Here is a 53,481-nt window from a genome sequence, read left to right as displayed (position 1 = left end):
CGGCTGGCAGACCAGACCGCCTCGGGGCAGGCGGCGATGAAGCCGCACCTGCGGTCCAGGACGGATGAACGCGGCCTTGTAGATGACGACGCGGGCGGCATGTACGTGCTCGCGCGGGTCGCCATCGAGGATCTCCTCCAGCGACTTGAGCGTATGGCCCAGGGCGAAGACGCGGTCCACCCACAGCGGGGCAAAGTGGGAGCAGGCGCCAATGCGCCAGTCGAGGAATCCGGCGTCGAAACGTCCCATCGCGGGGCGTGCCTGGCCAGCGAGCCCGACGGCCTGGACCATGCGGGTGCCGACAGCGCCGGTCAGGCATTGACCAGCCCCTACCTGCCGGCCAGGGGACGGCGACGTCACCGACCGCGAACACGAGGTCCTCACTCGCGTCGGCCGCGGCATCTCCAACACCGAGACAGCCGAAGAACTCTCCATCACCGTGGCCACCGCGAAACCACCGTCGCCATGCAGTCCACCAAGTGTCGCGAAACCAGCAGCACCACGCTGCCCGGCAAGCACCTCGAAACCCCAGCACCATGCTGCCCGGCAAGCACCCCGAAACCACCGGCGCCATGCAGTCCACCAAGCATCGCGAAACCAGCAGCACCACGCTGCCCGGCAAGCACCGCGAAACCCCAGCACCATGCTGCCCGGCAAGCACCCCGAAACCACCGGCGCCATGCAGTCCACCAAGCGTCGCGAAACCAGCAGCGCCACGCTGCCCGGCAAGCACCTCGAAACCCCAGCACCACATTGCCCACCAAGCAGCCCGAAACCCCAGCACCACATTGCCCGGCAAGCACCGCGAAACCATCGGCGCCATGCAGTCCACCAAGTGTCGCGAAGCCAACAGCGCCACGCTGCCCGGCAAGAAGACCGGCCGGCCACGCGCCATCGGCCCCGCCGGACTGGCCGCACCGCGCCGCCTGGTCGACGTCGGCATCTCGGTCACCGAAGCCGCCCGCACCCTCAGAGGCGACCGATCCACCGGCTATGCAGTACTTGCGCGACCCTGACCAGCAGCTGTCCCACCCACATCCCAGCTCTGCTCGTTGGCGCCCCCAGCAAGATCGCTCTTATCGACAACGGCTGTCCGGCGGTTCCTCAACCCCCGCAACTGCAGGTCCTGGGCATCACTTCGAGTCGGCACGCTCCCGTCGAAAGTCGTGTGGGCGCGGGCGCGGCACAACAGGTCATGTTTTCTGGATTTTATTTTCTAGAAAATCAAAAATGGTACGCTGCCGCCGTGACTGCGGATGCCAGTGTGGTAACGCCTTGTAAGCACTGTGGGTCGCCGATCGAGCAGCGGCGGGGGAGAGGGCGGCCCAAGGCGTACTGCCCCGAGAAGGACTGCCAGGCGGCGGCCAAGCGGGAGCGGGAGTTGCGGCGGGCCACGCCGGGGCTGGAGGGGGCGCTGGCCAGGGCCGAGCAGTTGTACGACCGGATGGAGAGCGGTCTGACCGCCGCCATCGAGCCGCTGGCGCGGGCCCTGGCTGCGGAGCTGAGTCCGGCGGGGGTCGAGGCGAAGCTGAGCGCGATGCAGGCCGAGGCGCACACGCGCGTGGCGATCGCCCGTACGGAGCGGGAGCAGGCGTTCGAGCAGGTACGGCTGGCGCGCGAGGCCGCCGAACACGCCCGCAGGCAGACGGCCGAGATGCGGGTACGGCTCGAAGAGGCGCAGGCCGAGCGCGAGACGGCACTGGGGGATGCCGAACGGGCGCGGGAGCAGGCGCTGGCCGCGTTGCGGGAGGCCGCGAGCACCGAACGACAGGCGCTCCAGACGGCCGAGGAGGCGAAGCAGCGCGCGAAGACGGCCGAGCGGCGGGCCGAAGAGGCGCTGCATCGGGGCGAGTTGACGGAGCAGGCCAGGGACCAGGTCGTTCATGAGCTGGCCGAGCGGGCGGAGCTGGCCGAGCGGCGCACGGCTGAAGTCATGGCGCAGGCTGAGCAGCGCACTGCCGAGGCGCGGGCGCAGGTCGTACAGGCTCAGGAGGAGGCCGAGCGCGCACGGGAGGAACGCGACCGGGCCCGGGACGAGACGGCGGCGGCGGTGCGGGAGCGTGAACAGGCCGAACGGAAGCTGATCGAGGCGCAGACCCGCGCGGAGGCGGCGGCACAGGAGCGGGACCGGACGGTGGAGCGGGCCGTCACAGCCGAACGGGCGGCGGCGGAGGCCGAGCGGGATCGGGCCGTGGCGCTCAAGGAAGCCGAGCAGGACCGGGCCATGAGGCTCAAGGAAGCCGAACGGGACCGGGCCATGACACTCAAGGAAGCCGAACGCGATCGGGCCTTGGCACTCAAAGAGGCCGAGCGGGATCGGGCGGTGGCGCTCAAGGACGCCTCGCAGGCGGCGGCCGAGGTGGAGCGGCTGGAGGGGAAGGTGGCGGAGGCTTCCGCGTCGCTGACCCGGGAGCGGAAGCTGGCCTCCCGGGAGAAGTCCCGGGCCGATGCCGCGGCGAAGGAGCGCGACGGGTTGCTGGCGGAGCTGAGGCTGGAGCGGATGCGGCTCGAGGATCTGCGGGCCGAGTTGGAGGCGGCGCGGACGGAGGCGGCGCAGCTGCGGGAACGGGCGGTGGCCGCGGAACTTCGCTCGTCCTAGACGGCCCAGGACTCCCGAAGCTGGCCCCAAGGGGGTAGCCGTGGTTGCCGCCGAGAATCGGGCGGGTATCGCCGGCCGGCGATGATGCGGCCGATTGGCCGTGCCGATCAGGTGCTCGCTTGGAGCATGGCGAAGTCGCTATGGGCCTGCTCAACGGCCTTGGGATACGCCTGCCGCTTGTTGTGCTCGGCCGGTGCCCGGTAGATGCTCGCCAGGCTAGGGTGCTGTCCCTTGCGCTTGCCGGCGAGGATGATCAGGTCCGGGCGGATCTCCTCCACCCATTCGCCGTTCGCGCGGCGGCGGAGCACGGTGTGCAGCATGTCGGTGATCACTGGCGGGCGTCCGCCGTGGTTTCCCTTGCGGGGCGGCGGCATGCAGGCCTTCCAGAGTGGCCTCGCGGATGTTCTCGCGTTCGGGTTCGGCCATTGCGGCGAAGAATGCGAACAGTACCCGCCCTGTGCCGGATGGGTCGTAGCTCCCGGTCAGCGGTCCGGCGAGCATCTCCAGGGCGATGCCGTGCGCGGTGAGGTGGTCGGCCGGCGCGGTCAACTCAGCCGAGTCCCGGCCCAGCCGCTTCATCTCGTACACGGTGAGGATGACTCGGCAGTGCGGCGGGGCGTGCGCCTTGATCGCGCGGCAGGCCTCCAGCGCGGCTTCGAACTTCGGGCGAACCCGCACGCGGGTGGATACCTTCTCGGCGAGGATCTTCTCGCGCGGGATGCCGTGTGCGGTCAGCGCGTCCAGCTGGGACTGAAGTTCCTGGAAGTGAGGCGGGAGCGGCGGGCGTAGGCGACGCGGATGTCCGTGGCCGGGGTGTCAGCGAGGAACGGCGTCGGAGGCGGGGCGCCTGGCCGCCACAGCCGCCCCGGCCCGCGGTCGGTCGGGGTCGGCCCGCGCAGCAGCTTCGCCGGCCGAGGGACTTTGGTGAACCGCCTGGCGTGGTAGGCCCCGGCGACGGTGCCGGAGCGCGACCGACACGGCGAGCCGGGCTCGACCAGGCAGCGCGGGCACGGGCGCCGCTCTTCGTTTCTGCGAACCGCAGTCCGTCGCCGCTGTCACGCAGAGCTGCTCTGCGGCTGGCAGTGCGGGCCGAATCTGGGGCTCTCGGGAAGCGGCGACGACGACCCGCGCGAGAGGCCAGGAGGCCGAGTTGACGAAGATCGTGGGCGGCTAATACCCTTTTACTAATCAAATAGGAAAAGGGTATTGTGGTGATCAAGTTTCGCCTCGATCCAAGCTCTGGTGTGGCGACCTATCTCCAACTGGTGCATCAGGTCAAACACGCCTTGCGGCTCGGTGCGCTCATGCCGGGCGATCGGCTGCCGACGATCAAAGAGGTCGTCAGCGACCTCGCGATCAATCCGAACACAGTGGCCAAGGCCTACCGCGAGCTGGAAAACGAGGGCCTCGTCGTCGGCCGGCCCGGGTTGGGCACGTTTGTGCAGCGGTCCCTGGGCGGCGGATCCACGGCCGATCACACCCGGTTCCGCCGTGACCTCGCCCAATGGGTGCGCGGCTGCCGTGAAGCGGGGCTCGACCAAGGGGATATGGAGGCGCTGTTCGCCTCGGTGCTCGCTGACTTCCCCCAGGAGGGGATCGCATGACGGCGGATTGGACAGTGGGGATGTTCGGCGGCGGATCCGGTGAGCTCACCGCACCCGCACAGAGCCCGGCGGCTCTGGAGGCCGTGAGGCTCGCCAAGCGGTATCGGGGCACGTGGGCGTTGCGCGAGTGCACGCTGTCCGTCCCCGCCGGCCGGGTCGTCGCGCTCGTCGGACCGAACGGCGCGGGCAAGTCCACGTTCCTGCACCTGGTCGCCGGGTTGATCGCCCCCACCCGGGGCAGCGTGCGTGTCTTCGGCGAGCCGGTCGGGCAGCGGGCGGAGGCCCTCGCGCGGGTGGCGTTCCTGGCCCAGGACAAACCCCTCTACGACGGCTTCACCGTCGCTGAGATGCTCCGCTTCGGACACCATCTCAATCCGGGGTGGGACGACACCCTGGCCCGGCAGCGGCTGGCGGAACTGGACATCCCGCTGAACCGCAAGGTCGGCAAGCTTTCAGGAGGTCAGCAGGCGCAGGTCGCGCTGACCATCGCTGTGGCCAAGCGGCCGGAGCTGCTGGTCATGGACGAGCCGCTGGCCAACCTCGACCCGGTGGCCCGGCACGACGTCATGCGCTCCCTGATGGCGGCGGTGGCCGAGACGCAGATGACCGTCGTGCTGTCCTCCCACGTGGTGTCCGACCTGACCAACGCCTGCGACTGGCTGGTGGTGCTCAACCGTGGCCAGGTCCAGATCAGCGGCGAGGTCGACGAGCTGCTCGCCACTCACCGGATGCTGTCCGGTCCGGCCGAGCTCGCCGACGGGATGGCAACCCGGGTGCCGGTGATCAGCGACAGCCGCAGCGAACGGCAGGCCGACCTGCTGGCTCGCACCGGCTCGGGAACGCCGTTGCACGACCCGCGATGGAGAGAGTCCGGTGTGAGCCTGGAGGAGCTGGTGCTGGCCTACCTGCGCCGCCCCGACACCACCTCACTGCCTCGTCCGACCCTGACCATTTCCTGACTGCTAGGAGACCTGGAAGTGTTGTGGCTTACCTGGCGGCAGCATCGCATGCAGGTGCTCGTCACCACGGCGCTGCTGGCCGTCCTCGGCGCGGTTCTGCTCGTCAGCGGTCTGGGCGCGGCGGATTTCGCCGCGCAGAACGCTCCGGCGGCCGACTGTGTGACGGACACGCCCGCGTGCAGCGCCTACCTCGTGGAGATGAACGAGCGCATACGGCTGGTGGGTGAACTCCTCGGCTGGCTTCCGCTGCTGGCCCCGGCGATGATCGGCGCTTTCTGGGGGGCTCCGCTCCTGGCCCGGGAGTTCGAACAGGGCACGCACCAGCTCACCTGGACCCAGTCGGTGACGCGGCGCCGCTGGTTGGCGGCCAAAATCGTCGGCCTCGGTGCCGCGGTCACGCTCGGCGGGCTGGCGCTGGCCGGCATCGTGGGTCCGTGGCTGGCCGCCTTCGACGTCCCTCCCTACAACGTCGACCGCTTCGACTTGAGATGGTTCCGTCTTGTCGGCATCGTTCCGGCGGCGTGGTGGCTGGCCGCGTTCGTGCTCGGCATGGCCACGGGCGCGCTGTTCCGGCGGACCCTGCCGGCGATGGCGGTGACCCTGGCGGTGTGCGCGTTGGCATTCTTCGGACTCCTCAGGGCGCCGTCCTCCTACGCGCCGCCGGAGCGAGCCGTGCAGGCCAAGGTCATGGACGAGCTCGTACCGGAAGACTCCCTGTCTGTGACCGACTATTGGATCGACAAGAGCGGCGTGAAGTTCACCTCTCAGGACGTAGCGCTCGCGCTCGCCGGCCCTTGCGGGACAGACGAGACGACCAAGAAGTACGCCAAGTGCTCATTCAGCCATGGCTACCGACAGGTGGCCGAATTCCACCCCGCGAACAGGTTCTGGCGGTTCCAATGGACCGAAGCGGGAATCCTGCTCATCCCCGCTCTCGCATTGGGCGGTGTCGCCGTCCGGCGCACCCTTCGGCCTCGTATCTGAAGCCAGTTATCGCCTCATCACGGTGACGGGACGGCCTGGCGCAGGACCGTCACCGCTTTCTGCAAGACGTCCGGTAGAGAGCAAGCAGTGGATCATGCAGGACCGTAGGTCGGGCCGGAAGCCAGTGGGGCCAAGCTGAGCCAGCACCTCATCGTCGACGCGCCACCCGGTGGCGCGCATCGAGTCCACGGCCAGGCCGTAAAACTCCGTCGCCCATGCGACCACGGAGTTGGTCACGAGCGTCAGGCACCACGCCTGCTCGGTCTGCTGCTTCAGGTGCCGCGCCGGGGACGGTGCCCTCTCTGACCCGATCGGACGGTCAGCGATACATTGCTGGTGCCGCTCGACCGTTGGGGGAGTTGCACGAGATCGGAAAGGTAGCCGCCTGCCTCACGTCCGATGACGCGTCGGACGCCAGGGCGCGTGACTGCTGTTGGGTGTGTGCTCGTGAGGCGGACTCGGTGGCGGCGAGCGCCGTCCAGCACTCGAAGTGCCGCCCGTCCGGGTCGCCGGACAGCGGGAAGAAATGATCCCAGGTGAAGACGGCAAAGGCAGCTTTGGCCTATGTCCTGCGGCGCCGTGTTCATCGAGCCAAGCCAGATGGCCGAGGGTCTGGTCAGGCGGCACGCGGGCTGAGGGTCTCCGCCAGTGTCCTGACCCGGGCGAGGCGTTCCGAGCAGGGCGGCGGAGTCCGGCGGCACGCGGTGCTCGCCCTGTACGGCCTGTCCGGGGCCGGCCCGGGAACGCTGTGTCAGCCGATTCGGTCGGGCATCGCCGCGGGAGCGCTGAGGCCCAGCCGGTGCCCGAGGCTTACGCCGTGCCGGTAGAGGGCGGCTCCTTCGGCGAGCCGGTCCTTCTCCCACGCCTGCAGGGCGGCGTCCACGGATGGGAACTGCCCCAGGGCGGTGAAGAGGGCGATGGCGTCTGTGGCCGACTTCTCCGCGCTGGCCGCCGTGTGCGGGTCGGACTACGAACGCCGCATCCCCGGTGAGCAGCACCCGGTCCTTGCGCATCCTGCTGACCCGCCCAACCCCGACGCCGATCACCCCGGTGCGTCTCGCGATCCGCGACCACAAGCGCGAAATCCTCCGCTACCTCGCCGAACTCGCCGCCGCGGCGGGGGAGACGGCCCCTGACGCAGTCGCGGCCACCCTGCTCACGCTCGCTGACGGAGCCGCCTGCGTCCGCGTCGGCCTCGGCGACCCGACCGCTGCCGGCCTCGCACGAGAGGCGGCATCACGCCTGCTGGCACAGCGCTGACCACGGCGCCAGCCCCACACCCCCACGGCTCCTGTGTCCACTCTGTGGCGCTGCAGTGTCGCGCACGAACCTCAGTAGCACCCGGACGGCGCCGGGCGGCACCTATCCGCGCGCACGGCCTCAGCCCAGTCGCGCCGTCGGCGCTGGCCAGGATTCCCTACGCACGCTCTGAGGGTGGCGGACGACGGGATGGTGCTGCTGCGGCTGGGCAACTCCAACACCGTACGCGCCTACGCCGCCGGCGTCGGCAGGACCACGCCCCCGCTCGCGGTGGTGGTCGACGACGAGATCGGCGATGCCCTGGAAACGCTGTGGGACGGCGCGGCGGTCAACACCTGGAACACCCGTCGCGCCGCGATGCTGTCCTGGCTGGCCTGGTTTCGCAAGCGCGGTCAGGTCGCCCCGGCCGTGCCCGCCTGGGCCAAGCGACTGGCGGCGCCCGACAGCCGGACCCCGCCCACTCCAGGACCGCGATCGACCGGCTGATCGCCCGCCGCGACGTCGGAGAGCGACAGGAACCGTATGTTCGGCGACGTCTGACTGATGGCCTCCTTTCCGTTCTGTCACATACGGGGGTGCGGCAGTCCGGCGGTTCAAACGCGGTTCTCACCCACGACCGTGGCGGCATCCTCATGCGGCAGCGGCCGCGGGTCCTTCGCCGGGGCCGAGGCAAGCGATCGCGTAGCGGCCCAGGCGGTTCAGATGAGCATGGCCCAGCGGGGACAGTGCGGTCGCGGGCGTAGCCGATGCGCAGGTGTCGAGGCCTCGCTTGGGTCCGTGCCACCGGCTCCGTCCGTGGTCGTGGCCCGGCAAGCCTGCCGACGATCAGTTGTCGGTCACGTGATCAGATTCACCTTCGGCCGGGACCGCGGCTGGTGCCGGCAGGGGCGAGGCGATCCGACCGGCGACGGCGGCCAGGATGGCACCTGCCATCGCTGCGATCGCCGCGGCGCCGAAGGCGGCCGCGCCGGTGTCGTGGGGGCCGGTGAGCCGGCCGGCGACGGCGGTGCCCAGGCCGTAGCCGGCCCAGGTGAAGGTGTTGAGCCAGGCGAAGACCTCGGTGCGGTAGCGGGCGGGGGCGTGTTCGGCGAGCAGGGTCGGCACGACCGCGTCGCGTGGCCCGGTCACCAGCCCGACAAGAGCGATCAGTACGGCGAGTGTCATGAAGCCGGGTGCCCAGCCTCCGGTGAGCAGGACAGCCGCCTCGGCGAGCGAGAGCAGGACCAGCAGGCGCCCGCTGGTGACGGGCCACGCACGCGCGCCGTACCCGAGGGTGCCCAGGAGGGCGCCGGCCGACAGCAGGCCCATCAGTACGCCGGCGGAGGAAGCGGAGCCGAGGACGGTGGCCGAGGCGACCGTGGCGATGCGCAGGCAGCCGAAGGTGAACGTGCCCAAGGCGGCGATGGTCAGCAGCACGAGAACCGGCCGGTGGGTGAGCGGCCCGGCCAGATGGAGCCTGCCCGGCGTGGTGGAAGCGGTCTGTCGTATCGCAGGGGAGGCCAGCAGCAGCGCGGTGCCGAGCAGGACGGCGGCGCCGGCGGCAGCCACCACGCCCTGGGCGGGGACGGTCCAGGTCAGGATCGGCACGAGCAGGGGGCCGGCGATGAAGGTCAGCTCGTTGACGGCGTTGTCGACCGCATAGGCGGTGGGCAGGGAGGTGGCGGGGACGAGGCGTGGCCAGGCGGTTCTGATGACGGATCCGGCGGGCGGGGTGGTGGCGCCGAGCAGTACGGCGGCGCCGATCATCAAGGCGGGCGGGGCGAGCAGGAGGAGAGCGTAGGCGAGGGCGTGGGTGACCAGGTAGCCCGTCAGCGCGCGGCGGGGGCCGTACCGGTCGGCGATGCGCCCGCCGATGGGCGCGCACAGGGCCAGGGCCAGCGCGTGGCCGGTGAGCACGAGGCCGGCGGTGGCGTAGGAGCCGAGCCGGTCGACGGCGGCCAGCAGCAGGGCGAGGCTGAGCACGGGCGTGCCCAGCTTGACGATGAGCCCGGCGACGAGCAGGTGCGGGACGCCCGGTAGGGCGAACAGGCGGCGATAAGGTGCGAACATGGCGGACTCCGTTACCATCTAACTGGATTACGCCTATGACACACGGAAGGATGTTACTGGTCAAGTGGAGATAGCCTGTAACGTGACTCGGCAGGCGCCGCTGATCGCCGAGTTGGTCAACCTGGCCACGGCATACCGGCGGGGCGGTGCCTCGGTGCGGCCACTGGCGGGCGACGACCTCGCGACGACGTTCGCCGCCCATCTCGGCGACAGTACGAGTGCGGCCCTGCGCGCCGTTCCGGACGCGGGGCGGCGCCTGGCCGAGCTGGCCACCGAGCTGCGGCAAGCGCTCCTGGCCGAGCAACCGGCCGAGCAGGCCGCCCGCATCAACGCCATGATCCGCAGGTACGGTGCGCAGCCGTACCTGGTCGAGGATGTCGGCCAGCCGTTCCACCTGCACTTCCACGGCTCGGACGGCACCCAGGTGGAGGGACTGGGCGGTGAGTTCGCCACAGCGCTGGCCCTCATCGTGGACGGCTTCGGCCCGGACCGCTTCGGGGAGTGCCAGGCGCACCAGTGCGAGGCGGTCTACATCGATCTGACCCGTAATGGGTCGCGTCGTTACTGCAGCGCCGCGTGTACGGCTCGCGCCAAGACCGCCGCCTATCGCAGCCGCCGCCCGGCCTGATCAAGGCTTGAATTCAACGACTGAGCAGGTAGCGCCGGGGCGTGGTGCCGACCGTGCGGCGGAAGGCCGCCAGGAACGCGCTCGCCGTGGCGTACCCCACGCTGTGCGCCACCCGCGACACCGGCTGGCCCTCGGCCAGCAGTGGCAGGGCGGCGCGCAACCGTACCTGCGTACGCCAATGGTCGAAGCTCATGCCCACGTCGCGCACGAACAGCCGGGTCAACGTCCGCCTGCTCACGCCCGCCGCGCGGGCGTGAGCCTCCAGGCTGCGCGGGTCGGCGGGGTCGGCCAGCAGGGCGGCCGCCACCACCTGAACCCGCTCGTCGGTGGGCTGCGGCACGTCGATGGGGCGGGTGGGCAGCGGGCGCAGCAGGTCGGGCAGCACGGCCTCGGCGCGCAACCGCGCGTCGTCGGCGAGGTCGGTGCGGGCCAGGTACCCGATCAGCTCGGCCAGCAGGCCGTCCACGCCGACCGCGGTGGGCTCGGGCCAGTCCAGCGGGCAGCGCTCCGGCGCCAGATAGAGGCTGCACAGTACGGCGTCGCGGGTCGCGCCGGTCGCGTGGGTGACGCCCGCGGGCAGCCACAGTGCCCGGGTGGGCGGCAGGACCCAGTACACCTCGTCCACTTCGACGCTCAGGACGCCGCGCCGGGTCCAGGCGAGCTGGTGGTGGGTGTGATTGTGCGGGGGGATCCACTCTCCCGAGGTCAGCGGGAAGTGCCCGACGATGATCGCGCCGCCCATGTCCTCCATGCGACATAGTCTGGCCCCATCGCGAATTGTGGCCAAATGCGGCGGATCATAGCGTCGTCGGGTGCCGATGATTGTGTTGTGTCTTGTCCAGTTCATGCTTGTTCTCGATGACACCGTCGTGAGCGTGGCCCTGCCCAGCATCCGCGATGAGCTGGGCTTCAGCGCGTCCGGATTGCCCTGGGTCGTCAACGCCTACTTCCTGGCCTTCGGCGGTTTGCTGCTGCTGTGCGGCCGGATGGCGGATCTGCTGGGCCGCCGCCGCGTCTTTCTGATCGGGGTGGCGCTGTTCGGGGTGGCCAGTCTGGCGTGCGGGCTGGCGCAGGAGCCGTGGCAGCTCGTGGTCGGGCGGTTCGTGCAGGGAGCGGGTTCTGCGATGGCCAGCCCTGCGGCGATGTCGATGATCACGTTGCTGTATCCGGGGCAGGAGGAGCGGGCCAGGGCGCTGGGGGTCTGGGGCGGCATCGCGGCCCTCGGCGGGACCTCGGGCCTGGTGCTGTCCGGGGCGCTGACCGACCTGGTGTCCTGGCGCTGGATCTTCCTGATCAACCTTCCCGTCGTCGCCGTGGCCCTGGCGTCGCTGCCCCGCCTGGTCCCCGAGTCCCGCGCCCCCGGGCGGCGCAGCCTCGACGTTCCCGGCGCGGTCCTGGTCACGGGGGCCGCGGTGTCGCTGGTGTACGGGTTGCTGCGGACCGGAGAGACCGGCTGGAGCGATCCGCTCGTCATCGGCGCCGTCGGGCTCTCCGCCGCCTTGGCGGTGGTGTTCCTGGTGGCCGAATCGCGGGCGGCGGCGCCGTTGGTGCCCAGATCGTTCCTGGCCTCACGGACGCGGGCGGTCGCCAACGGCGCGACCCTGCTGTTCTCGATGGCGATGTACGCGATGTCGTTCCTGCTGATGATCCAGGTTCAGACCGCTCTGGGATACAGCCCGCTCCTGGCCGGCATCGCCTATCTGCCCTACGGCGGCGGCATCCTGGCGGGCATGTGGCTGTCCTCCCGCATCTCCCTCAGGATCGGGACGCGCTGGGCGCTCCTGCTCGCCTTCCTCATCAACATCGCCGGTTTGCTGCTGCTGTCCGGCGTGGCGGCGGGCGACTCTTATGCCGCCCATGTCCTGCCTGGCATGCTCGTGCTGAGTGTGGGCAACGGGCTGAGCCTGCCCGTCATGGCCGCGACCGCGGTCGACGGCACCACCGAGGAGGACGCCGGTCTCGGTTCGGCCCTGTTCACCTCGGTCCAGCAGGTCGGTGGCGCCGTCGGGGTGGCCGCGCTGGCCGTCATGGGCTACTCGGGTGGGCTCACGGCGGGCGCGATCTGCGTGGCGCTCGGGGCCGTACTCATCGTCGTGCTGCTGCCCTCGCGTACCGGCGGGACCCAGCCCTATCAGCCGTCCGCGCCCGTGCGGGCGGACCGAGGGTGACGCGCTCCTTGAAGCTCCCGGGCGGGCGTGGTTCGCGGGCCGCGGATCTGGAGCTCGATGAGCAGGCCCACACCGTACGCCGGGCCGGGCGCGATTCACGGTGGTGGGGCCTGCCCGGCAGGCTCCACCACCGCAACCGAACGCCGGCAGTTCGGGCTAGCCCGCCAGTTTGGCCAGCCAGCTCTCGATGTCCGCCGCGATGGCCAAGGGCTGGTCCTCCGGCGTGTGATGCCCGGCGACCTCCTCGTGCTCCACGATCTCCAGCGCGGCCACGTTCTTCGCGCACCAGGCGACGGTCTCCGACGTCCACATCGTGCCGATGCCGGGACGGAAGCCGATCATGAGCTTCGGCACCTCGACGCTGGTCGCCAGCCACCGGTCGAACGCCTCGATCCTGGCCACGACGTCGGCCGGCTCCCCGCCCAGCGGCAACGAGCGCGCCCAGCGCAGCTGCGGCAGGCGGCTCTCTCTGGTCGGGTACGGCTGCGTGTACGCGGCCATGTCCTCCTCGGTGAGCGGAGTGGTGACCGTGGTGGGCAGGCCCTGCCTGAGGAAGGCGTCATCGTCGAGGATCATGGACTCGCCCACGCCCTCGGTCTTGATCGCCCGGAACAGGTCGCGGCCGTCCTCGGGGAGCTCGTCCCAGCTCATCGGCTTGACGATGGCCTCGGTGAAGGCGATCCCGCGAACCCGGTCCGGGTGGCGGGAGGCCCAGTCGAAGGCCAGCGCGCCGCCCCAGTCGTGGCCGACCAGCACCACGTCGTCGAGGTCGAGCGCGTCGAACCAGGCCTCCAGGTAGCGGGCGTGGTCGGCGAAGGTGTACTCGATGGCGGGCTTGCCCGACTCGCCCATGCCGATCAGGTCGGGAGCCAGGAGACGGCCGTGCCCGATGGCGGGCATGACGTTGCGCCACAGGTAGGAGGAGGTCGGGTTGCCGTGCAGGAAGACGATCGGCGCGCCGGCGCCGAGTTCCCGGTAGTGCATGGTGGAGTCGAGCACGTTCTGAAAAGGCATGTCGGATCCGTTCAGGTGTTGAGTGTCATGATGCGGTCCACCGCGATCTCGATCACGACCCGGCCTGGCGGCGCGGGCGGCGGCGAACCGTAACGCCGGAGGTAGCGGCGGGCAGCCTCGGCCACCCGGCGCGGATCGTCGGACACCGTCGCGCTGCCCTCAAGGGTGACCCAGCGGAACCCGTCGACCTGGCAGAGCGCGGCGCGGCCGCCCCGTACCAGGTTGCGGGCCTTGCGCGAGGCGGCGACGGTCAGCACACGGGCCATTTCCCGCTCGCCGTCCCAGGTGAAGCGCACCGCCACCACGTGCGGGGACCCGTCGGGCCGCAGGGTCGTCAGCGTGGCCACGCGGGGTTCGGCCAGGAAGGACTCCACCGAGCCGGTCGGGCTCGTGGAGAGGGCTCCACGCGGTCCCATCAGTGGAAGCCGTTCGGCCGGCTCCCGACGCCCCGAGAGGGCAGCAGGATCACCCGACGGATCCCGCCCGCCTCGGCGGCCGTGACAACGATCATAATTCTGCCTCACATAGTTAGTGAGTTGACTGACTCACTTCTGAACCATAGTGGGTGAAGAGAGCGGATGGAACCTCCCCGCCCCAAGCAGTGGGCGCGGCCGAGGCGATGTTCGAGCGGGAGTTCACCACGGCCACGATGCAGCGCCTGCCGCCCGCGTTGCAGGAGTTGATCGCTGCATCAGACCCGGACCCGGACGGTGAGGAGGCCAGCAGCGCATCGGCCTGCCGGAGATGCTGTTCGAAGGGACCTCGGGGAAGGTCGTGGAGGCCTGGCGGGCGCGGGCGCTGCGGATGTGTCCGTCCGACTTCGCCGCTGCCCCCGAGGCGATCCGGTGGACGCTGCTGGACGGTGATGATCCAGATCGTGCTGCGCGATCCGTCCTGGCAAAAGTGGCTGAGCCCGCACCCGCCGATCGGGTGCTTGTGCGTCAGGTGCGCTCGATGTCCGGGTGGTCGGTGTCCTGGGGCCGGTCGGTGTGCTCGTGTGTGGCTGCCCAGGAGGCGAGCAGGCGGAGCGCGTCCTCGGACGGGGAGCCGGGTTCGGCCGCATAGATCGTCATGGACAGGTCGGGCTCGGCGCGCAGGTCCATGCTTTCGTAGGTGAGGGTGAGGTCGCCGACGATGTGGTGGCGGAAGTGTTTGACGCCGGTGCCGTGGGTGCGGACATTGTGGGCTCCCCAGCGATGACGGAAGTCGTCGCTACGGGTGGAGAGTTCGCCGACCAGGTCGTGCAGGATCTTGTCGTGCGGGTCTTTGCCGGCGGCGGTGCGCAGGTTGGCCACGGTCATGTCGGCGGCCAGGTCCCAGTCGGGGTAGAAGCGGCGGGCTGCGCTGTCGAGGAAGGTGAAGCGGGCGAAGTTCGGCGGCCGGGTGGGATCGGCGTAGAGGTCGCTGTACATGGCCCGCCCCAGGTGGTTGGCGGCCAGCAGATCCGATCGGTTGTTGCCGATGATTGCCGGGGCGGTGGTGATGGCGTCGAGCATCCATTGCAGCCCGGGACGTGCCGTCGGCTGCTTGGGACGGCGCCGGCGCAGGATGGCGTTGCTGCCGTCGGCCTCGTGTGCGAGGCGGAGCAGGTGAGCGCGTTCGGCGTCGTCCAGCTGCAGGGCGCGGGCGATCGCGTCGAGGACGCCGGCCGAGACTCCGGCCAGGGAGCCGCGTTCGAGCTTGGCGTAGTACTCCACGCTCATCCCGGCCAGGGCGGCGACCTCGCTGCGCCGTAGTCCGGGGACGCGGCGCTGGCCGGCGACGGGCAGGCCCGCCTGCCCAGGGGTGATCTTGGCGCGTCGTGAGGTGAGGAATTCGCGCACATCGGACCGGTTGTCCATGACATGACGGTACGCCAGCCTCTGGGCAGGTTGGGATGTACTGGTAGTACATCCATCAGGAGTGACTTTCTCGCTCCTGGGCTGCTCGGATGTGCTGGATGCCATGACCGATGCCGTGACCGTCGCCGCCTGGACCCGCTGCCTGGCCCGTGCTCTGCTTGCCGCCCCGCTGGCCGCCGTCCTGGCCGGGTGCGCGCTCCCGGCGAACCCGCATATCTCCGGGCCGCTGTCGACCACGGCGGGCGTCACTTCGGGAATGGCAATGGTGCTGCGGTTCGGCGACCAGGCCGTCACCGCGACCCTGACCGACACGCCGCCGTCACGGCAGTTCGCCGCGATGCTGCCGTTGACCCTGCAGTTGACGGACGCGTGGGGACAGGCAAAGGCAGGGCGGCTGCCGCGCGCGCTCACGGCCCAGGGCGGTACTCCGGTTCACGATCCCACCCCGGGCGAGATCTACTTCTGGCCCTCGAGCGGAGTGATCGCCGTCTACTACGACGATCTCGGCCAGGTGGTCCCTGATCCGGGCCTGGTCCGCCTCGGCGTCGTCAAGGCCGGCTTGGACAGGCTCGCCGCAGCGGGCAAGCAGATCACGGTCCGGATCGAGCCGGCCGCCGCGACCGGCCCTTGACCTGTCCGTTCTGAACCGGCGGCCGTCTCCGTCACCGCCTATCGAGGAAGTGCTCTTCTCATGCATGTTGCTGTCATGACCGCTCCCGGACAGGTCCTGGTCGAGGACCGTCCCGAACCGCAGATCATCGAGCCGACCGATGCGATCGTCCGCTTGTCGGCGACTTGCATCTGCGGCTCGGACCTGTGGCCGTATCGGGGCGTGGAGAAACTGGACGGGCCGCGGCCGATGGGCCATGAGTACGCCGGCATCGTCGAGGAGGTCGGATCCGCGGTCACCGCGGTGCGTCCCGGCCAGTTCGTGGTGGGCTCGTTCGTCACCTCCGACAACACCTGCGAGATCTGCCGGGCCGGCTACCACAGCTCCTGCATCCACCGTCAGGGTGTCAGCGGCGCCCAAGCCCAGTTCATGCGCGTCCCTCTCGCCGACGGCACGCTGATCGCCACGCCCGACGTCCCCTCGGACGACCTGATCCCCGGCTTCCTGGCCGCCTCCGACGTGCTGGGCACCGGCTGGTTCGCCGCGGTGGCCGCCGCGGCCGGCCCGGGCAAGACCGTCGCGGTCGTCGGTGACGGCGCCGTCGGGCTGCTCGGCGTACTGGCGGCCAGGCAACTCGGCGCCGAACGCATCATCGCGATGAGCCGCCACGAGGCCCGCCAGAACCTCGCCCTCGCCTACGGCGCCACCGACATCGTCACCGAGCGCGGAGAGGAAGGCGTCACCCGGATCAAGGACCTCACGGACGGGCTCGGCGCCCACAGCGTCATCGAGGCCGTCGGCACCCAGGAGTCGATGATGCAGGCCATCGGCTCCACCCGGCCTGGCGGGCACGTCGGCTACGTCGGCGTCACCCACGACGTGCATCTGCCCGGCATGGGCCTGTTCTTCTCCCACGTGCACCTGCACGGCGGCCCCGCCCCGGTGCGCCGCTTCCTGCCCGAGCTGATGCAGCTCATCTGGGAGCGGCAGATCGACCCGGGCAGAGTGTTCGACCTCAGCCTCCCGCTCGACCAGGCCGCCGACGGCTACCGGGCGATGGACGAGCGCCGGGCCATCAAGGTGCTGCTGCACCCGTAAGCCCGGCGACACCGCCCGCCCCGCCGTTCACCGGCCGGGAGCGATCGACGCAGCGAACACATGGAAGGAACAGCGTGACCGGCACGCCCACGAACACCAGTCCGGCAGCCCTCTCGCCTCCCTCGGCTTCATGGTGTTCGGCCACCTCGGCGGCCGGCTGGCCGAACGCTGGTCGGAGCGGAAAATCCTGGCGATCGGACTGGGCATGTGCTCGGCCGGCGCGGCCGGGCTGCTGGCCGCCGCCGTGCTGCACCTGCCTCTGACCGCCGTCATCTGCGCCCGGACAACCTCCACGGAGGCGTCGCCGCCTACGCACAGGACCCCGACCAGGCAGCACGCCTCTGGCAGGTCTCCACCGACCTGCTCGCCGGCGCGTGAACGCCCGACTCGACCCAGTCGTCCCGTCAGGATGAAACGGCGGCCCTCATCGATGACTGCGGTGGGCGGTCTCCGGGCCGACGACGCGGAGGAGCTCGAGAGCCTCGATGCTCTTGGATCCGGGCGGCGGCGTGAAGAGGCGCAGGCGCTGGTCCGCGGCCTGAGTCTGCAGCATCTCGTAGTCGAATTCGACGGGCCCGATGGACGGATGCATGACGCGCAGCCGGCTTTCGCGGCGTACGGCGACCTCGTGCCGCTGCCAGAGGGCGGTGAACTCCTCGCTGGCCGCCTCGAGCCGGTCGATCAGGGAACTGGAGGAGTGATCGTAGCCGCGGCGCGTCGCGGCGGCACGCAGGTCCGCGACGTGCAGGCGGCTCAGGCGGTCGTGTTCCTCGACGGGGTACGGCTCGCGCACGAACGGGTCGGTGAACCAGCGCCACACGATGTTCCGGTCCGGTTCTTCGATCGTGCACACGCACCCGAACAGCGCCTCGGCCAGGGGGTTCTGCGCGAGCAGATCGCCGAGGTCGGTGAGGAGCTGGGCGGGCGTGTCGCCCAGCCGGTCGAGCAGGTAGAGCAGGCCGGGACGGACGTGATTTCCGGCGCGCGCCCCTTCGGGCGGTCGGTGGCCCGCCAGCAGGTAAAGGTGATCTCTTTCGTCCTCGGTCAACCGCAATGCCCGGGCGAGCGCGCTCAGTAGCTGGGCCGACGGCTGGGAGCTGCGTGCCTGTTCGAGCCGCATCACGTAGTCGGCCGACACCCCGGCCAGCTGGGCCACCTCTTCGCGGCGCAGGCCGGACGTGCGGCGCCGCGGTCCGGCGGCCAGGCCGACCTCCTGCGGCTGGAGCCGCTCGCGGGAACGGCGAAGGAAGTCCGCCAGCTTGGCGCGGTCCATCTTCATGTCATCCATCCTCGGTGCCTCGGCTCACTGCTTCTGCCGCGCGCGCTTGGAGAGCCGATCCTAGGGAAATTCGCTCTTCTCCTCATCGCCGCACGCTCCTGGACGACGGGAGCGAGCTCACAGTCGAACTGCTCGCCGCCGTGCTCTCCGATCTGGGGGAGGGGCCCGCGGCCGTGGAGAACTCCCGCGAGCAGGCCGTAGCCATCCGCGTCGCTCCTGCTGTGATCGTGTTGTTCCGCAGATTGTTGATCATTCGTCGGTGACGAGGTGCTTGAGCGGGCCGTGATCTTGGTGGGCTCCCTCCTGGGGAATCGTCGTGGTGTGGCCGGAAGGGTTGCAATGTGCAGTATGCCGTGGCCGGTGAGCAGGACCAGGTGGCCGCCGCGGTGGTCGAGGATCGTCTGCAGGCGGGCCATGCCGCAGGCGGGCCGGCACCAGCGGCCGTACTCGGCCTGGCTGGTGGCGCCGGAAGCGGGCCAGAGTGGATCGTCGGCCGCCTCGGCGCCCTCGCAGGCGATGGCCGCGAGCGGAGCTGCTCGCAAGTCGGCTCTCCCGAAGAATGCCGTGAGGTTGGCGATGCCCAGCCGGCTTTGTCCAGGCCCGCAAGCTGCGGCCGATCAGGTTCTGCGCGAGATGACCATGATGTATTCGCAGGGAGCGTTCGTTCGGTTGGCGAAGCCGTGGTCCGCGTCGGCCTGGAAGAACAGGGAGTCGCCGGTGTTCAGGGTCTCGCTGATCCCGCCGATCGCGACGGTGAGGGTGCCTTCGAGCACCACGAGTTGTTTCTCCGTACCCGGCGGATACGCGGGCAGCAGCCCGGTAGAGACCTGCGCGGGGAGGTAGTGGACGACCATCTCGGCCCCTCCCGCGCCCGGGGCCGCTGACACCATGTGCCGCTCGAAGCCGGTTTCCGGGTCACGGAAAACGGGGCGATCGTTCTTGCGCATGACAATGGCCACACCAGACGCGGCAGCAGCCGGCGCACCGATCAGCTCCGAGAGCGACGCGTTGAGCGCGTGGGCGATCCTGGACGCGACGCCGATCGTCGGGCTCTTCTCACCGCGTTCGACCTTGGACAGCATCGCCCGGCTGACCGACGACTGTGTGGACAGCTGCTCCAGCGTCAGGCCCGCCTCCTCGCGGCGTCGCCGCACGTTACCGCCGAACGCGCCGGCCAGGTCGTCTCCGTGCTGCGGTTCGGCCGCGTTTCCGTCTTGCTCGACCACCGTGCTCCTCGATCGATGGGTACTTCGCTGCCCACAGTGTAGGGTAATCTCCTAAAGAAGATTTGTTCTTCTATCGGAGACAAGCGATGTGCGCCCAACACGACGGAGGTTCCATGCGTTTGATCTCGAGTGGCCGCCACCACGCCACGTTCGAATTCGGCGATCTGCAGGTGATCTCGCTGCGAGACGGGTACATCGACATGCCGCCGACACGGCTCCGCGACGAGGAGGGGCGCACGCTCGATGAGCTGCCAGCCGCCGTCCCGCTGGCCGGCGACAACTTGCGGCTGTCGGTCAACGCCTTCTTCGTCACCGACGGCACGCGGTCGGTTCTCATCGACACCGGCGCGTCCAACGCCTGGCACGACCCCACCATGGGATTGATCTACGACGCGCTCGACGAAGCGGGAATCGACCGCGCGCAGGTCACCGATGTGGCCATCACCCACAAGCACGAAGACCACGTGAGCGGCCTGATCGCGCCGGACGGTTCAGAGGCGTTCACCAAACTCGAGCGCGTGTGGATCGGCGCGGGCGACACCTCGGTGTTCACGGGGCGGCTCGAGCCGATCCGCGACCGGGTCGTACCCGTGTCGGAGGAGGTCGCGATCAACGGCTGGATCACCGCGATCCCGACACCGGGCCACACACCCGGTCACACCGTCTACGACGTCAGGAGCGGCACCGGCCACCTTCTCGCCTGGGGCGACACCGTTCACGTTCCCACGCTCCAATTCGATCAGCCGAACGTGTCCTGGGAGCTCGACGGCAACCAGTCCCAGGCCCGCGCCGCGCGAGCGGCCCTGCTCGAACAACTGACCCAACCACACCACTTCGTAGCCGGCGCCCACCTCGACTCACCCGGCATCGCCCGCGTAACCCCCTCCGGCGACGGTTATGCGCTGGAATACCTCGCACCGCCGATCGGCTGATCGAGCCTGTCGGCTCCGGGCCGCGCTCGCGCTGGCGGCCAAGGAGGGCAAGCTCGTCTGGCTCGGCTGGTCGCCCACGAACTCGACCACCTGGACGGCCGCCTCTACATCGGCCGCATGCGCGACGGCCTCCAGCCCATCCCGGTCGAGGAATACCGCGGCATCGGCCAGCCGTCTACCCGCCGTGCGGCCGCCGTCGCGGGTCCAACGGGTACGGCGTTGGACTCTCCCACCGTGGGAGAGTCCACCATGGTGACGTGCAAGGCGAACTTCTCACCATCGGGCGCTTCGCCCGCCTCTGCCGGCTCAGCGTCAAGCAGCTACGGCACTACGACGAGACGGGGCTGCTGGCCCCGGTCCACGTGGACGCCGGCTCCGGCTACCGCTATTACGCGCCTGAGCAGGCACGCGATGCCCTGACCATCGCCCTGCTGCGCGAAATGGACCTTCCCCTGGCCGTGATCGCCCAGGCCCTGGCCGCCGAGCCCGAGTCCAGGGCGCAGATCCTGCGCGCTGAGCGGGACCGGCTGGCCGAACGGATCAGCAGGGACCAGGCGCGGCTGACGATGCTGGAGCGGCTGGCGGAGGGTGGCCTGCCCGGCTATGAAGTGACGATGGGCAGGGAGCCGGCGCGACGGCTGGCGGTGGCGCGCGCGGTCTGCGCCCCTGCGGAGATCGGAGAGACGTTCGAGGAGTGTGTGAGCCGGCTGCTGCCCGTGCTCGGCAAGGCGGGGATCGAGTGGGAGCCGCCGCTGTGGGCGCTGTACCCGCTGGATCTGGAAGAGCGGATGGAGATCGCCGTCGGAGCGCAGACACCGCAGGGGGAAGAGGCGCCCGGCCTGGAGTTCGTGGTGCTACCCGGCGGACCCGTGGCCGAGACCATACACATCGGGCCCTACGCCCAGCTGCCCTTGGCCTACAACGCGCTCTTCGCCGCCATCCACGAGCGCGGGCTGCGTCCGAAAGCGCCCGTACGTGAGGCCTATCTCGTCGGGCCGGCAGAGGCCCCGCAAGAAGAACTGATGACCCGGCTGATCATCCCCATCCAGGAGAGCAAGGCATGACGAAGGTGAAAGACGTCGACACCCGCGGTACACAGCACTGCGAGACGACGGCTCTGGGGGTGCTGCTGCGGCACCAGGGACTCGATCTGTCCGAGCCCATGCTCTTCGGCCTCGGCTCCGGCCTGTCCTTCATCTACTGGGACAGCAAGAACATGGACTTCCCCTTCCTCGGGGGCCGGGTCAAGCCTTTCGACCTCACCAGGAACCTGGCCGCCAGGCTCGGACTGGAGCTCGTGGTCCAGGAGACCAGCTCCCCCCGTAAGGCATGGGAGAACGTGGCGGCGCCCATCGACGCCGGCCGCCCCGTCGGACTGCAGCTCGACAGCTACCACCTGGAGTACTTCGGGTCGAAGGTGCACTTCGGCGGTCACGTCGTCGCCATGTACGGCTACGACGACCACGACGCCTACCTGGTGGACACCGACCAGCAAGGCGGAGCGGTGTCCACCAGCCTGACCACGCTCGCCCAGGCCAGGGCCGCGCGCGGCCCGATGACCGCCAAGCACCGGTCCTTCACCCTCACCGCCCCGAGGAACCTGCCTTCCCCGCAGGCCCAGATCGTTCCCGCCATCACGGCCTGCGCCGACGCCTTCCTCAACCCGCCCATCGCCAACGTGGGGCACCGCGGCATCGACAAGGCCGGCAAGCTGGTACGCACCTGGCTCCAGCGGACCGACGACCCGCGGCGGGACCTGCCGCAGGCCGCCCTGCTGATGGAGAAGGCCGGCACCGGCGGCGCCCTGTTCCGCAATCTCTACCGCGACTTCCTCGCCGAATGCGTCCACCTGCTCGACAGCAGCCACCTGCGTACCGGCCACGAGCTGTACGCCGAGGCAGCCACCCTGTGGACGGAAGCCGCGGCGCTGATCACCAAGGCCGGCGAATCAGGCGAGGGGCAGTACCTCGTCCAGGCGGGCACCGTCCTGAGCGATCTTTCCCGCATAGAACGCGAGGCCATGCGGGCGCTGAGCCGCCTGGAGAGTGAGACCCATGCGGCCCTACGTTAGGAGGGACCAGCACGGGTTCCCGACGAGGGCGTCCAGGTCGGGGTCCGTGTCCGCCGCCCAGGCCGCGTAGCCGTCGGGGCGGACCAGGATCGCGCCGGGCAGGCCGTCCACCGGCCGGCCGCGCGTGGCACCGAGGTCGGGCGGGAGGATCCCGGCCAGGTCGAGCAGGACGGGCCGGCCGGCCAGGAACAGCGACGGGTCCAGGCCGGCGACCCGGTGACCGACCAGCGGGTGGTCGCCGGGCAGGTCGTAGGAGTGCGACAGCCCCGACATCAGGCCCGCCAGGTGTCTGTTGGCCTCGGGCAGGCGCATCAGGTCGGTGAAGACCTTGCGCAGCTCGACGGCGTCCGCGTCGGGCCGGGGGGTCGCGAAGACTCGCTGCGCCTGGGTGATGTGCAGGACCCAGGCCCCGGCCGGGTGCCGCTCGGCGTGGTAGGTGTCCAAGAGGTCCGTCGAGGCCCGGCCCCGCAGTACGGCGGCCAGCTTCCAGCCCAGGTTGAAGGCGTCCTGAACGCCCAGGTTCAGGCCCTGCCCGCCGAAGGGCGGGTGGATGTGCGCGGCGTCGCCGGCGAAGAACACGTTGCCCACCCGGTAACTGTCGATCTGCCGGGTGGCGTCGCTGAACCGTGAGGCGTTGTCCACGGCGGCCAGCACGGTCTGCTCGCCGTACACGACACGCAGCAGTTCGGCGATCTCCTCGAACGTGACCGGCTTGTCCTTGGCCGCCTCCTCCTCGCCCGCCGCCCCGCCGGTGAACCGGTAGCGGCCGCCGCCCAGCGGCACCAGCATCACCCAGTGGTCGTCGACCTCGCGCGTGAGCGTGCTGATGTGCCCGATGGTTTTCGGCACGAGGTCGGACACCGACGACAGCCGCACGTCGGCCAGCACCGCCGTGTACGTTCCCGGCCTGCCGGGAAACGGCACGCCGAGCAGCTTCCTGACCGTACTGTGCCCGCCGTCGCAGGCCACCAGGTAGCGGGCCTCGATCCGCCGGTCGCCGGCCGTCACGACCACTCCGCCGTCCGACTGCTCGACCGCCGTCACCGCGCTCTCGCGCAGCATCTTGACCCCCAGCGTCGTGGCGCGCTCCTCCAGCACCGCCTCGATCTCCCCCTGCGGGATCGAGAGCGGGTACGGGTGCGCGGTGTCCCACGCCGTGCAGTCGAGCGGCACGGGCAGCATCGCGAAGTGCCCGCCCGCCGGCTCGCGTGAAAGTGCCCTGGCCTGCATCGGCTCCAGCAGGCCGCGCAGCTCGAGCAGCTCCTGCGTGCGCGGCTGGATCGCGCCGCCCTTGGTCTGCTCGATCCGGTACGGCAGGCGCTCCACCACCACGACGTCCACGCCGGCCAGAGCCAGCTCGCAGGCCAGGGCCAGCCCGGTGGGTCCGGCCCCCGCCACGATCACTTCGGTCATCGTTCCTCCCGAAATCTCGACCGAGTGCAAATATATACCCGACGCGATAAACGTACGAGTGCAGATTTTGATACCGTGGAGACATGACAGGGCTGCGCGAACGCAAACGGGCACGGACCCATGCCGCCATCTCGGAAGCCGCCATCTCGCTCTTCCTTGAGCGCGGGTTCGACCAGGTGTCGGTGGCGGAGGTGGCGGAGGCCGCCGAAGTGTCGAAGCGGACCCTGTTCGCCTACTTCCCCGCCAAGGAGGAGCTCGTCGTCCACCGCTTCGCCGACCACGAGACCGAGGCGGCCCGCGTGGTGCGGGCCCGCCCGCCGGGGGTCGGGCCGCTGGCCGCCCTCCGCGACCATTTCCTGGACGGCCTGCGCGACCGCGACCCGATCACCGGCCTCAACGACGTCCCGGAGATCCTCGCGCTCATCCGCATGATCTCGGATACTCCGGCGCTGCGGGCGAGGGCGACCCGCTTTCAGGAGGGTTCGGAACGGGCGCTCGCGGAGGCGCTCCAGGACGTTGACGGCGTCCCCGCCCTGACCGCGCGCGTGGCGGCCGCCCAGGTGGTGGGCGTGCACTGGTTGTTGTCGATGGACAACTCCGGGGCGCTGGCCGGCGGCCAGTCCGCCGACGAGCGCTATCCGCAGGCGGTCGCCGACGCCGAGCACGCCTTCGCGTTGCTGTCCGAGGGCCTGGCCGGGCACGTATAGCGGGCCGACCGCTGCGTGTGCTGCGGGCAGGTCAGGGCGGTCCGAGCACGTCAGGCGCGACCAGGGCGTGAGCGGCGGCGGCGAAGTACTGCTCGGGTGCCGCGTGCGTCAGGCCCAGGATGACGCCCTGACTGAGGCCGACCATGAGCGCGCGCAGCGCCGTGGCCAGGCGTTGCGCCTGCCGCGGCGTCAGCGCGTTCCCGTCGTGGATCCTTCCGGACAGCAGCGCGGTCAGCCGCTCCTCGTGCGCCCGTACGGAGGCGGCGAGCCTGGGCTGTAGCTCGGGGTCGCGCAGGGCCAGGTCCTGCAGGCTGATCTCGAACGACAGCTGGCGCAGCGCGTCGGGGTCGTCGCACAGGCTCCGGTAGTGGCGGGCGAAGACCTCCACCGCCTCGATGAGCCCCATGCCGGCGGGGACGGCCTGCTCGATGCCGTCGTAGTGCGGCGCGAGGCAGTCGGTGACCAGGGCGACGAGCAGTCCGTTCTTGCTGCCGAACAACGAGTAGACCGCGCCGGTGGTCAGCCCCGCCTGCTCGGCGATCTCCTCCAGCTTGGCCCGGTGGCCGTCGCGGGCGACGACCAGCCGCGCGGCCTCCAGCAGGGCCCGCCGGTTGTGCTCCTTGGCCTCGGCCCTTGTCATTCTCATAATTCTATTATTACCGTAATCTCGTTATGAATGTTGCTGAGTACATGAGACACGTCTCCGGCTGCGCCGCGTACCCGACCGTCGACGCGCTCCAGACCGAGCTGGACAAGCTGACCGCCGCCCACCCCGACCAGGTACGGTCGCGCCGCATCGGCGCCTCGCGGCTGGGCGACCCGCTGCACGCCGTGACGGTCGGCGACGGCCCGGCGGACGCGGTGGTCATCGCCGGACCGCATCCCAACGAGCCGGTCGGCGCCCTGACCGCCCTCGCGCTGGTCGAGCTGCTCTGCCGCGACCAGCGGCTGCGGACGGAGCTGGGCTTTCGCTGGCACGTCGTCGCGTGCGCGGATCCGGACGGAGCCAGGCTGAACGAGGGCTGGTACGGCAGGCCCGGCGACCGCCGCGCCTACGCGGAGCACTTCTACCGCCCCGGTCTGGCCGATCAGGTCGAGTGGACCTTCCCGCTGGCCGGTGCGGACTACTCCTTCGACCGTCCGCTGCCGGAGACGGCCGCGCTGATGCGCCTCATGGACGAGGTACGTCCGTCGCTGGTCTGCTCGCTGCACAACGGCGAGTACCAGGGCGCGTTCTTCTACCTCAACCGCCGCGATGCGACGCTGGCCGAACGGCTGGCCGCCCTGCCCGGCCTGGAAGGCATCGGACTGCACCACGGAGAGCCGGAGCTGCCCGGCGCCGAACCGATCGTTCCCGCCGTCTACCTGACCCCGCCCGGCTCGCAGGTGGGACAGGCTTTCGGCGCGGGCGGCAGCAGTGCCGACTACGCGGCCGCCTTCGGCGCACTCCACCTGGTCACGGAGGTGCCGACCTGGGCCGACGAACGCGTGGCCGACCAGAGCCCCAGCGGCCGCCCGTACCGGGAGATCCTGGCCGGGGGAGCGGTGGCCCGGCGCGAGGTGATCGACACGATGCGGGCGGGCATGCGGGCCGTCGCCGGCGACCTGATCGTGCGCTCGCCGTTCCGCCGCTCGACCGAGAGCACGCTGGCGACCTTCCGCAAACTCGGCGAACTCGAAGAGACCGTGCCCGATCAGGACCGCACGGCCACGGTCGCCGAGGAGTTCGGCAACCGTCAGGCGCTGCACCTGATGCGGCTGCGGCTGCTCGGGACATTCCTGCGCGCGCTCGACGCGGAGATCGCCGCGGGCAACCTGACGCCGGCCATCCGCGAGCAGCGCCGCCTGCTCGCCGAGCGCTTCGAGACGTGGTACGGCCAGGCCGAGGCCGACCCTCCCGGCCCGCCGATCGAACTGTGCAAACTGGTCGCCGTCCAGCTGGGCGCCCTCCTGACCGCCGCCGCGCACACGGCACCGAACCGTTGAGGAAGAGCACCACCATGGATATCAAGACCGCGATCGCCTCCGAACGCCGGGAACTGGCGCAGCTGCTGCAGGACCTGCCGCCCGCCAGGTGGGACGAGCCGACTTTGTGCGCCGGATGGCGCGTGCGCGAGGTCGCCGCACATATGTCGCTGGGATTCCGTTACCCGCTGCCCAGGATGGTGCTGGAGCTGGTCAAGGCGTACGGCGACGTCAACCGGATGGCCGACCGGCGGGCCCGCGAGGACGCGGCCCGCCTGTCCACGGCCGAACTGGCCGGCGCCATCCGGGACAACGCCCACCACCCCTGGAAGCCGCCGGTCGGCGGCATCACGGCGGCTCTGGGCCACGACGTCATCCACGGCCTGGACATCACCGTCGCCCTCGGCATCGACCGCCGCGTCCAGGAAGACCGCCTTCGCCTTCTCCTGGAGGCCGTCACTCCTCGAACAGCGAAGTTCTTCGGCGCCGACCTCGACGGCGTCGAGCTACGCGCCGACGACCTGGAATGGTCCTTCGGCACCGGCGTCCCGCTGACCGGCGCCGCGCAGGACCTCCTCCTGGTCGCATACGGCCGCAAGCTGCCACCCGGACATCTCCACGGGCAGGCGAGCGACCGGTACGTCGCCGCCTGAGCGAACAAGCACGATGGGTGTCCGGCGCCGCGGCGGCGGACGCCAGCCCCACCGTCACCTGGAAGCCAACGATGAACCTGCCCGAAGCCGCACCGACCCGGATGCTGCTGGACGGGCAGTGGACCGGCGGCGCCGGCACCTTCCCCGTCCTCAACCCCTCGGCCGGCGAACCGATCACCCACGTGCCGCGCGCCTCCACCGACGACGTCGCCCGCGCTATCGACGCGGCCGCGCGGGCCCAGGCCGAATGGGCCGCACGCCCACCCCGCGAGCGCGCCGAGGCATTGCGCCGCGCCTTCGAACTGACGGTCGCGCACCAGGACGAACTCGCCCTCGTCATGGCCCTGGAGATGGGCAAGACCCTCAAGGACGCCCACAGCGAGGAGACGGTGTTCCCCGGCCGAGTGAGCAGGTCACAGGCGTGTCGAACCTGCTCGGCGGTCATCGCCGGCGGGCGTCCCAGGCGCTGGCCACGGGCGCGGGCGGCGGCCAGTCCCTCGTGCGTGCCTTCCACGATGAGTTCGCCCCCGACGCTGCCCGGCAGAATCGGCCGGGAATTATCGACCGGAGGTGTCGGATCCGGGCCACGTCGTTCGTAGCCAGGGTGAGAGGCCGCCCACCAGGGGCGCTGCCACGACCACAGGAGATGCCGACCGATGCAGAAGCACCCACAGGCCAAGATCCACCGCATGTTCGAACTCGTCGAGCCGATCGCCACCGTCACCTTCTCCGAGGTGGCCAACGAGGCGTTCCTGGCCGTCGGCATGCGCAACTACTGGGACGGATACTTCGCCGGCCGGGCGGCGCCGCTGGGCCTGGCACCGGCCGAGGTGGTGCACGCGGTCTTCTACAACTTCGCCGACGGCGAGGTGGCGCGCCACATCCCCTGGGTGTGGGGGAAGATCAGCCCGCAGGAGGCGATCGCCGTGCGCGAACGGGGCAGCGCCGCCGCCCTGCGGCAAGGGATCGGCGAACTCGCCGACTCCCTCGCTCTGGTGCGGATCGCCGACCTCGCCACCCGAGCAGCGCTCAGCGCACCGGCCGAGGGCCGAGTGCTGTACGCCGGGCTACGGGCGCTCGACGTGCCCGAGGAGCCGGTGGCCAGGCTGTGGCACGCGGCGACGCTGCTGCGCGAGCACCGCGGGGACGGCCACAACGCCGCCCTTCTCGCCCACGGCATCGGCGGCACCGAGTCCCATGTCCTCATGGCGCTTTCCCTCGGGATGCGGGCGGAGGAGTTCGGCCGGATCCACCACCTGCCCAAGGCACGGCTGGCCGCCGTCGTCGACGGGCTGCGCGGCCGCGGCCTCGTGGATGCCGCCGGCCGGTTCACCCACGCCGGCCGGGAGATCAGGCAGCGGATCGAGGAGCTCACCGATGAGCTGGCAGCCCCGGCGTACGACGTGCTCAGCGCGGACGAGCTCGACGAGCTGGCCGCGGGGCTCGAGCCGATCGCCGCCGCGGTACAGGCCGTCGACGACTGAGCGGGCGCATCAGGCGACGGCCACGACCCCAGCCCGACCTTCGAGCGAGGTGGACAAGTTGTCGGCCAGGTGCCGGAGCACCGTGGCCTCCAGTTCGTATGCGGCGGCCGCGGCCAGGACCGCGAACATCAACCGGCCGGGCGGTGGCCATCTCGTGGCGCGCGCCGGAACTGTCACCGGCATCATGCCGAGGCCACTGCCGTCGGCACGGCCTGGTCAGCTTGTGGTCTGGTCAGCTTGCGGCCTGCTCGCCGCAGAACGCCGTCTTGACGAGCCCGTCCAGCAGCTCGGGATAAGTGGTGAGGTCGAATGCGGCGTCGCCGGCGGTTAGCGAGGCGGTCAGGGTCTTGGCGCCGTCGGGCGAGCTGTACATCAGCGCCGCGTAGCCCGCCGGAGGGCTGCCGTTGTGGTTGAGAACGGTGCCGCAGCCAGAGCCCACGTCCCTTGTCCGGGTTGGCCGGCTCGATCACGTTGAGAAATTCCCTGGCGTTGTTCTCCATCGGGGTGCCGCCCATGAGCAGGCGTCGCCTTGCTCGGGCGACGAGGGCGGCGGTGCAGGAGCTCCTCGTCATACAGGCCAGTGACCTTGACGTGGCTGGGCAGCGCTTCCCATACGGTGCGCCGCGCCCCCGAAGCCCCGCAAACTCGCCGAACCGACCCAGAACGGGCCTTGTACCGGCTCGACCGGTCTCCATGAACGTCGGAGCGGTTCAGTGAGCCCCGGTCTCCCCGCCCTGTGGGCCACCCCCGCGGAACCACCGCAACAGCGGCACCGGAGGGCCGTTCAGGCCTCTGCACCGTTCCCAAGAAATCCATCTGGAAATAGTTCGTTCCACCAAAGAATAGGGTCTGGCGTGGCTTCTCTTTGTGATCTACCTTTCGGGCAAATGATCAACGTGGTCGCCCGACGCGCGACCCTCGAGAAGGGTAGGGCTCCATGGCCCGGACGATTGCGCGGATTGCCGCTATCGGCACACTCTTCGTCGCCAGCCTCACCATTACCCCCACGACCGGCGCGTGGGCGGCGTCCGCCTGCTCCTCGCCGCAGGAGAAGACCTTCTCGCTGCCCGGAAAGCCGGACGTGTGGGTGGGCGCCGAAATGTGCATCTACACCAGGGGTACGGGCAACAATCAGAAAACGGGCATGCTCAGCATCAACTGGTCAGGGTCGTTCCTGGGCGGCAAGCGGTTCGACAAGTTCATCGCGGAGGCACGCGTCGAGCGCAACGACATCATCTACGGGAACGAGCAGTGCGACTGGACGAGCGATCTCAACAGCATCAGCGACTCCGAGGGCGTGATGTGGGACTGCTACGCGTACTACAGCTCGTCTCTCAACGGCGGGTGGACCGCCGACGGGAGGATCATCTACAACATCAACAACGACGGCAAGGGCGACTACGTCTGGAACCTCACCGGCTCACCCCGGGTCGCCATAGCGCCGGACGGCACTGAGACCCTGGAGCCCTCGGCCGAGGCGCCTTCGGTCGAAGAGGCACCCGACGATCCGACCTCCTGAGCCCGAACCGGGTGGCCCGAAGGCCCTCACCTCCGGGCCACCCCACCGTAGTGTTCGGGCCTGTCAGGGAAGCGGCTTGGCGGGCCGCAGGAAGGCTCAGTTGGGATGCCACACTGGCAGGGGCCAGTGATCGAGTGATCTGTGTTCCTGCCTGGTCGCCTGAGAGGTGTCACTGTTCGTGGTCGCCGGGGGCGTAGCGGCTCCAGGGGCTTCCGGCTACGGTGGCGAGTCGGGCGGCGGTGTCTCCGCCGTAGCCGAGCATGCGGGCGACCACGGGCGCCGGGGGTCTGCAGGACGAGCCGGCGGATCGCGGCCGAGCGTCCCGGTCCGGCGAGGATGCCGAGCTTGCTCAGGCGTAACCGGATCGTCGTGGGGTCCAGCGGTTGTCCGCCGCGGCGGCCGGGGAACAGCCAGCGGCATCTCGTCGCTGAGGGCCTTGCGAATCAGGGCGAGTCGTTGCCGCTGGCTGATCGGCTGGGTTGAGGGTGCTGCGGGTCGGGATGATCAGTTTGGGCATGTGACCGGTGGTCGTGCACCAGCGTAGGAACGCCTGGGCGGGTCGCGTGGCATCCGGCCGCGGTCCCGGGAGTCCACCAGGGTGCCTGGCCGGCCAGCCGGGCGGTGGAGGTCGGCAGGTCGTAGACGTCGGTGATGGTGATGGGTTGTTCCCAGGCGGAGACGCCGGAGGTGCGGCCCAGGATGTGCCGGATGAGTATGCCGTCCTTGCCGTTTGCGGCGAACCCGGGCCAGTAGGTGGCCACCGGCGCGTCGAGGTCGATGGTGCCGCGGTCGGCGAGGACCAGGACGGCGAGCACGGTGACGATCTTTGTGGTGGAGAAGACGTTGACGATGGTGTCGCTGGTCCAGGGGGAGGTGCGCTCGGGGTCGCGGTGGCCGCCCCACAGGTCGATGACGGTCTCGCCGTCGACGTCCAGGGCGATCGCGGCGCCCACCTCGTCGCCGTTGCCGAGCGCTTCGGCGAATTTGTCGCGGACGGCGTCGAATCCGGTTTTCACGCTTCCTTGTGGTTGCATCGGGTCTCCTGCTGGCCTCGGTGGTGGCCATCGGTTTCGGGATCGGTCGTGGTCGTGCGCTGTCGTCGCGGGGCGCGGCCGGAGGCGGCAGGCGACGAACGCGCCGCCTCCGGGCCGGGGGGTCACTGCTGGTCGAGCAGCTTCTCCGACAGCTCCCACAGGCGGGCGGCGGCGTCGGGGTCGGCGGCGTGCGGGGCGAGGCCGTCCGGGTTTGTCTCGGACTTGGCGATGACGTTGGAATCGGCGAAGTAGCCGCCGGTGGCGCCCTCCAGCAGCGGGGAGGCCGCGAGCAGGGTCTGGGTGGCGGCGCCCTGCTCGACCGTCTTCCACGGCGTGGCGTCAACGATCTGCTGGAACTCGGGAGTGATCTCGACGTGCCGCAGCAGGCCGGTGTCGTAGATCGCGCCGGGCTCGATCGCGTTCACCGTGATCTTGTCGCCGGCCCATCGCTTGGTGGCCTCGATTGCGAAGAGGATGTTCGCGGTCTTGGACTGCCCGTATGCCTGCCACGGGTCGTACGGGCGGTTGTCGTAGTGGATGTCGTCGAAGACGATCCCGGAAGCCTGATGGGTGGCCGAGCTGACCACGACGACGCGGGCACCGCCGGCCGCGGCGAGGGCGTCATGCAGGCCTGTGGTGAGGGCGAAGTGGCCGAGGTGGTTGGTCGCGAACTGCTGCTCCCACCCTTGGGGAGTGCGGGTCAGCTCGGGCAGCGCCATGATCCCGGCGTTGTTGACCAGGATGTGCAGCGGCCCCTGCCAGGCGGCGACGAACGCGTCGATGCTGGCGCGGTCGTCCAGGTCGAGCCTGCGGGCTGATGAGGGCCACCTTGCCGAAGAGAGATGACATTTCTGGTGGTGCCTTTCGTCTGATGGGTGATCAGAGGTCGGCGGGCAGGGCGGCGCCGGTCAGGCGTTCGGCCTCGGCCCACAATCGGGCGGCGACGTCGCGGTCGAGGCCCTTCTTCGTGGGCCGTGCGATGGCAGGGGCACCGATCAGCCCCCAGCGGGGGCCGTAGTAGCCCCCCTGTGTCACGCCGGGCGCGGTCGCGGCGTACAGCATCGGGTCGGCGCCGGCCTCCGCGCTGTGCTGCGGGGTGATCTTCAACGCGATGCGGAACAGCAGGCTCGGCTCACCCCCGAGCCTCGGACCGGAGTCGGCGATGTTGGTGGCCGCGTTACCGGGATGCGCCCCGGCTGACAGCAGCGGCCAGCCACGCTCGGTCGCGAGGCGGGCCAGGTGCCGGCTCAGCAGCAGGTCCGCCAGCTTCGAGCGCCCGTACGCCCCGGTCGGGTCGTAGCTCTTCTCCCAGTTCAGGTCGTCGAAGTCGATGTCGCCGCGGGCGGCCATGCCGCTGCTCATGGTCACCACGCGCGGGGCGGGCGCTTTCAGCAGCAGCGGCAGCAGCCGCACGGTCAGGGCGAACGGGCCGAGGAAGTTGCTGCCCAGCTGCAGCTCGAAGCCGTCGACGGTCTCGTGCCGTACCGGGGGGAACATGACCCCGGCGTTGTTGAGCAGGATGTCGAGCGGGCGTCCGTCGGCGATGAGGCCGTCGGCGAACTCCTTGACCGAGGCGAGGTCGGCCAGGTCGATCCGCCGCACGTGCACCTCTGCTGCCGGGTGGGCGCTGAGGATCTCGGTGCGCGCCTGCTCGCCCTTGGCGACGGTGCGCACCGCCATGATCACCCGCGCGCCGGCCGCGGCCAGCTTGGTCGCGGCCGCCTTGCCGGTTCCGCTGTTCGCGCCGGTCACCACGGCGAGTTTTCCCTGCTGGGGAGGGACCTGGTACATGACGCACCTCTTAAGTACTGCCGGTTTCTTGTCTCTGGAGGTTAACGCACCACTGGTATCTTCGCAAAATACCAGCGGTATGTAAGATGGGCCCGTGAGCTTCAAGCGCGCCCGCAACGAGGAGCAGCGGACCGAACGACGCCTGCAGATCTTGGAGACCGCGGCCGCGATGCTGGCCGAGATGCCGGTCGCGAAGCTGAGCCTGAACGAACTGAGCCGGCGCGTCGGCCTGGCCAAGGTCAATGTGCTGCGCTACTTCGACTCACGCGAGGCGGTCCTGCTCCAGCTACTGGACACCGAAATCCAAGACTGGATCGCCGAGCTGGAGCGGTCGTTTCAGCCCAGCGAGGGCACGCCGCGAGAGCGCGGTGACCGGCTGGCCGAGATTCTGGCCGAGTCGATGGCGCAGCGGCCGGTGCTGTGCGACCTGATCAGCGCGCAGGCCGCAGTGCTGGAGCACAACATCTCCACCGAGGTCGCCATCAGTCACAAGTACGCCGCCAAAAACTCCATGCAGGCGCTGGTCCAGCTGGTCCTGCGGCACGTGCCCGAACTCGGCGCCCACGGCGCGCCCCGGGTGGTGGAAGTGACCCTGCTGATGGCCACCGCCGCCTGGCCCTGCGACCGGCCATCAGAGGCGATGCTGGCCGCCTACGCCTCCGACCCGGCCCTGGCCGCCATGCGACTCGACTTCACCGAGGTGATGCGCCGGACGGTAGAGGTGACCATCTCCGGGCTCCTCACCCGTCAGAAAGAGCCGACGAGCGCGAGCCCGCATCCCTGAGCACCGGCAGACGTCACCAAGGGATGCGCCGGGCTGGACGCAGGCCGAAGATCAAGCTCCCGGGCCCAGGGGCTTTGAAGACACCCATTCACTCCTGCTGCTCAGCCCTCTCCGTTGTCCGTAGGCACCTCGGAGAGGTCCCAACCGTGCTTGGCCGCGAGAGGGCCGAGTACGGCGCGCAGCCGGGCGATGCGGGCGGCGGCGTCAGGTCCGCTGATGCCCATCGTGATGGTCGCCTCAGTGCTCTGGTAGGCGGTGCGGCGGCGCTCGGCCGCAGTGCGGACAGCGGCGTGGATCCGGCCGCGCAGACGCGTCGCTTTGGCCGGATCGGCTGCGCGGTCCAAGGCCGCTGATCGTGAGAAAGCACATGCCGGGATCAGGGTCCGGGGCCGCAGCGGGGGGAGCGGCGTCGTGCAGGGCGGCGCGCAGCCGGCCCCGCTCGGCCGCGCTCAACGGCCGCCGGCCCAGCAGGTCGGGCCAGCCGTCCGGCCGGGCCGGCACCGTGTAGGCCAGCCCGATCTCGGCCGGGCTGCCGCTCGCGTCGCTCACCGGGTCTACTGCCCCGGCTCAGCATCGAGGGCGGCGACCTCGCGCAGCTCGCGTAGGCGTCCGTGCAGGTCCGGGCGGTGGAAGGGGTAGGAGCCGTGGGAATTGATGTGCTCGGTGCTGGGCTTGCGGGCGGCCATCACCTTCGCCAAGCCGCGCAGCGCGGCGAGCACCCGGGCGCCGGCCTCGGTGCAGCCCCACGGGATCACCGCGGCCAGCAGCTCGATGAACGGCCGGACCGTGGCGTACCGATCGAGCAGCGCGGCCCGCCACTCGGCCTCACCGTCGTCGTCATCCTCGGCCGGCGGCAGCAGCGCCCGCACCGTCTCCACCCGGCCGCCAGGCCCACACGCGAGATCACCTGCTCCACCGCCGCCATCAGCTCCGGGACCGCCTCATCACCCGGGCGTTCCCGCAGCACCACCGCCCACGCCGCCGCCATCCGCGCGGCCGCCGTCTTCAGCCGCGGGAAGGTCTTCAGCTTCTCCTTGTCACTCTTGCGGACGGCGCCCGACATCAGCAGATCGAACAGCAGCAGCGCATCGTCCACCGACGAGCCCTCCAACTTCCGCACGGTCGCCACCAGCGTCGCCACCCGCCGGAACGTGACGATCGACTTCGTGCACGTTCTGGAGAAGTTGTGGGCTGGGGCCTGGAATCTGCACCGTCTCGGCGACCCTGCCGCCGAAGACCGGGCCGCCACTCAGGCCCTGGCCCTGCTCACCGGGCAGCCTGGCCAGGTCGTCGCCGCCCTGGACGCTCAGGCTGCCGCGCCGCCGGGGCGAGATCGACGCCTGCTTCCGCTACCTGGCCGGCCATACGGTGTTCCTGCGCGACGATCAGGCCCTGACGAAGGGGTGGCCGATCGCCACCGGCATGATCGAGGGCGCCTGCGGCCACCTGATCGATGACCAACGCGTCCACCATGCCCGCTACCGGGAGGAGCGCGACCTCACCGCTTGATCACACCAATGCTCATTCTCGCCGGCGCAGCAGTGCCGTAGCGATGGCGACCTGGGTAGGTTCGAGCGTGGCCTTGCCGTCTTCGATATCCCACAGTGCGTTCTGCAGCACGCGGCCGAGACTCCAGCCGACTGCCCGCCTCCGGTTGAGATCGAGGACCTCGGTCAGCAGGTCAAAGCGGCGCAGCACCGCGCGAGCCACATCGCCGGTGGCCTCCACCGCCTCCCACCGGTTGTCCAGTGCCGGCAGCAACTCGAACCCCGGATCGCCCGCCAGCGGTTCGGGGTCGATGGCCAGCCAGGGTTCCCGTTGCCCGGCCAGAACGTTGTCGTAGTGCAGATCCCAATGCAACAGGCGATCGCCGGGCTCGCCGACCAACTCGGCCACGGCGGACGCGCAGTTGCGCACCAGCCGCTGCTCGCCAGGGTCGCGCAGTGCCGACACGGCCTGCGGGACCTGCTCGAGCATGGCCGCGGCGATGTCGGACAACCGTCGCAGGTCCCTTGGGGCAGGAACCGAGGTCAAGCGGGCCATCAGCTCGGCCAGGATCTGCACGGCCGCGTCATCGTCGGCCACCGATGATAGCGGCCGGGCCGCGTCCAGGCGTTCCAGCAACTGCGTGCCGCTTTGCTCGTCATAGTCGAGCAGGCGCACAATGCCGTCGCCTTGCCACGCCCGCAGCCCGGGGGCGGTGCCGGCGGTCTCCTCCCGGAGCTGCTGAAGCTTGAGGACGGCGGGTGTCCCGTCGGACTGAAGTACGGGCAGGACCAGCGAGGCCATGCCGTACGCGGTCGGGCCGTCCGGCCGCAGCCGCCAGCGGTCCAGGAACTCGCCGCCGAGGCGAGGCAAATCGGCGAGCCAGGCGCGCGCCTCGGCACCGTTCGCGCCATAAGACGCGGCGAACAGGTCGGGAACGTCGATGGAGGTCGACGTGTTCATGAATGGCATCTCCTTCGTGGGTCCAGGGTCGATCTGCGACGAACGAAGGAGATGACGGAGGGGCCCGATTACCGGGCAGGCGTCAAAGCATGCACCTACCCTACCTGGACGCGATCACATCTGATCGTTGGTGACCCCGGCCGACTACTCCCTCAGGAGGAACTGCACCCACGCCGGAACGTGCAGCGGGGCGCCCAGGAGCTCGGCCAAGTCGGGGGCTGGAACCCCTCGACCACCAGATGCGTGCTGAATGACCTTCCTGCGGGGTGAGCGTGTCCCGCTCAGTGAGCATTCGGCATTCCTCGACGACTGGGCCGCATCCTCCACGAAGCTTTCGCCCGAGGGGTGGACCCGCTTCACCTGTCCCCGGCACTCGTGGCTGCGACCGTCGGTCCTGCCTGGAAGAGTGCACCTCATGCGCGACGACGAGTTGGACGAGTTGAAGCAAATCCTTCGCCGTGAGGACGGTCTCGATCACGTTCGGACTTCGGCGGTGGACCTTGCCCGTTGGCTCGTGGACCACCTCGGCGACGAGCAGGCCACCACAGCCCATGCCCTGCGGACTCAGCACAAGGACGACTGGGACGAATGCTGGGCCACCCGGGCGCGGATCAAGGAGGACGTCGCCCGGCGGCTGGAGAAAACGGACGACGCCGCCCTGTGCGCCGCGGCGCTCTGCGTGGTGTTGTGGCCAGAGGACCCTTACGCGGATTTCGACGACATAGTGAAACGCGCCACCAGGCGGCGTCTGGGCTGGACTGCCGAGCAGGCGAGCGTCCTGTGGCGTCTGGCCGCCGCCGACCAGAAGCGGGGCTTTCGATGGGTCACATGCGTCAAGCTGGCCTTGGCCTCGCTCAAAGGGCTCGAAGAGCCGGAGCTTCGAGAGCTTGCTCCGTTGCTACGCGCCGTTGAGGAGACGCTGCCATCCGCGTGGGGGATCCGTGGCGCCGACCGTGCTCGCCTGCCTCAGGCCATGCGGTCCTACCTGGCGCTGGCCGACGGGCCGCCGACGGCTTTGCCCGACTCGGTGCTCGTACCGCGCGATCGATGGGCAGAGGGCCTGAGGCAGTGGCTCGGCGTCGAACCGATGCCGCACCTGGTCCAGTTGATCATTCATCTGGCCACCCTGGCGTCGGGTCTTCCGACGGTCGCGTGGCGGCGGACGTGCATGGACCTGGCGCTTCGAGAGGGCAGCCGGGAGTTCGGCCGACGAGCGCTGGCCGGGCTGCTGGAGTGCGGTCCCACCACGATGCGGCGCCACGGAAAGCAGCAACAGGTGCTACTGGACGAGCGCAACGACGATCTGGCGAGAGGCGTCGTCTGGATGGCGGCGCTGACTGAGGGGCCCGCAGCGGTGACGGCACTGGAGGCGGTGGTGTTGCGGACTTCGTACGACACCTTCGCCTACTTTCCCGAGCCCAAGGTGGCCACGGCGGCGGTGCGCGCCCTGGGGATCATCCCCTGCCCGCAGGCACCCGCGGCGCTGCGGCGGTTGCTGGCGAGAATCCATCATGCGGGAGATCGCAAGCAGATCGAGGCAGCGCTCAACGCCTCAGCGGCGCTTGTCCCGTGACGTGCGGTTGAGCGAGGTGGCTCTCTGACCGGACAGGACCTTCGCGGGGAGCCCACCAGCAACACCGTGCGACACCCGGCCCGGCGGGCGATCTCCTGCGGCACCGGCTCCACGCCGACATCGACCAGCCGGTCCCGAAGAGTCCCGTCTACCCAGGCCGGATGTCACAGCTGGGTGGGCCATCTCGTCTCGGGTTCCGAAAGCGAAGGAACGCACCATTCCATAGCAAGGAGCTGGACATGAGCGAGCACGCCACGCATCGGAACATCGCGCTGATCACCGGGGCGAACAAGGGGATCGGCCGTGCGGCCGCCGGGCAACTCGCCGCGCTGGGCATGACGGTCCTGATCGGCGCCAGGGACCCGCGGCGCGGTGAGGAGGCCGCCGCGGCGCTGCGGGCGGCGGGCGGCGACGCGCACGCGGTCACCCTGGACGTCACCGACCCGGCCACGGCCCGGGCGGCAGCGGAGCAGGTCGAGGAGCGCTTCGGCCACCTCGACGTGCTGGTCAACAACGCCGGCATCACCGGCTCCGGGCAGGTCACGCCCGTCGACGCCCACGATCAGGTCCCCAGCTCCGTCGACCTGGACATGGTCCGGGCGGTGTTCGAGACCAACGTCCTCGGGGTGGTCGCGGTGACCAACGCCATGCTGCCGCTGCTGCGGCGCTCGCCGGCGCCGCGCATCGTCAACGTCAGCAGCGCCGCCGGGTCGCTGACCCTCAACAGCGACCCGGACGGCCCGTTCACGGCGCTGCCGGCGTCGGCCGCGTACTCGCCCTCCAAGACCGCGCTGAACGCGCTGACCGTGCAGTACGCCAACGAGCTGCGCAAGGACGGCATCCTCGTCAACGCCGCCGACCCCGGCTACGTGGACACGGAGATCAACAACCACAGCGGCTATCTCACGACCGAGCAGGGCGCCGCGATCCTGGTCCGCCTGGCCACGCTCGGCGCGGACGGGCCGAGCGGCGGGTTCTTCAGCGAGAACGGTCCGATGCCCTGGTGACCCCGAGGCAGCGGCCGGTGTTCGAGCACGCCGATCAAGACGGGCCCCACGCACACTCCGTGCGTGGGGCCCGCCCCCGTTGGCGGACGGCCTACCGAGGCCGGATGTTGTGGTTGTGGGCGAACAGGTTGCCGGGGTCGTACTGGCGCTTGACCGCCGCGAGCCGCTCATAGGTCCCCGCCGGATAGACGGCGGCGACGTCCTCCTCGGTGGCGGAAGCCAGGAAGTTCGCGTACGCGCCGTTGGCGTGAGGTGCGAGCCGCGCCCAGATCGCTTCCAGAGCAGGACGGGCGGCCTCCACGACCGGCTCCGGACCCAGGGTGGTCGTCACGAACATCAACTCCGCCTGGCGATGCGCGTAGGCGGTGGCGTCGGCCGGGACCCGGGACACCGCACCGCCGACGCTGCGAACGGCGATGAACGGCGACCCCTCCGATGCCCCGACCTCGGCAAGGATCCGAAGGACCTCGGGCACCGACTCCTTGTCGGCGAAGCCGTTCCGGGTGACGAGCCGGATGCCGGGCGGCGGGGTCGCGCCGTCCACGAGCGTGTCCGCATAGGGCTTCAGCACGACGTCGTCGTCGATCACCGTGCCGAGCCGGCGGATCGGGTCGAGGACCCGCGCGGCGAGCTCCGGGTCATCGCCGTCGAAGGTGACGAAGAGCTCGACCGGCGCCTCGGGCCCGCCGGCGAAGGGGTTGGCGAAGCTCGCGATGGAGGTGAGCTCTTCGGGGGCGGTGCGGAGGTAGTCCGCCCAGCCCTGGAGCACGCCGGCCGCCTCCGCCGCCGGGAAGGCGATCCTTCCGTGGAAGACGTCCGTCGTCGGGTGTGCCGCGAACTCGAAGGCGGTCACGATCCCGAAGTTGCCGCCACCGCCGCGAATCGCCCAGAACAGCTCCGGGTTCTCCTCCGCGCTCGCGCGCACGACCTCTCCGTCCGCCGTGACCAGCTCCGCGGCGACCAGGCTGTCCAGGGCCAGGCCGTACTTCCTGACCTTCCAGCCGATGCCGCCGGTCAAGGTCAGCCCGCCGACGCCGACGCTCTTGGTGTCGCCCGAGGAGATCGCCAGGCCGTGCGGGGCCAGGGCGGTCGCGACCTGACCCCAGGTGGCGCCGCCGCCGATCCGTACGAGGTGCCGTTCTTTGTCGATGACCTCCACCTGCGCGAGGCCGCTGAGGTCGATCACGATGCCGTCGTCGTTGGTGCCGAAGCCCGCGAAGGCGTGGCCGCCGCCGCGTACGGACAGCAGGAGCCCGCTGCCGGCGGCGAACCTGACGCCCGCCCGCACGTCCGCGACGCTCTTGGGCCGCAGAACATAAGCTGGACTGCCCGAAGTCAGTACCGAGCGGCCGGCCGACGCGTACTCCGCTGCGCCCGGCTCGATGATGTCGCCGCCGAAGTCGCGGCGCAGGGTGTCAAGTGCTGATCTCATGAACACGAGATGCCGGCGAGCCGATCCTTGTGACAGCGCGGAGTACGTGAGGTGTGTCACAAGGGCCACGGCGTCACAAAACGGCGGGGTCCGGCGTCTGGTGGGTGACACAGTCAAGAGCGAACAGGAGCCACCCATGCCGCACACCGCGCCCGAAGATCGCGGCGGGGACATGAGCCCGGACGCCGCCACCGAGGCGTTCCTCACCCACCGCAACCTGCTGTTCACGGTCGCCTACGAGATGCTCGGCTCGGCCGCCGACGCCGAGGACGTCCTGCAGGAGACCTGGCTGCGGTGGGCGGGCGTCGATCTTGACGACGTACGGGATCAGCGCGCCTACCTGGTCCGGATCGCCACCCGGCAGGCGCTGAGCAGGCTGCGTACGCTGGGCCGGCGCAAGGAGTCCTACGTCGGCCCCTGGCTGCCCGAACCACTGCTGACCACGCCCGACGTGGCCGAGGACGTCGAGCTGGCCGACAGCGTCTCGATGGCGATGCTGCTGGTGCTGGAGACGCTGGGGCCGACCGAGCGGGCGGTTTTCGTGCTGCGCGAGGTGTTCGACCTGGACTACGACGAGATCGCCGAAGCCGTCGACAAGAGCCCGGCCGCGGTACGCCAGATCGCCCACCGGGCACGGGCGCACGTCGCCGCGCGCCGGCCGCGCGGGATCGTCTCCCCGGCCGAGACCCGGGACGCGCTGGCGGCGTTCCGGCGGGCGGTCGAAACCGGCGACCTGCAACGCCTGCTCGACATTCTCGCGCCGGACGTCGTCCTCCTGACCGACGGCGGCGGAATCAAGCAGGCCGCGCTGGCGCCCGTCGTGGGGGCCGGCAACGTGGCTCCCGTGCTGAGCAGGATCAAGCCCATGGTGTCGCTGCAGGCGGCGCAGGTCAACGGCTACCCGGCGCTGATCTTCCGGCTCGACGGCGAGATCGACACCGTCGTAGCGGTACGCATCGACGAGGGCCTCATCACCGGCCTCTACGCCGTGCGCAATCCCGAGAAGCTGGCGCGCATGGAGCGGGAGACCACCCTGCACCGCTGAGCCCGCCGATGTCACAGCCGGGAGGGCTGTTTCGTCTCGGGTTGCGGAAACGGGTTCTGAGTTCGGAAAGGTGATGATCATGCGGGTGTTCGTGGCCGGTGGAAGCGGGGTTCTGGGGCAGCGGCTGGTGCCGCTGCTGGTGGCCCGGGGACACCAGGTGACGGCTTCGACGACGAGCGCGGCCAAGAGGGGCTTGCTGGAGCAGCTGGGCGCCGAGGCGGTCGTGATGGACGGGCTGGACGCGGTGTCGGTCGGTGAGGCGGTGGCCAAGGCCCGGCCGGACGCGATCGTCCACCAGATGACCGCGATTTCGGTGGCACACGCCGGCAAGCCCGACATGAAGCACATGGATCGGTGGTTCGCCGGCACCAACCGGTTGCGTACCGAGGGAACGGATCACCTGCTGGCCGCCGCCGAGGCGACCGGCGTGACCGGCTTCGTCGCGCAGAGCTACGGCGCCTGGAACGGCATCCGCGAGGGCGGCTGGGTCAAGACCGAGCAGGACCCGGTGGACCCGATGACGGGGACGCCGGCGGAGCCCGGGATGAAGGCGATCGGCCACGTCGAGGACGTGGTCGTCAAGGCCGGCGGCGCGGTCCTGCGGTACGGCTGGTTCTACGGTCCGGGCGCCACCGACGACCTGGTCGAGCCCGTACGCAAGCGGCAGTTCCCGGTCGTCGGGAGCGGTGCCGGCCACTGCTCGTGGGTGCATCTGGACGACGCGGCGAGCGCTACCGTCCTGGCCGTGGAGCAGCGGGCGAGGGGAGTGTTCAACATCGTCGACGACGAACCGGCCCCGGCCGGCGAGTGGCTGCCCTACCTGGCCGGGTGCGCGGGCGCCAAGCGGCCGATGCGGGTCCCCGCCTGGCTGGCCCGCCCGCTGGCCGGGGACGTGGCGGTGACGATGATGACCGAGGGGCGCGGCTTCTCCAACGCCAAGGCCAAGCGGGAGCTGGGCTGGGAGCTGCGCTACCCCTCGTGGCGGCAGGGCTTCAAGGAAGAGCTGGCATGACCCGCGCCGAAGAGTTCGAGGAGCTGCGGCCGCTGCTGTTCTCGATCGCCTACCGGATCCTCGGCAGCGTGAGCGAGGCCGAGGACGCGGTCCAGGAGACCTGGCTGCGCTACCAGACCTCCCCGACCGAGCCCGTCTCGGCCAAGTCCTTCCTGGCGGCTGTGGTGACCAGGATCGCCATCGACGTGCTGCGCTCGGCCCGGGTCCGGCGCGAGGAGTATGTCGGGCCGTGGTTTCCCGAGCCGCTGCTCGCCGACCCGTACCAGGACCCGGAGCGCTCGGCGGAGCTGGCCGACTCGCTGTCCATGGCGGCCCTGCTGCTGCTGGAGCGGCTCAGCCCGCTCGAGCGCGCGGTCTTCGTGCTGCGGGAGGTGTTCGGGTTCGGCTTCGGCGAGGTCGCGTCGGCGGTGGGGCGTTCGGAGGCGGCGTGCCGCCAGCTCGCGGCGCGGGCGCGCCGCCACATGGACGCGGGCCGGCCCCGGTTCGAGGCCGACCGCAAGGAGCGGGAGGAGCTGGCCGAACGGTTCTTCGACGCCTTCCGGGAAGGCGACGTCGAAGGTCTGCGGGCGCTGCTCGCCGCCGACGTGCACATGGTCGCCGACAGCGGCGGCAAGGCCCCGCAGTGGGGTACGGGCGTCTTCGGCGCCGAGAACGTGGTCCGGGTGTTCGCCGCGCTCGCCCCGCTGTTCGCCCGCATTGGTGGCGTGGTGGAGCCGCACCAGATGAACGGCCAGCCGGGCGCGATCTTCCGGGATCGGGACGGCAAGGTCGTCAACACCTGGACGCTCGACGTCCTCGACGGCCGGGTCCAGGCGATCCGTACGATGCTCAACCCCGACAAGCTCGAGCACGTGGGCCCGGTGGCGGACGCCTGGGCGACCCTCCGCGAGGCGACCCAGGCCCGCCGGCCGGCGGACTGACCGCAAGAGCCGACCGCCCCCGGACCTGGGGCAGCCGGCTCACAGGGCGGACGGCCGCGCCGGCACCACCACCTGCTCGGAGGCCGAGCCCGGACTCGCGAGCTCCCGCAGCGCCTGCTCGGAAGCCGAGTCCGGCTCGGCGGCGAACAGGTCCAGCCCGCAGCACGCGGGCTCGTCGGGCAGCGCGATGAGCTCGCCGTGCAGGGTCAGCTCGCCCACGACCGGGTGGTGCAGCACGTACGTCCGGGACCGGACCCGCGCGACCGGGTGCTCGGCCCACATCCGCGCGAAGTCCGTGCTCAGCTCCCGCATCTCGTCGACGTGCGCCGCGAGCCCGGCGTCCCCGCGATAGCGCCCGAGCAGGACCCGCAGGTGCGCCACCTGCTCGCGCGCCGCCCCCTCCCAGCCGGTGCGGTGCAGCTCGCGCAGGTGGGGCTCGGTGAACAGCAGGTGCGAGAGCGTCCGGCGGTCCGGCGGCAGCGCGGGGAAGTCGCCGAACACCGCCACCGCCAGCCGGTTCCAGCCGACGATCTGGGTGTGCCGGCCGACCACCAGCGCCGGCGTCATCACGAACGACTCCAGCAGATAACGCAGGCTAGCAGGCACCGCGGCCGCGCCACCCTCGCACGCCAGGGGCGGCCGGGCGATCCGGTGCAGGTAGGTCAGCTCGTCGCCGTCCAGGCGCAGCGCCGCGCCGACGGCGTCCAGGATCTCGTCGGAGACGCTGTCGCCTTTGCCCTGTTCCAGGCGCGTGTAGTGGGCGATGCTCACCCCCGCGAGCCGGGCCAGCTCCTCCCGCCGCAGCCCCGCGACCCGGCGCATCCCGCCGTAGTCACGCAGCCCCACGTCCTCGGGGCGCAGCCGGGCACGGCGCGATTTGAGGAACTCGCTCAGCTCGGTCCGGTCGTTCACGCGACCACCCTATGCCGTGGGTGATCACGCCGTGAGTACGCAGGACACGGGCCTGGCCGGGCGGCCGCGGGGGCTCCAGGCTGTCAGGCGAATCACCCACCTGAACGCATTGGAGATGAACGGTGTCCCAGACGCTCGGACTCATCGGGAGCGGAATGATCGGCTCTTCCGTCGCCCGCCTGGCCGTCGCGGCCGGCCTCGAGGTCGTCCTCAGCAATTCGCGAGGGCCGGAAACGCTCGCCGATCTCGTTGCCGAACTGGGCGGACGTGCCCGGGCGGCCACACCGGCGGAGGCGGCACGCGCCGCGGACCTGGTGGTGGCGGCCATCCCGCTGAAAGCCTGCGACCAGTTGCCGACCGACGCCCTGACCGGCAAGACGGTGCTCGACACGTCGAATTACTACCCCGAGCGGGACGGCCACCTGGCCGAACTCGACGCGGGCGAACTGACCTCCAGCGCCCTCATGCAGCGCCACCTCGCGGGCTCCCGGGTTGTCAAGGCCTTCAACAACATCAGCCCGCACCAGCTGTTCACCCTCGCCCGGCCCGCGGGCGCGCCCGACCGCAGCGCCCTGCCCATCGCCGGCGACGACGCGGAGGCCAAGGCAGAGGCCACCCGGCTGCTGGAGGTCCTCGGTCATGACGCGGTGGACATCGGCACGCTCGCCGACAGCTGGCGCAGCGAACCGAACACCCCGGTCTACATCCAGCCCTACCTCGGCGAACTACCCGCCATGAGCGTGGAGGACTTCCTCCGCTGGACCCTCCGGAACCCCGGCATCGCCGTCCCCGCGGCGCAGGTCGGCGAGCTCGTCGAGACCGCGGTCCGCCGATCGGCGGGCGAGGCGAGGCTCCCGAGCGCCGGCTGATCCCTCAAGGCTCATCGCGCAGAACGCCTCGACGGCGTTGACGACGGCGGCGCGTCCCGCCGGACGTGGGCAAGGGGCGAGGTGCGTGGATTCTCGCCGTAGTAGCCGCCCAGCCCGATCACCCCCGCCACGGAGGTACCCGTAGGGCAGGTTCAGCGCCGTGCCAGCCCCGCGACGATCACGGCGCCGACGACCAGGTGCAACAGCATCAGCACCAGCGTCGCGGCGAGACCGACGGCGCTGCCGAGCGGGCCGGACAGGGACAGGACGAGCACGACCAGGGCGGTGATCGTCCAGACGCGGCCGGGCCGGGCGACCCGTCGCTCCAGCACGGCCAGCAGCGCCCAGCCCGCGAGCCCGGCCACCAGGCTCGCGACGATGACCGACACCGGGCCGACGGTCTGCGTGCCGCCGCCCGCCCGCACGGTCAGTGCGGCGCCGGCCAGCGGCACCGCCAGGGCCCACACGGCCAGGGCGGCCGCGGGCGCGCCGATCACGGTGAGGAGCAGTCTTCTGAGGGAGGTGTTCACGCCGCTCAGCCTCGCCTGCCCGGGTGGGTCGCCACATCGGGCCCGCGGTCGCGCTCTGTCCGTCCCCGGTGGGGTACGGGTCCTCCCTTAGTAGGTGATGGCTCCTTCGTACCGGCGACTAACCTTTGGCCGGTGAGCAAGATGCGGCCCCAGCAGCCCCTGGCCGTGGCGGTCATGGCCCTCGGGGTGGGCGGCCTGACCGGCGTGACGCTGTGGGGGCAGAGCGACGGGCCGTTGCTCTGGCCGGATGTCGCGGTCGCGGTGTTGAGCCTGGTCGCGGCGCTCGCCCAGCTGTGGTGGCCGGTCTCCGGCGCGCTCGCCGCCGCCCTGCTCGCCGTGGTCTCCCCGGTGGCCACGCCGGCGGCGACGACGGGGGCGCTGCAGGTGGCCCAGCGCAGGCGCTGGCCCGTCGCGGCGGCGGTGGCGGCGACGGGCATGGCGGCCCACCTGGTCCAGGGGCTGTGGCGGCCGAACTCCGGCATCTCCCTCGGCTGGTGGCTGCTGCTGATCTGCGCCGCGTACGGGGCGCTGCTCGGCTGGGGCGCGCTGGCCCGTTCCCGCCGCGCCCTGCTCATCTCGCTGCACGAACGCGCCCGCCGCGCCGAAGCCGAGCAGGGCAGGCGCGTCGCCGAGGCCCGCATGGCCGAGCGCCGCCGGCTCGCCCGGGAGATGCACGACGTACTGGCCCACCGCCTGTCGCTGGTGGCCACCCACGCGGGGGCGCTGGAGTACCGGCCCGACTCCTCGCCCGACCAGCTCGCCCGGGCCGCCGGGGTGGTCCGCTCCGGCGTCCACCAGGCGCTGGAGGAGCTGCGCCAGGTGATCGGCCTGCTGCGCGAGGACGACGACCTCCTGGACGAGCTCGAACCCCAGCCCACGCTGGCCGACCTGGCGCGGTTGGTCGCCGAAGCGCGCCACGCCGGTCAGGACGTACAGGTCAGCGACGAGACCGGCGGCGCCGCCCCGCCCGCCGCCGGACGGACCGGTTACCGGGTCGTCCAGGAGGGGCTGACCAACGCCCGCAAGCACGCCCCCGGCCAGCCGGTGGAGGTGCTGCTGCGCGGCGCTCCCGGCACGCGCCTGCTGATCGACGTCAGCAACCCGCTGCCCCCGCCCGGCTCGGCGCCGACCACGCCCGGCAGCGGCGTCGGCCTGGTCGGGCTCACCGAACGGGTACGGCTGGCCGGCGGGCAACTGGACCACCAGAGCACCGAGGGGCGGTTCCGGCTCCAGGCCTGGCTACCATGGCCCGCGTGATCCGCGTGCTCCTGGTCGACGACGACGCCCTGGTCCGTGCCGGGCTGTCCATGATGCTGGACGGCGCCGCGGGCATCGCGGTCGTCGGCGAGGCGGCCGACGGCCAGGAGGCCATCACCGCCACCGACGCCCACTCGCCCGACGTCGTGCTCATGGACCTGCGGATGCCGCGGCTGGACGGCATCACCGCCACCCGCCGGCTCCGCGCCCGCGCCCGTCCGCCGGAGGTGATCGTGCTGACCACCTTCGACACCGACGAGAACATCCTGCACGCGCTGCGCGCCGGCGCCAGCGGGTTCCTGCTCAAGGACACCCCGCCGCCGCAGATCGTGGAGGCGGTCACCCGGGTCGCGGCGGGCGAGCCGATCCTGTCCCCGCGCATCACGCGGCGGCTGATGGAGCGCACCGTCGCCCAGGCCGGGGCCTACGAGCGGGCCCGCGCCGCGCTGGCCGCCCTCACCCCTCGCGAGTACGAGGTCGCCCTCGCGATCGGGCGCGGCCGGACGAACGCGGACATCTCCGCGGAGCTCGCCATGGGCATCACGACGGTGAAGGCGCACGTGTCCAACATCCTCACCAAGCTCGACCTGGACAATCGCACCCAGATCGCGCTCCTCGCCCACGACGCGGGCCTCGCCTGAGCATCAGGGGCTTTCGTGGCCGAGGTCCGCGAGGCGGGTCAGGGCGGGCAGGGCGGCGGCGATCGCGCGGCGCTGTTCGGGGGTCAGCCGGGCCATGAGCGGGGCCAGGTGGCGGGTGCGGTCGTCGTGGCGGGAGCGGCCGATCCGGCGGCCGGCCTCGGTGATGTGGACGAGCACGGCGCGGCCGTCGGTCGGGTCGGGGCGGCGTTCCACCAGGCCGTCGCGCTCCAGCCGGGTGATGAGCTGGGTGATGCCGGGCTGGCTGACCTGCTCGGTCCTGGTCAGGTCGGTCAGCCGCATCGGGCCGTCGCTGAACGCGAGCGTGTCCAGCACCGACAGCGTCGTGAACGGCAGCTTCTCCAGCACGGGGAGCCGGATGTAGAAGCGGTTGAAGTGCTCGATCGCCGTGGTGAAGGCGTCCACGTCGAGATCGTCGCGCGAGGTGTCGTCCACGCCGAGAACATACCGAATCTTGTTTGAGCTGCGCTGACCCACGAACGGCCGCAAAATTTGATCATTTGCCCTATCTTCGACGGAAGCGCGCGACTCGAAGGGCATCCCGTGACCAACACCCCCAGCAACGTGCTGCTCGCCGGAGTCGTCGGCTCCACCGCCTACGGCCTGGCGGGGCCCGACTCCGACGTCGACCGGCTCGGCGTCTTCGCCACCCCCACGCTGGACATGGTCGGCCTGTCCCGGCCCAAGGAGAGCATCGTCCAGACGAATCCCGACCGCTCGCTCCACGAGGTCGGCAAGTGGTGCTCGCTGGCGCTGGGAGGCAACCCGACCGTGACGGAGCTGGTCTGGCTGCCCGACGACCTGTACGAGACCCGCACCCCGCTCGGCGACCAGCTCATCGCCATCAGGACCGCGTTCCTGTCCGGCCCGCGGGTCCGCAACGCCTACCTCGGGTACGCCACCCAGCAGTTCAAACGCCTCGACCAGCGCGGCGACGGCTCGTTCTCGGCCGACACCCGCAAGCGGACCAGCAAGCATGCCCGCCACCTCGCCCGCCTCCTGCACCAGGGGCGAGAGCTGTACGAGACCGGCCACCTGCCGATCCGGCTCCCCGACCCCGAGGCGATCCGCGCCTTCGGGGAGAGGGTCGCCGCCGGCAGCCTGGAAGAGGCCCAAGCTCTCCTGGCGGCCACCGAGGAGGCGTTCGACACCGTGCGCACGCCGCTGCCCGACCAGCCCGATGAGGCGACGGTCGAAGCGTGGCTGCGCGAGGTCCGCATCGCCCACTGGGACCCGCGGACCTCGCCACCCGTCGTGGGGGATCAGCCGTTCAGCAGCGGTACGAGGTATTCCTCCTCGTAGTCGAGGTGGGCCTCGACCTCGCGGGTGAGCCGTTCGACCTCCGCCAGCAGCGTGCCGGGGGACAGGTCGTCGTCGCGGAGGAGCGTCTGGAGCTCTTCCAGCAGCCGCTGGACGGTCTCGTGCTCGGCGCGCAGCCGGGCCATCACCGGCTCCAACTCCGGATAGCGCCCCTCCACCGCGGGGAAGACGGAGCCGTCCTCGCGCGTGTGGTGCTCGTGCAGGTTGTTGCACATGGTCAGGCAGTTGACGCGCAGCTGCGCGCCGAGGCGCGGGCCGGACCGGGCGACCTCGGTGCGGATGCGGGCCAGCTCCCTGCGGAAGGCGTCGTGCACCAGCTTGAGCGCGTCGCCCAGGCGGCCCGGCGGCGGCCCGTCGAAGATCGGGAGGAGCGCGACCACGGGCAGGACGCGGCCCGCGTTCTCCTGGTACCGCCCCCAGCCGGGGTCGGCCTCCACGGCGCGGGCGAACATCCGGTCGCGTTCCTCGCCCTCCAGCACGACCGCCTTCGCCTGGTAGGTGAAGACGCCGTCCTCCACGCCGACCTGCGGGTTGGCGACCAGGTTGTGGTACCACGCCGGGTGCCGCGGCGCGCCGCCGGCCGAGGCGATGATCAGGTTGCGCTCGCCGTCGGGCAGGTAGCCGAGGGGCGTCGTGTGGCGCGCGCCCGTGCGCGCTCCGACGGTCGTCAGAAGGAGCAGCCTGGCTCCCTCGAACATGCCGCCGACCTGGCCGCTGTTGGCCCGGAACTCGTCGATGATCTGCTGGTTGAAGTCAATGGGCATGCGTGTATTCGCTCCAAAGCGGGATGGGTTCTTCGATGACCTGGGAAACCCGTCAGAGCACGCCGGAACGGCGTGCGCGGGTCAGCTGCGTTCAGGCAGGCCCAGCGATGTGAGAAGTCATCGGCCTCATCCCCTTTGGTTTCGGCGCCTCCATGCCGCCGCCGTCCGCACGGCCGGCGTCACGCGACGCGACGGCCATTACACGTTGATCCGCGACGGATGTCAACTCGCCCGGAGGAAGTGCGCGAGGACGGAGTCGAACCGCCACAGCCGAGGCGTCCGGTTTACAGCCGGGTGGGCTCACCAATGTGCCCAGCTCGCGCATTGTCGATGGTTTTTCGGGCCGAGAAACGGCAGGCCGTACCCCGTACCGGACTCGAACCGGCGATTTCCCGGGTGAAAGCCGGGCGTCCTGACCGCTGGACCAACGGGGCCTTTTTCTTACGTACGTCCGGCGGGATTCGAACCCGCACCGTCCGGTTCCTTAGACCGGTGCCTCTGCCATTGGGCTACGGACGTGCCGGTGCTGACGTGGACCGACAGGATCTCGAAACCTGAACTCCTGCTTGCAAGGCAGGTGTGATGCCTTTTCACCATCAGCCCAAAGAGAAAGGCCGCCCGGTGGATTGCCCGGCGGCCTCTGGAGAATCCTGACGGGGGATTACCCAGAAAGCCGCCCGGCCAGCGCGAGCGCGCCGCCGTACGCCGCGCCCCGGCGATAGTGGCGTTCGGCTGCGAATCGCATGGGAGGCCTTTCCTTTCGTTCTTCCGACGAACCTGACAGTAGCCGGTGCGCAGTGGCACCTGCCATTGATTTATCGTGGGGTATGCGGATCGGAGAGCTCGCCGCGCTGCTCGGGGTGTCCACCCGGACGGTGCGCTACTACCACCAGCAAGGCATCCTGCCGGAGCCGCCGCGCCTGGCTAACGGCTACCGCGAGTACGGCATGCGCGACGCCATCGCCCTGGCCCGCGTGCGGCGCCTGGTGGAGCTCGGGTTGAGCCTGGAGGAGGCGCGCGACGTCATCGCGGACGACCGCTCCCGCGAGCTGTCCGACATCCTCGCCGAGATCGACGCGGACCTGGCCCGCCAGGAGCACGAGATCCAGCTGCGCCGCGGGCGGCTGGCCGAGGTGCTCAAGCAGGCCGAGACCGGGTCGCTGGGCCCCGACGACACCTCATCGCCCGATCTGCTGGCGTTCCTGCGCACGGTGGAGCTCCCGGCGTCGAAGGCGGCGGCCTGGGACCGCGATCTGCTGGTGCTGATGGACAGCATGGCGACGAGCGGCGATCGGAAGCGGGCGTTCGGGATGTTCGACGCGCTGGCCGCCGACCCCGAGATGACGGCACGCGGCCACGACTTCTACCGCAGGCTCGACGCGCTGGCCGACGCCTCACCGGACGATCCGCGGGTGGGGCCGCTGGCGGAGTCGCTGGCCGACTACAGCATGGTGCACCTGCTGGCCGGCTCCGGCCCGCCCGACTGGGACCCGGCGGCGGTCGAGCCGTTCCTCGACGGGCTCGCCCCCGCGCAGGCCGAGGTCGTACGGCAGGCGATGCGGATCATGGCGCGCCGGTGACGCGCGGGGCGACCCCGTCGAGCACCCAGTCGAGACCTTCGTCGAAGTCGGGCTGGACGTCGTCGCCCGTGACGACCCTGGCCACCGCCGGGTAGCGGCCGGTGGCCAGCATCCGGGTGAGGTACGGGCCGACGGTGCTCTGCCACTCCCGCTCGTCCAGGCCGCTGGCGCGCTCGGCCCGCCGCTCGGTGATCTCGAGGCGGACCGCGCCCATCACGTACGCGTTGACGGTGCCGACGACCCGCATCACCGTGGCGACCGGCACGTCCCCCAGCGCGGCCAGGGAGGTCTCCAGGTAGGCCAGCGCGTTGGGCCCCAGATTGGGCCGCCCGCCCAGCAGGTCGGCGAACCACTCGTGGCGCAGCGCCGCCTGCCTGGTGAGCCGGGCGAGATCCCGCAGCGCCGCCCGCCAGTCGCCGCCGGGCGGCTCTGACGGCACGATCTCGCCGTACACCTCGTCCACCATGAGGTCCAGCAGCTCTTCCTTGGTGGACAGGTAGCCGTACAGGCGCATGGGGCCCGCGTCGAGCGCGGCGGCGACCTTGCGCAGCGACACCGCGTCGAGCCCCTCGCGGTCGGCGAGGTCGATGGCCGCGCGCACGATCCGCTCCCTGCTCAGCGGGCTCGGCGTGGGCCTGCTCGGCGGCTCGGGCCGCTCCCAGACGAGCATGGGCTCACCTCCTTGAGTAACGAGAATACACCGTCTATGGTCGATACAGTGTATTGACCAATACACTGTATCGAAAGGATCGTCCCATGACCTCTCCCCGCATTGCCGTCGTCGGAGCCGGGCTCGGCGGCCTCACCCTGGCCCGCGTCCTGCAGGTCCACGGCCTGCCCGCCACCGTCTTCGAACGCGAGCCGTCACCCGATTCCCGATCCCAAGGCGGCACCCTCGACATGCACGCGGGCTCCGGGCAGACCGCGCTGGCCAAGGCCGGGCTGCTCGACGAGTTCCGCGCGCTGGCCCGGCCGGAAGGGCAGGAGAAGCGGATCCACGACGAGCACGGGACCCTGCTCCACCACGAGCAGCCCGCCGACGGCGACGAGAGCATGCCGGAGATCGACCGGGGGCAGCTGCGCGGCCTGCTCATCGGCTCGCTCGCCGACGGCACCATCCGCTGGGGCCACGCCGTGGAGGGGGCCGCCGGGCGGAGCGTGCTCTTCCCTGACGGCTCCAGCGAGGAGTTCGACCTGGTCGTGGGCGCGGACGGGGCCTGGTCCCGGGTGCGTCCCGGCCTGTCGGAGGTGACGCCCGCCTACACCGGCGTCAGCTTCGTCGAGACCGGCTTCGAGGAGGCCCGCCACCCCGAACTGGCGCGCATGGTCGGCAACGGCACCATGTCGGCCTACGGCCCCGACAAGGCCGTGCTCGCCCAGCGCAACAGCAACGGCCGCATCCGCGTCTACGCCGCCTACCGCGGTCCTCAGGACCGGCCGGTCTCCGAGGTGCTGTCGATGTTCGACGGCTGGGCGGAGAGCGTACGCGCGCTCCTGCTGGAGGCCGACGAGCCGTTCGAGTCCCGCCCGCTGTTCACGCTGCCCGTCGGCCACTCCTGGCCGCACACCCCGGGCCGCACGCTGCTGGGCGACGCCGCCCACCTGATGCCGCCGCTGGGCGTGGGAGCCAACCTCGCCATGCTCGACGGCGCCGAGCTGGCCGACGCCCTGGCCGCCGAGCCCGACGTGGACGCGGCGGTCCGCGCCTACGAGAGCGTCATGTTCCCCCGTGCGGCGCGCCTGGCCCGCTTCGCCACCGACGGCCTCGACGCTCTCTTCTCCCCGGAAGGCGTCAAGGGGGCCCTGCGTCTCTTCAGCGAGCTCACCGGCTGACCGCTGCCGTGGTCGCGGCGGAGGTCCCGAAGGCTTGCCGGCCGCGGGCCAGGAGCTCCCGTACGGCCGGGCCGTGGCCGGTGCGCCAGACCAGCGCCAGCAGGGCGGGCGCCTCGACGTCGGCGATGGTGCGGGCGACGAGCCGGTCGCGGTGGCGGGCGGCCATGGAGTCGCTGAGGACGCCGACGGCGACGCCGCGGGCGGCGAGGTCGGCGATGGCGTCGGCGGCGCTGGCCTGCAGGGCGATCACGGGCCTGCGGCCCTGCGCGACGCAGGCCCGGTCGAACACCGCGCGCAGCCCGGTGCCGGGCGGCATGCACACGATCGGGTGCGCCTCCAGGTCGCGCAGGCCGACCTGGGGCAGCTCGGCCAGGGGGTGGCCGGGCGGGACGGTCACGACGAGGCGCTCGCTGATGATCGTGAGCGCCTCCAGCCCGTCGAGGGCGTCGGTGGCCGTGCCCACCAGGGCCAGGTCGATCGTGCCGGCGCGGACCCCGTCGATGAGGCGGTCCGAGTTGTCCTCCAGCAGGGAGAGCTCCACACCGGGATGCGCCCGGTGGAAGGCGGCGAGCGCGTCGAACAGCGGCGTGACCGTGCAGCCGATCACCATCCCGACCGTGAGCCGCCCCCGGATCAGGTCGGTCACCT

General features: G+C 70.8%; 60 protein-coding genes, 4 tRNA genes and 2 pseudogenes (1 of these 66 cut by a window edge). 33 read left to right on the top strand and 33 right to left on the bottom strand.

The genetic code is table 11. The features are described 5' to 3' along the window. Positions 1–536 precede the first annotated feature (536 nt). Both ACWEPL_RS10460 and ACWEPL_RS10455 read left to right on the top strand, forming a co-directional pair. Positions 537–1,016, top strand: coding sequence for a hypothetical protein (locus ACWEPL_RS10460; protein ID WP_452435864.1), 480 nt, complete (start codon positions 537–539; stop codon positions 1,014–1,016). 248 nt (positions 1,017–1,264) lie between these two features. Further along, positions 1,265–2,599, top strand: a complete 1,335-nt coding sequence (locus ACWEPL_RS10455; RefSeq protein WP_452435863.1) for a hypothetical protein — start codon at positions 1,265–1,267, stop codon at positions 2,597–2,599. Positions 2,600–2,706: 107 nt separating this feature from the next. On the opposite strand, the gene ACWEPL_RS10450 is transcribed toward ACWEPL_RS10455, so the two are convergent. The 3 genes and pseudogenes from ACWEPL_RS10450 to ACWEPL_RS10440 form a co-directional block, all read right to left on the bottom strand. After that, the gene (locus ACWEPL_RS10450) at positions 2,707–2,919 is read right to left on the bottom strand and encodes a hypothetical protein (RefSeq protein ID WP_452435862.1); all 213 of its coding nucleotides are present in this window, start codon (positions 2,917–2,919) and stop codon (positions 2,707–2,709) included. Further along, positions 2,816–3,304, bottom strand: a complete 489-nt coding sequence (locus ACWEPL_RS10445; protein WP_452435898.1) for a recombinase family protein — start codon at positions 3,302–3,304, stop codon at positions 2,816–2,818. The genes ACWEPL_RS10450 and ACWEPL_RS10445 overlap by 104 nt, the downstream gene beginning before the upstream one ends. Positions 3,305–3,330: 26 nt before the next feature. Continuing rightward, positions 3,331–3,633 (bottom strand): annotated as a pseudogene (locus ACWEPL_RS10440) (zinc finger domain-containing protein); the annotation flags it as partial. A gap of 177 nt (positions 3,634–3,810) precedes the next feature. Here ACWEPL_RS10440 and ACWEPL_RS10435 point away from each other — a divergent pair. The 3 genes from ACWEPL_RS10435 to ACWEPL_RS10425 are packed head-to-tail and all read left to right on the top strand — an operon-like array spanning position 3,811 to position 6,146. Then, complete coding sequence (locus ACWEPL_RS10435; protein ID WP_350730686.1) at positions 3,811–4,203, top strand: GntR family transcriptional regulator; 393 nt, start codon at positions 3,811–3,813, stop codon at positions 4,201–4,203. Next, positions 4,200–5,162 (top strand): ABC transporter ATP-binding protein, encoded by a 963-nt coding sequence (locus ACWEPL_RS10430; protein ID WP_452435861.1) that lies wholly within the window; start codon positions 4,200–4,202, stop codon positions 5,160–5,162. Before ACWEPL_RS10435 ends, ACWEPL_RS10430 begins: the two co-directional genes overlap by 4 nt. 48 nt (positions 5,163–5,210) lie before the next feature. Next, positions 5,211–6,146, top strand: coding sequence for an ABC transporter permease (locus tag ACWEPL_RS10425; RefSeq protein ID WP_452435860.1), 936 nt, complete (start codon positions 5,211–5,213; stop codon positions 6,144–6,146). Positions 6,147–6,152: 6 nt separating this feature from the next. On the opposite strand, the gene ACWEPL_RS10420 is transcribed toward ACWEPL_RS10425, so the two are convergent. Together ACWEPL_RS10420 and ACWEPL_RS10415 are read right to left on the bottom strand one after the other, a co-directional pair. Continuing rightward, on the bottom strand, positions 6,153–6,422 hold the full coding sequence (locus ACWEPL_RS10420; protein WP_452435897.1) for a Tn3 family transposase: 270 nt from the start codon (positions 6,420–6,422) through the stop codon (positions 6,153–6,155). Positions 6,423–6,897: 475 nt separating this feature from the next. After that, on the bottom strand, positions 6,898–7,029 hold the full coding sequence (locus ACWEPL_RS10415; RefSeq protein WP_363973575.1) for a hypothetical protein: 132 nt from the start codon (positions 7,027–7,029) through the stop codon (positions 6,898–6,900). Between the two features lie 122 nt (positions 7,030–7,151). Here ACWEPL_RS10415 and ACWEPL_RS10410 point away from each other — a divergent pair, with 122 nt between their 5' ends. Further along, positions 7,152–7,406: a hypothetical protein gene (locus ACWEPL_RS10410; RefSeq protein ID WP_363973578.1), complete on the top strand. Its 255-nt coding sequence runs from the start codon at positions 7,152–7,154 to the stop codon at positions 7,404–7,406. A 174-nt stretch (positions 7,407–7,580) separates the two neighbouring features. Next, positions 7,581–7,892, top strand: coding sequence for a hypothetical protein (locus ACWEPL_RS10405; protein ID WP_452435859.1), 312 nt, complete (start codon positions 7,581–7,583; stop codon positions 7,890–7,892). Between the two features lie 339 nt (positions 7,893–8,231). On the opposite strand, the gene ACWEPL_RS10400 is transcribed toward ACWEPL_RS10405, so the two are convergent. Then, positions 8,232–9,455, bottom strand: coding sequence for an MFS transporter (locus ACWEPL_RS10400; protein WP_452435858.1), 1,224 nt, complete (start codon positions 9,453–9,455; stop codon positions 8,232–8,234). A gap of 82 nt (positions 9,456–9,537) precedes the next feature. Between ACWEPL_RS10400 and ACWEPL_RS10395 the strand changes: the two genes are divergently transcribed. After that, positions 9,538–10,083, top strand: a complete 546-nt coding sequence (locus ACWEPL_RS10395; RefSeq protein WP_452435857.1) for a CGNR zinc finger domain-containing protein — start codon at positions 9,538–9,540, stop codon at positions 10,081–10,083. 13 nt (positions 10,084–10,096) lie between these two features. Here ACWEPL_RS10395 and ACWEPL_RS10390 read toward each other — a convergent pair whose 3' ends face one another. Next, positions 10,097–10,834: an AraC family transcriptional regulator gene (locus tag ACWEPL_RS10390; RefSeq protein WP_350730674.1), complete on the bottom strand. Its 738-nt coding sequence runs from the start codon at positions 10,832–10,834 to the stop codon at positions 10,097–10,099. A gap of 67 nt (positions 10,835–10,901) precedes the next feature. Here ACWEPL_RS10390 and ACWEPL_RS10385 point away from each other — a divergent pair, with 67 nt between their 5' ends. Continuing rightward, positions 10,902–12,251 (top strand): MFS transporter, encoded by a 1,350-nt coding sequence (locus ACWEPL_RS10385; protein WP_452435896.1) that lies wholly within the window; start codon positions 10,902–10,904, stop codon positions 12,249–12,251. A gap of 156 nt (positions 12,252–12,407) precedes the next feature. On the opposite strand, the gene ACWEPL_RS10380 is transcribed toward ACWEPL_RS10385, so the two are convergent. The 3 genes from ACWEPL_RS10380 to ACWEPL_RS10370 form a co-directional block, all read right to left on the bottom strand. Beyond that, positions 12,408–13,265 carry a haloalkane dehalogenase gene (locus ACWEPL_RS10380; protein ID WP_452435856.1) on the bottom strand — a complete coding sequence of 286 codons (858 nt, stop codon included), beginning with the start codon at positions 13,263–13,265 and terminating at the stop codon, positions 12,408–12,410. Positions 13,266–13,276: 11 nt separating this feature from the next. After that, positions 13,277–13,681: a pyridoxamine 5'-phosphate oxidase family protein gene (locus ACWEPL_RS10375; RefSeq protein ID WP_452435855.1), complete on the bottom strand. Its 405-nt coding sequence runs from the start codon at positions 13,679–13,681 to the stop codon at positions 13,277–13,279. Positions 13,682–14,206: 525 nt separating this feature from the next. Next, complete coding sequence (locus tag ACWEPL_RS10370) at positions 14,207–15,106, bottom strand: helix-turn-helix transcriptional regulator (protein WP_452435854.1); 900 nt, start codon at positions 15,104–15,106, stop codon at positions 14,207–14,209. A gap of 61 nt (positions 15,107–15,167) precedes the next feature. On the opposite strand from ACWEPL_RS10370, the gene ACWEPL_RS10365 reads away from it, so the two are divergent. Further along, positions 15,168–15,737, top strand: coding sequence for a cyclophilin-like fold protein (locus ACWEPL_RS10365; protein WP_452435853.1), 570 nt, complete (start codon positions 15,168–15,170; stop codon positions 15,735–15,737). 60 nt (positions 15,738–15,797) lie between these two features. Beyond that, positions 15,798–16,814, top strand: coding sequence for a zinc-dependent alcohol dehydrogenase family protein (locus ACWEPL_RS10360; protein WP_452435852.1), 1,017 nt, complete (start codon positions 15,798–15,800; stop codon positions 16,812–16,814). A gap of 424 nt (positions 16,815–17,238) precedes the next feature. Here ACWEPL_RS10360 and ACWEPL_RS10355 read toward each other — a convergent pair whose 3' ends face one another. Then, a complete protein-coding gene (locus ACWEPL_RS10355; protein WP_452435851.1) occupies positions 17,239–18,093 on the bottom strand; it encodes a helix-turn-helix transcriptional regulator in 855 nt (284 codons plus the stop codon). Positions 18,094–18,710: 617 nt separating this feature from the next. Next, complete coding sequence (locus ACWEPL_RS10350; RefSeq protein ID WP_452435850.1) at positions 18,711–19,319, bottom strand: helix-turn-helix domain-containing protein; 609 nt, start codon at positions 19,317–19,319, stop codon at positions 18,711–18,713. Positions 19,320–19,381: 62 nt separating this feature from the next. Between ACWEPL_RS10350 and ACWEPL_RS10345 the strand changes: the two genes are divergently transcribed. The 3 genes from ACWEPL_RS10345 to ACWEPL_RS10335 all read left to right on the top strand — a co-directional run bounded on the left by ACWEPL_RS10345 (position 19,382) and on the right by ACWEPL_RS10335 (position 22,322). Next, positions 19,382–20,251 (top strand): MBL fold metallo-hydrolase, encoded by an 870-nt coding sequence (locus tag ACWEPL_RS10345; protein ID WP_452435849.1) that lies wholly within the window; start codon positions 19,382–19,384, stop codon positions 20,249–20,251. Positions 20,252–20,508: 257 nt separating this feature from the next. Next, complete coding sequence (locus tag ACWEPL_RS10340) at positions 20,509–21,315, top strand: MerR family transcriptional regulator (protein ID WP_452435848.1); 807 nt, start codon at positions 20,509–20,511, stop codon at positions 21,313–21,315. Then, positions 21,312–22,322 carry a BtrH N-terminal domain-containing protein gene (locus tag ACWEPL_RS10335; protein WP_452435847.1) on the top strand — a complete coding sequence of 337 codons (1,011 nt, stop codon included), beginning with the start codon at positions 21,312–21,314 and terminating at the stop codon, positions 22,320–22,322. Before ACWEPL_RS10340 ends, ACWEPL_RS10335 begins: the two co-directional genes overlap by 4 nt. On the opposite strand, the gene ACWEPL_RS10330 is transcribed toward ACWEPL_RS10335, so the two are convergent. Continuing rightward, entirely contained in the window at positions 22,314–23,735 is a 1,422-nt protein-coding gene (locus ACWEPL_RS10330; protein ID WP_452435846.1) for an FAD-dependent oxidoreductase, read from the bottom strand. The two genes, ACWEPL_RS10335 and ACWEPL_RS10330, sit on opposite strands and share 9 nt — an antisense overlap. Positions 23,736–23,818: 83 nt before the next feature. Here ACWEPL_RS10330 and ACWEPL_RS10325 point away from each other — a divergent pair, with 83 nt between their 5' ends. Continuing rightward, positions 23,819–24,442 (top strand): TetR family transcriptional regulator, encoded by a 624-nt coding sequence (locus ACWEPL_RS10325; RefSeq protein ID WP_363973632.1) that lies wholly within the window; start codon positions 23,819–23,821, stop codon positions 24,440–24,442. Positions 24,443–24,473: 31 nt separating this feature from the next. Here ACWEPL_RS10325 and ACWEPL_RS10320 read toward each other — a convergent pair whose 3' ends face one another. After that, on the bottom strand, positions 24,474–25,082 hold the full coding sequence (locus ACWEPL_RS10320; RefSeq protein ID WP_363973635.1) for a TetR/AcrR family transcriptional regulator: 609 nt from the start codon (positions 25,080–25,082) through the stop codon (positions 24,474–24,476). 50 nt (positions 25,083–25,132) lie between these two features. Between ACWEPL_RS10320 and ACWEPL_RS10315 the strand changes: the two genes are divergently transcribed. From ACWEPL_RS10315 to ACWEPL_RS10300, 4 genes are read left to right on the top strand one after another with little or no spacing between them, the layout of a single operon-like run. Beyond that, positions 25,133–26,428: a M14 family zinc carboxypeptidase gene (locus tag ACWEPL_RS10315; RefSeq protein WP_452435845.1), complete on the top strand. Its 1,296-nt coding sequence runs from the start codon at positions 25,133–25,135 to the stop codon at positions 26,426–26,428. 14 nt (positions 26,429–26,442) lie between these two features. Next, positions 26,443–27,060 (top strand): maleylpyruvate isomerase family mycothiol-dependent enzyme, encoded by a 618-nt coding sequence (locus tag ACWEPL_RS10310; RefSeq protein WP_363973641.1) that lies wholly within the window; start codon positions 26,443–26,445, stop codon positions 27,058–27,060. Between the two features lie 17 nt (positions 27,061–27,077). Beyond that, on the top strand, positions 27,078–27,659 hold the full coding sequence (locus tag ACWEPL_RS10305; protein ID WP_452435844.1) for an aldehyde dehydrogenase family protein: 582 nt from the start codon (positions 27,078–27,080) through the stop codon (positions 27,657–27,659). Positions 27,660–27,716: 57 nt separating this feature from the next. Beyond that, positions 27,717–28,544 (top strand): MarR family winged helix-turn-helix transcriptional regulator, encoded by an 828-nt coding sequence (locus ACWEPL_RS10300; protein WP_452435843.1) that lies wholly within the window; start codon positions 27,717–27,719, stop codon positions 28,542–28,544. Between the two features lie 9 nt (positions 28,545–28,553). On the opposite strand, the gene ACWEPL_RS10295 is transcribed toward ACWEPL_RS10300, so the two are convergent. After that, positions 28,554–28,721 (bottom strand): hypothetical protein, encoded by a 168-nt coding sequence (locus ACWEPL_RS10295; RefSeq protein WP_452435842.1) that lies wholly within the window; start codon positions 28,719–28,721, stop codon positions 28,554–28,556. A 55-nt stretch (positions 28,722–28,776) separates the two neighbouring features. Then, positions 28,777–28,983, bottom strand: coding sequence for a hypothetical protein (locus ACWEPL_RS10290; RefSeq protein WP_452435841.1), 207 nt, complete (start codon positions 28,981–28,983; stop codon positions 28,777–28,779). A 498-nt stretch (positions 28,984–29,481) separates the two neighbouring features. On the opposite strand from ACWEPL_RS10290, the gene ACWEPL_RS10285 reads away from it, so the two are divergent. Then, positions 29,482–30,063 carry a hypothetical protein gene (locus ACWEPL_RS10285; protein ID WP_452435840.1) on the top strand — a complete coding sequence of 194 codons (582 nt, stop codon included), beginning with the start codon at positions 29,482–29,484 and terminating at the stop codon, positions 30,061–30,063. Positions 30,064–30,506: 443 nt separating this feature from the next. On the opposite strand, the gene ACWEPL_RS10280 is transcribed toward ACWEPL_RS10285, so the two are convergent. The 3 genes and pseudogenes from ACWEPL_RS10280 to ACWEPL_RS10270 all read right to left on the bottom strand — a co-directional run bounded on the left by ACWEPL_RS10280 (position 30,507) and on the right by ACWEPL_RS10270 (position 32,888). Beyond that, complete coding sequence (locus ACWEPL_RS10280; protein ID WP_452435839.1) at positions 30,507–31,079, bottom strand: serine hydrolase domain-containing protein; 573 nt, start codon at positions 31,077–31,079, stop codon at positions 30,507–30,509. Between the two features lie 140 nt (positions 31,080–31,219). Further along, positions 31,220–31,945: pseudogene (locus ACWEPL_RS10275) on the bottom strand (SDR family NAD(P)-dependent oxidoreductase); the annotation flags it as partial. Between the two features lie 31 nt (positions 31,946–31,976). Continuing rightward, positions 31,977–32,888, bottom strand: coding sequence for an SDR family oxidoreductase (locus ACWEPL_RS10270; RefSeq protein WP_452435838.1), 912 nt, complete (start codon positions 32,886–32,888; stop codon positions 31,977–31,979). A gap of 94 nt (positions 32,889–32,982) precedes the next feature. Between ACWEPL_RS10270 and ACWEPL_RS10265 the strand changes: the two genes are divergently transcribed. Next, the gene (locus ACWEPL_RS10265) at positions 32,983–33,672 is read left to right on the top strand and encodes a TetR family transcriptional regulator (RefSeq protein WP_452435837.1); all 690 of its coding nucleotides are present in this window, start codon (positions 32,983–32,985) and stop codon (positions 33,670–33,672) included. 101 nt (positions 33,673–33,773) lie between these two features. Here ACWEPL_RS10265 and ACWEPL_RS10260 read toward each other — a convergent pair whose 3' ends face one another. Further along, positions 33,774–34,016: a hypothetical protein gene (locus ACWEPL_RS10260; protein ID WP_452435836.1), complete on the bottom strand. Its 243-nt coding sequence runs from the start codon at positions 34,014–34,016 to the stop codon at positions 33,774–33,776. Between the two features lie 210 nt (positions 34,017–34,226). Beyond that, complete coding sequence (locus ACWEPL_RS10255) at positions 34,227–34,550, bottom strand: hypothetical protein (protein ID WP_452435835.1); 324 nt, start codon at positions 34,548–34,550, stop codon at positions 34,227–34,229. A 490-nt stretch (positions 34,551–35,040) separates the two neighbouring features. On the opposite strand from ACWEPL_RS10255, the gene ACWEPL_RS10250 reads away from it, so the two are divergent. Then, a complete protein-coding gene (locus tag ACWEPL_RS10250) occupies positions 35,041–35,181 on the top strand; it encodes a hypothetical protein (RefSeq protein WP_452435834.1) in 141 nt (46 codons plus the stop codon). Between the two features lie 12 nt (positions 35,182–35,193). Here the strand turns inward: ACWEPL_RS10250 and ACWEPL_RS10245 are convergent, their stop codons facing one another. After that, positions 35,194–36,120 (bottom strand): aminoglycoside phosphotransferase family protein, encoded by a 927-nt coding sequence (locus ACWEPL_RS10245; protein ID WP_452435833.1) that lies wholly within the window; start codon positions 36,118–36,120, stop codon positions 35,194–35,196. Between the two features lie 415 nt (positions 36,121–36,535). Between ACWEPL_RS10245 and ACWEPL_RS10240 the strand changes: the two genes are divergently transcribed. Both ACWEPL_RS10240 and ACWEPL_RS10235 read left to right on the top strand, forming a co-directional pair. Next, a complete protein-coding gene (locus ACWEPL_RS10240; RefSeq protein ID WP_452435832.1) occupies positions 36,536–37,693 on the top strand; it encodes a hypothetical protein in 1,158 nt (385 codons plus the stop codon). Between the two features lie 239 nt (positions 37,694–37,932). Beyond that, positions 37,933–38,700 carry an SDR family NAD(P)-dependent oxidoreductase gene (locus ACWEPL_RS10235; RefSeq protein WP_452435831.1) on the top strand — a complete coding sequence of 256 codons (768 nt, stop codon included), beginning with the start codon at positions 37,933–37,935 and terminating at the stop codon, positions 38,698–38,700. Positions 38,701–38,791: 91 nt separating this feature from the next. On the opposite strand, the gene ACWEPL_RS10230 is transcribed toward ACWEPL_RS10235, so the two are convergent. Further along, on the bottom strand, positions 38,792–40,132 hold the full coding sequence (locus ACWEPL_RS10230; protein ID WP_452435830.1) for an FAD-binding oxidoreductase: 1,341 nt from the start codon (positions 40,130–40,132) through the stop codon (positions 38,792–38,794). Between the two features lie 136 nt (positions 40,133–40,268). Here ACWEPL_RS10230 and ACWEPL_RS10225 point away from each other — a divergent pair, with 136 nt between their 5' ends. From ACWEPL_RS10225 to ACWEPL_RS10215, 3 genes are all read left to right on the top strand, one after another. Then, positions 40,269–41,177, top strand: a complete 909-nt coding sequence (locus ACWEPL_RS10225) for an RNA polymerase sigma-70 factor (RefSeq protein WP_452435829.1) — start codon at positions 40,269–40,271, stop codon at positions 41,175–41,177. Between the two features lie 79 nt (positions 41,178–41,256). Further along, positions 41,257–42,189 carry an NAD-dependent epimerase/dehydratase family protein gene (locus tag ACWEPL_RS10220; RefSeq protein WP_452435828.1) on the top strand — a complete coding sequence of 311 codons (933 nt, stop codon included), beginning with the start codon at positions 41,257–41,259 and terminating at the stop codon, positions 42,187–42,189. Next, positions 42,186–43,109 carry an RNA polymerase sigma-70 factor gene (locus ACWEPL_RS10215; protein ID WP_350730620.1) on the top strand — a complete coding sequence of 308 codons (924 nt, stop codon included), beginning with the start codon at positions 42,186–42,188 and terminating at the stop codon, positions 43,107–43,109. The genes ACWEPL_RS10220 and ACWEPL_RS10215 overlap by 4 nt, the downstream gene beginning before the upstream one ends. A 39-nt stretch (positions 43,110–43,148) precedes the next feature. Here ACWEPL_RS10215 and ACWEPL_RS10210 read toward each other — a convergent pair whose 3' ends face one another. Beyond that, entirely contained in the window at positions 43,149–44,021 is an 873-nt protein-coding gene (locus tag ACWEPL_RS10210; protein ID WP_452435827.1) for a helix-turn-helix domain-containing protein, read from the bottom strand. Between the two features lie 122 nt (positions 44,022–44,143). Between ACWEPL_RS10210 and ACWEPL_RS10205 the strand changes: the two genes are divergently transcribed. Further along, positions 44,144–44,890, top strand: a complete 747-nt coding sequence (locus tag ACWEPL_RS10205) for an NADPH-dependent F420 reductase (protein ID WP_452435826.1) — start codon at positions 44,144–44,146, stop codon at positions 44,888–44,890. 152 nt (positions 44,891–45,042) lie between these two features. Here the strand turns inward: ACWEPL_RS10205 and ACWEPL_RS10200 are convergent, their stop codons facing one another. Then, entirely contained in the window at positions 45,043–45,420 is a 378-nt protein-coding gene (locus ACWEPL_RS10200) for a DUF6069 family protein (protein WP_452435825.1), read from the bottom strand. A 141-nt stretch (positions 45,421–45,561) separates the two neighbouring features. Between ACWEPL_RS10200 and ACWEPL_RS10195 the strand changes: the two genes are divergently transcribed. Together ACWEPL_RS10195 and ACWEPL_RS10190 are read left to right on the top strand one after the other, a co-directional pair. Beyond that, the gene (locus ACWEPL_RS10195; RefSeq protein ID WP_350730946.1) at positions 45,562–46,677 is read left to right on the top strand and encodes a sensor histidine kinase; all 1,116 of its coding nucleotides are present in this window, start codon (positions 45,562–45,564) and stop codon (positions 46,675–46,677) included. After that, a complete protein-coding gene (locus ACWEPL_RS10190) occupies positions 46,665–47,318 on the top strand; it encodes a response regulator transcription factor (RefSeq protein ID WP_363973700.1) in 654 nt (217 codons plus the stop codon). The genes ACWEPL_RS10195 and ACWEPL_RS10190 overlap by 13 nt, the downstream gene beginning before the upstream one ends. A gap of 3 nt (positions 47,319–47,321) precedes the next feature. Here the strand turns inward: ACWEPL_RS10190 and ACWEPL_RS10185 are convergent, their stop codons facing one another. Beyond that, positions 47,322–47,771, bottom strand: a complete 450-nt coding sequence (locus ACWEPL_RS10185) for a MarR family winged helix-turn-helix transcriptional regulator (RefSeq protein ID WP_350730611.1) — start codon at positions 47,769–47,771, stop codon at positions 47,322–47,324. A gap of 108 nt (positions 47,772–47,879) precedes the next feature. Here ACWEPL_RS10185 and ACWEPL_RS10180 point away from each other — a divergent pair, with 108 nt between their 5' ends. Further along, positions 47,880–48,638: a nucleotidyltransferase domain-containing protein gene (locus tag ACWEPL_RS10180; RefSeq protein ID WP_363973704.1), complete on the top strand. Its 759-nt coding sequence runs from the start codon at positions 47,880–47,882 to the stop codon at positions 48,636–48,638. On the opposite strand, the gene ACWEPL_RS10175 is transcribed toward ACWEPL_RS10180, so the two are convergent. The 5 genes from ACWEPL_RS10175 to ACWEPL_RS10155 form a co-directional block, all read right to left on the bottom strand. Beyond that, a complete protein-coding gene (locus tag ACWEPL_RS10175) occupies positions 48,599–49,420 on the bottom strand; it encodes a nitroreductase/quinone reductase family protein (protein ID WP_452435824.1) in 822 nt (273 codons plus the stop codon). The two genes, ACWEPL_RS10180 and ACWEPL_RS10175, sit on opposite strands and share 40 nt — an antisense overlap. A 241-nt stretch (positions 49,421–49,661) precedes the next feature. Next, positions 49,662–49,743: transfer RNA gene (locus ACWEPL_RS10170), tRNA-Tyr, on the bottom strand. 38 nt (positions 49,744–49,781) lie between these two features. Next, positions 49,782–49,854: transfer RNA gene (locus tag ACWEPL_RS10165), tRNA-Glu, on the bottom strand. Positions 49,855–49,866: 12 nt separating this feature from the next. After that, positions 49,867–49,939 (bottom strand) — tRNA-Leu (locus tag ACWEPL_RS10160). A 13-nt stretch (positions 49,940–49,952) separates the two neighbouring features. Next, a tRNA-Ala gene (locus tag ACWEPL_RS10155) sits at positions 49,953–50,023 on the bottom strand. Positions 50,024–50,247: 224 nt separating this feature from the next. Between ACWEPL_RS10155 and ACWEPL_RS10150 the strand changes: the two genes are divergently transcribed. After that, a complete protein-coding gene (locus ACWEPL_RS10150; protein WP_452435823.1) occupies positions 50,248–51,000 on the top strand; it encodes a MerR family transcriptional regulator in 753 nt (250 codons plus the stop codon). On the opposite strand, the gene ACWEPL_RS10145 is transcribed toward ACWEPL_RS10150, so the two are convergent. Next, the gene (locus ACWEPL_RS10145) at positions 50,984–51,670 is read right to left on the bottom strand and encodes a TetR/AcrR family transcriptional regulator (protein ID WP_363973713.1); all 687 of its coding nucleotides are present in this window, start codon (positions 51,668–51,670) and stop codon (positions 50,984–50,986) included. The two genes, ACWEPL_RS10150 and ACWEPL_RS10145, sit on opposite strands and share 17 nt — an antisense overlap. 86 nt (positions 51,671–51,756) lie before the next feature. On the opposite strand from ACWEPL_RS10145, the gene ACWEPL_RS10140 reads away from it, so the two are divergent. Next, positions 51,757–52,833, top strand: a complete 1,077-nt coding sequence (locus ACWEPL_RS10140; RefSeq protein WP_452435822.1) for an FAD-dependent oxidoreductase — start codon at positions 51,757–51,759, stop codon at positions 52,831–52,833. Here the strand turns inward: ACWEPL_RS10140 and ACWEPL_RS10135 are convergent. After that, positions 52,823–53,481, bottom strand: partial view of a LysR family transcriptional regulator gene (locus tag ACWEPL_RS10135; RefSeq protein WP_452435821.1) — the 3' portion only. The gene runs 250 nt beyond the window's last position; only the last 659 of its 909 coding nucleotides appear in the window; its start codon lies off the right edge, out of view; the stop codon is at positions 52,823–52,825. The two genes, ACWEPL_RS10140 and ACWEPL_RS10135, sit on opposite strands and share 11 nt — an antisense overlap.

It is taken from the genome of Nonomuraea sp. NPDC004186 (assembly GCF_053603495.1).
The sequence above is the reverse complement of the archived record's forward strand: the minus strand, read 5'-3'. Positions and strand labels throughout refer to the sequence as shown.

What these genes read in the sequence shown, in the direction of transcription:
- ACWEPL_RS10460 (WP_452435864.1), top strand. Translation starts at nt 537, where the DNA reads ATGCTGCCCGGCAAGCACCCCGAAACCACCGGCGCCATGCAGTCCACC.
- ACWEPL_RS10450 (WP_452435862.1), bottom strand. Translation starts at nt 2,919, where the DNA reads ATGCTGCACACCGTGCTCCGCCGCCGCGCGAACGGCGAATGGGTGGAG.
- ACWEPL_RS10430 (WP_452435861.1), top strand. Translation starts at nt 4,200, where the DNA reads ATGACGGCGGATTGGACAGTGGGGATGTTCGGCGGCGGATCCGGTGAG.
- ACWEPL_RS10425 (WP_452435860.1), top strand. Translation starts at nt 5,211, where the DNA reads ATGCAGGTGCTCGTCACCACGGCGCTGCTGGCCGTCCTCGGCGCGGTT.
- ACWEPL_RS10400 (WP_452435858.1), bottom strand. Translation starts at nt 9,455, where the DNA reads ATGTTCGCACCTTATCGCCGCCTGTTCGCCCTACCGGGCGTCCCGCAC.
- ACWEPL_RS10390 (WP_350730674.1), bottom strand. Translation starts at nt 10,834, where the DNA reads ATGGAGGACATGGGCGGCGCGATCATCGTCGGGCACTTCCCGCTGACC.
- ACWEPL_RS10385 (WP_452435896.1), top strand. Translation starts at nt 10,902, where the DNA reads ATGATTGTGTTGTGTCTTGTCCAGTTCATGCTTGTTCTCGATGACACC.
- ACWEPL_RS10380 (WP_452435856.1), bottom strand. Translation starts at nt 13,265, where the DNA reads ATGCCTTTTCAGAACGTGCTCGACTCCACCATGCACTACCGGGAACTC.
- ACWEPL_RS10375 (WP_452435855.1), bottom strand. Translation starts at nt 13,681, where the DNA reads ATGGGACCGCGTGGAGCCCTCTCCACGAGCCCGACCGGCTCGGTGGAG.
- ACWEPL_RS10370 (WP_452435854.1), bottom strand. Translation starts at nt 15,106, where the DNA reads ATGGACAACCGGTCCGATGTGCGCGAATTCCTCACCTCACGACGCGCC.
- ACWEPL_RS10360 (WP_452435852.1), top strand. Translation starts at nt 15,798, where the DNA reads ATGCATGTTGCTGTCATGACCGCTCCCGGACAGGTCCTGGTCGAGGAC.
- ACWEPL_RS10355 (WP_452435851.1), bottom strand. Translation starts at nt 18,093, where the DNA reads ATGAAGATGGACCGCGCCAAGCTGGCGGACTTCCTTCGCCGTTCCCGC.
- ACWEPL_RS10335 (WP_452435847.1), top strand. Translation starts at nt 21,312, where the DNA reads ATGACGAAGGTGAAAGACGTCGACACCCGCGGTACACAGCACTGCGAG.
- ACWEPL_RS10330 (WP_452435846.1), bottom strand. Translation starts at nt 23,735, where the DNA reads ATGACCGAAGTGATCGTGGCGGGGGCCGGACCCACCGGGCTGGCCCTG.
- ACWEPL_RS10325 (WP_363973632.1), top strand. Translation starts at nt 23,819, where the DNA reads ATGACAGGGCTGCGCGAACGCAAACGGGCACGGACCCATGCCGCCATC.
- ACWEPL_RS10320 (WP_363973635.1), bottom strand. Translation starts at nt 25,082, where the DNA reads ATGACAAGGGCCGAGGCCAAGGAGCACAACCGGCGGGCCCTGCTGGAG.
- ACWEPL_RS10315 (WP_452435845.1), top strand. Translation starts at nt 25,133, where the DNA reads ATGAGACACGTCTCCGGCTGCGCCGCGTACCCGACCGTCGACGCGCTC.
- ACWEPL_RS10310 (WP_363973641.1), top strand. Translation starts at nt 26,443, where the DNA reads ATGGATATCAAGACCGCGATCGCCTCCGAACGCCGGGAACTGGCGCAG.
- ACWEPL_RS10300 (WP_452435843.1), top strand. Translation starts at nt 27,717, where the DNA reads ATGCAGAAGCACCCACAGGCCAAGATCCACCGCATGTTCGAACTCGTC.
- ACWEPL_RS10285 (WP_452435840.1), top strand. Translation starts at nt 29,482, where the DNA reads ATGGCCCGGACGATTGCGCGGATTGCCGCTATCGGCACACTCTTCGTC.
- ACWEPL_RS10270 (WP_452435838.1), bottom strand. Translation starts at nt 32,888, where the DNA reads ATGTACCAGGTCCCTCCCCAGCAGGGAAAACTCGCCGTGGTGACCGGC.
- ACWEPL_RS10245 (WP_452435833.1), bottom strand. Translation starts at nt 36,120, where the DNA reads ATGAACACGTCGACCTCCATCGACGTTCCCGACCTGTTCGCCGCGTCT.
- ACWEPL_RS10240 (WP_452435832.1), top strand. Translation starts at nt 36,536, where the DNA reads ATGCGCGACGACGAGTTGGACGAGTTGAAGCAAATCCTTCGCCGTGAG.
- ACWEPL_RS10235 (WP_452435831.1), top strand. Translation starts at nt 37,933, where the DNA reads ATGAGCGAGCACGCCACGCATCGGAACATCGCGCTGATCACCGGGGCG.
- ACWEPL_RS10230 (WP_452435830.1), bottom strand. Translation starts at nt 40,132, where the DNA reads ATGAGATCAGCACTTGACACCCTGCGCCGCGACTTCGGCGGCGACATC.
- ACWEPL_RS10225 (WP_452435829.1), top strand. Translation starts at nt 40,269, where the DNA reads ATGCCGCACACCGCGCCCGAAGATCGCGGCGGGGACATGAGCCCGGAC.
- ACWEPL_RS10220 (WP_452435828.1), top strand. Translation starts at nt 41,257, where the DNA reads ATGCGGGTGTTCGTGGCCGGTGGAAGCGGGGTTCTGGGGCAGCGGCTG.
- ACWEPL_RS10215 (WP_350730620.1), top strand. Translation starts at nt 42,186, where the DNA reads ATGACCCGCGCCGAAGAGTTCGAGGAGCTGCGGCCGCTGCTGTTCTCG.
- ACWEPL_RS10195 (WP_350730946.1), top strand. Translation starts at nt 45,562, where the DNA reads ATGCGGCCCCAGCAGCCCCTGGCCGTGGCGGTCATGGCCCTCGGGGTG.
- ACWEPL_RS10190 (WP_363973700.1), top strand. Translation starts at nt 46,665, where the DNA reads ATGGCCCGCGTGATCCGCGTGCTCCTGGTCGACGACGACGCCCTGGTC.
- ACWEPL_RS10175 (WP_452435824.1), bottom strand. Translation starts at nt 49,420, where the DNA reads ATGCCCATTGACTTCAACCAGCAGATCATCGACGAGTTCCGGGCCAAC.
- ACWEPL_RS10150 (WP_452435823.1), top strand. Translation starts at nt 50,248, where the DNA reads ATGCGGATCGGAGAGCTCGCCGCGCTGCTCGGGGTGTCCACCCGGACG.
- ACWEPL_RS10145 (WP_363973713.1), bottom strand. Translation starts at nt 51,670, where the DNA reads ATGCTCGTCTGGGAGCGGCCCGAGCCGCCGAGCAGGCCCACGCCGAGC.
- ACWEPL_RS10140 (WP_452435822.1), top strand. Translation starts at nt 51,757, where the DNA reads ATGACCTCTCCCCGCATTGCCGTCGTCGGAGCCGGGCTCGGCGGCCTC.